This window comes from Mycolicibacter senuensis (genome assembly GCF_003284925.1).
GTDB classification, from domain to species: Bacteria; Actinomycetota; Actinomycetes; order Mycobacteriales; family Mycobacteriaceae; genus Mycobacterium; species Mycobacterium algericum_A.
On the sequence record NZ_QMEX01000018.1, the window covers coordinates 1 to 49,424 of the forward strand.

42 protein-coding genes are annotated in these 49,424 nt (G+C 67.4%); 14 read left to right on the plus strand and 28 right to left on the minus strand.

Annotated features, from left to right (window positions below; translation table 11 throughout):
* Positions 1 to 1,753, plus strand: a 1,753-nt coding sequence (locus DQP56_RS07585) for an MMPL family transporter (RefSeq protein WP_112684351.1), incomplete at its 5' end; no start/stop codon positions are given.
* Between the two features lie 39 nt (positions 1,754 to 1,792).
* Here the strand turns inward: DQP56_RS07585 and DQP56_RS07590 are convergent.
* The gene (locus DQP56_RS07590; RefSeq protein ID WP_112684352.1) at positions 1,793 to 2,740 is read right to left on the minus strand and encodes an alpha/beta hydrolase; all 948 of its coding nucleotides are present in this window, start codon (positions 2,738 to 2,740) and stop codon (positions 1,793 to 1,795) included.
* A gap of 106 nt (positions 2,741 to 2,846) precedes the next feature.
* Here DQP56_RS07590 and DQP56_RS07595 point away from each other — a divergent pair, with 106 nt between their 5' ends.
* Positions 2,847 to 3,824, plus strand: coding sequence for an LLM class flavin-dependent oxidoreductase (locus tag DQP56_RS07595; RefSeq protein WP_112684353.1), 978 nt, complete (start codon positions 2,847 to 2,849; stop codon positions 3,822 to 3,824).
* Positions 3,825 to 3,842: 18 nt separating this feature from the next.
* Here the strand turns inward: DQP56_RS07595 and DQP56_RS07600 are convergent, their stop codons facing one another.
* The 3 genes from DQP56_RS07600 to DQP56_RS07610 form a co-directional block, all read right to left on the minus strand.
* Positions 3,843 to 5,858 (minus strand): hypothetical protein, encoded by a 2,016-nt coding sequence (locus DQP56_RS07600; protein ID WP_234825546.1) that lies wholly within the window; start codon positions 5,856 to 5,858, stop codon positions 3,843 to 3,845.
* 30 nt (positions 5,859 to 5,888) lie between these two features.
* On the minus strand, positions 5,889 to 7,022 hold the full coding sequence (locus DQP56_RS07605) for an ATP-grasp domain-containing protein (protein WP_234825547.1): 1,134 nt from the start codon (positions 7,020 to 7,022) through the stop codon (positions 5,889 to 5,891).
* A gap of 299 nt (positions 7,023 to 7,321) precedes the next feature.
* Positions 7,322 to 8,059 carry an acyltransferase gene (locus tag DQP56_RS07610; RefSeq protein WP_013829687.1) on the minus strand — a complete coding sequence of 246 codons (738 nt, stop codon included), beginning with the start codon at positions 8,057 to 8,059 and terminating at the stop codon, positions 7,322 to 7,324.
* Positions 8,060 to 8,186: 127 nt separating this feature from the next.
* Between DQP56_RS07610 and DQP56_RS07615 the strand changes: the two genes are divergently transcribed.
* Positions 8,187 to 9,446 (plus strand): outer membrane protein assembly factor BamB, encoded by a 1,260-nt coding sequence (locus tag DQP56_RS07615; protein ID WP_112684383.1) that lies wholly within the window; start codon positions 8,187 to 8,189, stop codon positions 9,444 to 9,446.
* Between the two features lie 7 nt (positions 9,447 to 9,453).
* On the opposite strand, the gene DQP56_RS07620 is transcribed toward DQP56_RS07615, so the two are convergent.
* The 9 genes from DQP56_RS07620 to DQP56_RS07660 form a co-directional block, all read right to left on the minus strand.
* Positions 9,454 to 10,155 carry an esterase gene (locus DQP56_RS07620; RefSeq protein ID WP_112684354.1) on the minus strand — a complete coding sequence of 234 codons (702 nt, stop codon included), beginning with the start codon at positions 10,153 to 10,155 and terminating at the stop codon, positions 9,454 to 9,456.
* A gap of 77 nt (positions 10,156 to 10,232) precedes the next feature.
* Positions 10,233 to 11,438 carry a THUMP-like domain-containing protein gene (locus DQP56_RS07625; RefSeq protein WP_112684384.1) on the minus strand — a complete coding sequence of 402 codons (1,206 nt, stop codon included), beginning with the start codon at positions 11,436 to 11,438 and terminating at the stop codon, positions 10,233 to 10,235.
* Complete coding sequence (locus DQP56_RS07630) at positions 11,435 to 12,406, minus strand: class I SAM-dependent methyltransferase (protein ID WP_112684355.1); 972 nt, start codon at positions 12,404 to 12,406, stop codon at positions 11,435 to 11,437. The genes DQP56_RS07625 and DQP56_RS07630 overlap by 4 nt, the downstream gene beginning before the upstream one ends.
* An 86-nt stretch (positions 12,407 to 12,492) precedes the next feature.
* Positions 12,493 to 13,560, minus strand: coding sequence for a histidine phosphatase family protein (locus DQP56_RS07635; protein WP_165824933.1), 1,068 nt, complete (start codon positions 13,558 to 13,560; stop codon positions 12,493 to 12,495).
* Positions 13,561 to 13,721: 161 nt separating this feature from the next.
* A complete protein-coding gene (locus DQP56_RS07640) occupies positions 13,722 to 14,807 on the minus strand; it encodes a histidine phosphatase family protein (protein WP_112684386.1) in 1,086 nt (361 codons plus the stop codon).
* Positions 14,808 to 14,936: 129 nt separating this feature from the next.
* A complete protein-coding gene (locus DQP56_RS07645; RefSeq protein WP_112684356.1) occupies positions 14,937 to 15,959 on the minus strand; it encodes a histidine phosphatase family protein in 1,023 nt (340 codons plus the stop codon).
* A gap of 203 nt (positions 15,960 to 16,162) precedes the next feature.
* A complete protein-coding gene (locus DQP56_RS07650; protein WP_112684387.1) occupies positions 16,163 to 16,828 on the minus strand; it encodes an enoyl-CoA hydratase in 666 nt (221 codons plus the stop codon).
* Positions 16,825 to 17,643 (minus strand): NUDIX hydrolase, encoded by an 819-nt coding sequence (locus DQP56_RS07655; protein WP_112684357.1) that lies wholly within the window; start codon positions 17,641 to 17,643, stop codon positions 16,825 to 16,827. The genes DQP56_RS07650 and DQP56_RS07655 overlap by 4 nt, the downstream gene beginning before the upstream one ends.
* The gene (locus DQP56_RS07660; RefSeq protein WP_112684358.1) at positions 17,640 to 18,494 is read right to left on the minus strand and encodes an ABC transporter ATP-binding protein; all 855 of its coding nucleotides are present in this window, start codon (positions 18,492 to 18,494) and stop codon (positions 17,640 to 17,642) included. The genes DQP56_RS07655 and DQP56_RS07660 overlap by 4 nt, the downstream gene beginning before the upstream one ends.
* A gap of 161 nt (positions 18,495 to 18,655) precedes the next feature.
* Between DQP56_RS07660 and DQP56_RS07665 the strand changes: the two genes are divergently transcribed.
* Positions 18,656 to 20,038 (plus strand): PE-PPE domain-containing protein, encoded by a 1,383-nt coding sequence (locus tag DQP56_RS07665; protein ID WP_112684359.1) that lies wholly within the window; start codon positions 18,656 to 18,658, stop codon positions 20,036 to 20,038.
* A gap of 9 nt (positions 20,039 to 20,047) precedes the next feature.
* Here DQP56_RS07665 and serB read toward each other — a convergent pair whose 3' ends face one another.
* Both serB and ctaD read right to left on the minus strand, forming a co-directional pair.
* Entirely contained in the window at positions 20,048 to 21,280 is a 1,233-nt protein-coding gene (gene serB, locus DQP56_RS07670) for a phosphoserine phosphatase SerB (protein ID WP_112684360.1), read from the minus strand.
* 52 nt (positions 21,281 to 21,332) lie between these two features.
* On the minus strand, positions 21,333 to 23,057 hold the full coding sequence (ctaD, locus tag DQP56_RS07675) for an aa3-type cytochrome oxidase subunit I (RefSeq protein ID WP_112684388.1): 1,725 nt from the start codon (positions 23,055 to 23,057) through the stop codon (positions 21,333 to 21,335).
* A gap of 141 nt (positions 23,058 to 23,198) precedes the next feature.
* Here ctaD and DQP56_RS07680 point away from each other — a divergent pair, with 141 nt between their 5' ends.
* Positions 23,199 to 24,272: an iron-siderophore ABC transporter substrate-binding protein gene (locus DQP56_RS07680; protein WP_165824937.1), complete on the plus strand. Its 1,074-nt coding sequence runs from the start codon at positions 23,199 to 23,201 to the stop codon at positions 24,270 to 24,272.
* Here DQP56_RS07680 and DQP56_RS07685 read toward each other — a convergent pair.
* The gene (locus DQP56_RS07685; RefSeq protein ID WP_112684389.1) at positions 24,265 to 26,142 is read right to left on the minus strand and encodes a hypothetical protein; all 1,878 of its coding nucleotides are present in this window, start codon (positions 26,140 to 26,142) and stop codon (positions 24,265 to 24,267) included. The two genes, DQP56_RS07680 and DQP56_RS07685, sit on opposite strands and share 8 nt — an antisense overlap.
* A 306-nt stretch (positions 26,143 to 26,448) precedes the next feature.
* Between DQP56_RS07685 and DQP56_RS07690 the strand changes: the two genes are divergently transcribed.
* Positions 26,449 to 27,993: an adenylate/guanylate cyclase domain-containing protein gene (locus DQP56_RS07690; protein ID WP_112684362.1), complete on the plus strand. Its 1,545-nt coding sequence runs from the start codon at positions 26,449 to 26,451 to the stop codon at positions 27,991 to 27,993.
* Positions 27,994 to 28,146: 153 nt separating this feature from the next.
* Entirely contained in the window at positions 28,147 to 29,199 is a 1,053-nt protein-coding gene (locus DQP56_RS07695) for an NAD(P)-dependent alcohol dehydrogenase (protein WP_112684363.1), read from the plus strand.
* 21 nt (positions 29,200 to 29,220) lie between these two features.
* Here DQP56_RS07695 and DQP56_RS07700 read toward each other — a convergent pair whose 3' ends face one another.
* From DQP56_RS07700 to DQP56_RS07710, 3 genes are all read right to left on the minus strand, one after another.
* On the minus strand, positions 29,221 to 29,631 hold the full coding sequence (locus DQP56_RS07700) for a DoxX family protein (RefSeq protein WP_112684364.1): 411 nt from the start codon (positions 29,629 to 29,631) through the stop codon (positions 29,221 to 29,223).
* The gene (locus tag DQP56_RS07705; protein WP_165824934.1) at positions 29,628 to 30,860 is read right to left on the minus strand and encodes an MFS transporter; all 1,233 of its coding nucleotides are present in this window, start codon (positions 30,858 to 30,860) and stop codon (positions 29,628 to 29,630) included. Before DQP56_RS07705 ends, DQP56_RS07700 begins: the two co-directional genes overlap by 4 nt.
* 72 nt (positions 30,861 to 30,932) lie before the next feature.
* Positions 30,933 to 31,907, minus strand: coding sequence for a GlxA family transcriptional regulator (locus tag DQP56_RS07710; protein ID WP_112684365.1), 975 nt, complete (start codon positions 31,905 to 31,907; stop codon positions 30,933 to 30,935).
* A gap of 105 nt (positions 31,908 to 32,012) precedes the next feature.
* Here DQP56_RS07710 and DQP56_RS07715 point away from each other — a divergent pair, with 105 nt between their 5' ends.
* From DQP56_RS07715 to DQP56_RS07725, 3 genes are read left to right on the plus strand one after another with little or no spacing between them, the layout of a single operon-like run.
* Positions 32,013 to 32,663 carry an HD domain-containing protein gene (locus tag DQP56_RS07715; protein WP_112684366.1) on the plus strand — a complete coding sequence of 217 codons (651 nt, stop codon included), beginning with the start codon at positions 32,013 to 32,015 and terminating at the stop codon, positions 32,661 to 32,663.
* Positions 32,664 to 32,681: 18 nt separating this feature from the next.
* Positions 32,682 to 33,383 (plus strand): nitroreductase family protein, encoded by a 702-nt coding sequence (locus tag DQP56_RS07720; RefSeq protein WP_112684367.1) that lies wholly within the window; start codon positions 32,682 to 32,684, stop codon positions 33,381 to 33,383.
* A gap of 55 nt (positions 33,384 to 33,438) precedes the next feature.
* A complete protein-coding gene (locus tag DQP56_RS07725) occupies positions 33,439 to 34,422 on the plus strand; it encodes a TIGR03619 family F420-dependent LLM class oxidoreductase (protein WP_112684368.1) in 984 nt (327 codons plus the stop codon).
* Positions 34,423 to 34,450: 28 nt separating this feature from the next.
* On the opposite strand, the gene nrdF is transcribed toward DQP56_RS07725, so the two are convergent.
* From nrdF to DQP56_RS07740, 3 genes are all read right to left on the minus strand, one after another.
* The gene (gene nrdF, locus DQP56_RS07730) at positions 34,451 to 35,425 is read right to left on the minus strand and encodes a class 1b ribonucleoside-diphosphate reductase subunit beta (protein ID WP_205868819.1); all 975 of its coding nucleotides are present in this window, start codon (positions 35,423 to 35,425) and stop codon (positions 34,451 to 34,453) included.
* A gap of 97 nt (positions 35,426 to 35,522) precedes the next feature.
* Positions 35,523 to 37,040, minus strand: a complete 1,518-nt coding sequence (locus DQP56_RS07735) for a flavin-containing monooxygenase (protein WP_112684369.1) — start codon at positions 37,038 to 37,040, stop codon at positions 35,523 to 35,525.
* Positions 37,041 to 37,158: 118 nt separating this feature from the next.
* Positions 37,159 to 39,114 carry a DUF1214 domain-containing protein gene (locus tag DQP56_RS07740; protein WP_112684370.1) on the minus strand — a complete coding sequence of 652 codons (1,956 nt, stop codon included), beginning with the start codon at positions 39,112 to 39,114 and terminating at the stop codon, positions 37,159 to 37,161.
* 152 nt (positions 39,115 to 39,266) lie between these two features.
* Here DQP56_RS07740 and DQP56_RS07745 point away from each other — a divergent pair, with 152 nt between their 5' ends.
* Positions 39,267 to 40,490, plus strand: a complete 1,224-nt coding sequence (locus tag DQP56_RS07745) for a PucR family transcriptional regulator (RefSeq protein ID WP_112684371.1) — start codon at positions 39,267 to 39,269, stop codon at positions 40,488 to 40,490.
* A 24-nt stretch (positions 40,491 to 40,514) separates the two neighbouring features.
* Here DQP56_RS07745 and DQP56_RS07750 read toward each other — a convergent pair whose 3' ends face one another.
* Positions 40,515 to 41,252 (minus strand): TetR/AcrR family transcriptional regulator, encoded by a 738-nt coding sequence (locus tag DQP56_RS07750; RefSeq protein WP_112684372.1) that lies wholly within the window; start codon positions 41,250 to 41,252, stop codon positions 40,515 to 40,517.
* 119 nt (positions 41,253 to 41,371) lie between these two features.
* Here DQP56_RS07750 and DQP56_RS07755 point away from each other — a divergent pair, with 119 nt between their 5' ends.
* A complete protein-coding gene (locus tag DQP56_RS07755) occupies positions 41,372 to 42,553 on the plus strand; it encodes an NAD(P)/FAD-dependent oxidoreductase (protein WP_112684373.1) in 1,182 nt (393 codons plus the stop codon).
* On the opposite strand, the gene DQP56_RS07760 is transcribed toward DQP56_RS07755, so the two are convergent.
* A complete protein-coding gene (locus DQP56_RS07760; protein WP_112684374.1) occupies positions 42,547 to 43,947 on the minus strand; it encodes a cytochrome P450 in 1,401 nt (466 codons plus the stop codon). The genes DQP56_RS07755 and DQP56_RS07760 overlap by 7 nt on opposite strands.
* Positions 43,948 to 44,097: 150 nt before the next feature.
* On the opposite strand from DQP56_RS07760, the gene DQP56_RS07765 reads away from it, so the two are divergent.
* Complete coding sequence (locus DQP56_RS07765; RefSeq protein WP_165824935.1) at positions 44,098 to 45,186, plus strand: helix-turn-helix transcriptional regulator; 1,089 nt, start codon at positions 44,098 to 44,100, stop codon at positions 45,184 to 45,186.
* A gap of 2 nt (positions 45,187 to 45,188) precedes the next feature.
* Here DQP56_RS07765 and DQP56_RS07770 read toward each other — a convergent pair whose 3' ends face one another.
* A complete protein-coding gene (locus DQP56_RS07770) occupies positions 45,189 to 45,899 on the minus strand; it encodes a LysR family substrate-binding domain-containing protein (protein WP_112684376.1) in 711 nt (236 codons plus the stop codon).
* A 28-nt stretch (positions 45,900 to 45,927) separates the two neighbouring features.
* On the opposite strand from DQP56_RS07770, the gene DQP56_RS07775 reads away from it, so the two are divergent.
* Positions 45,928 to 46,320, plus strand: a complete 393-nt coding sequence (locus DQP56_RS07775; protein ID WP_112684377.1) for a DUF5997 family protein — start codon at positions 45,928 to 45,930, stop codon at positions 46,318 to 46,320.
* A gap of 407 nt (positions 46,321 to 46,727) precedes the next feature.
* Here DQP56_RS07775 and DQP56_RS24635 read toward each other — a convergent pair whose 3' ends face one another.
* The 3 genes from DQP56_RS24635 to DQP56_RS24640 all read right to left on the minus strand — a co-directional run.
* Positions 46,728 to 47,228 (minus strand): hypothetical protein, encoded by a 501-nt coding sequence (locus DQP56_RS24635; protein WP_112684378.1) that lies wholly within the window; start codon positions 47,226 to 47,228, stop codon positions 46,728 to 46,730.
* 634 nt (positions 47,229 to 47,862) lie between these two features.
* On the minus strand, positions 47,863 to 48,864 hold the full coding sequence (locus DQP56_RS07785) for an IS481 family transposase (RefSeq protein WP_112684379.1): 1,002 nt from the start codon (positions 48,862 to 48,864) through the stop codon (positions 47,863 to 47,865).
* Between the two features lie 86 nt (positions 48,865 to 48,950).
* Positions 48,951 to 49,424 (minus strand): aromatic-ring hydroxylase C-terminal domain-containing protein (locus tag DQP56_RS24640; protein ID WP_526022702.1); only part of this gene is annotated, 474 nt, incomplete at its 5' end.

Genomic DNA, 49,424 nt, shown 5'->3' on the forward strand with positions numbered 1-49,424 from the left:
CCCGGTGCCGGTCTCCGCCGACGGCCACGCCGCGATCGCCACCGTGCAGCTCAGCAGCTCGCTGTCGGGCTTCGAGCTGCGTGACGCGGTACAGGCGCTGCGGTCGGCGGTCAGCGACGGGCTGCCCGGTCCGCTCACCGCCCACGTCACCGGTGGTCCGGCCTTCGGCGCCGATATCGCCGACGCCTTCTCCGGCGCGAATGTCACACTGCTGGCGGTGACCGCCCTGGTGGTCGCCGTGCTGTTGATCGTCACCTACCGCTCACCGGTGCTGTGGCTGTTGCCGCTGCTGGCCGTCGCGTTCGCCGATCGGGTCGCCACCGTGGCGGGCGGGGTGATCGCCGAGGCGGCCGGGGTGAGCTTCGACGGCTCGACGTCCGGGATCACCAGCGTGCTGGTGTTCGGCGCCGGCACCAACTACGCGCTGTTGCTGATCTCCCGGTATCGCGAAGAGCTGCGGCGGGCGCCCGATCACCGTGTTGCGCTGCGCGCCGCGGTGCGTGCCGCCGGCCCGGCGATCGTTGCCAGCAACGCCACCGTGGTACTGGCTCTACTGACCCTGATCGCGGCGAGTACTCCCAGCACCCGCAGCCTGGGGATCTGCGCGGCCTGCGGGCTGGTGGTGGCGGCGGTGTTCGTGCTGCTCGTACTTCCCCCGCTGCTGGCATTGTGCGGGCGCAACGTCTTCTGGCCGTTCATTCCCCGCATCGGCGACGGCCCGGCCGCCACCGGCTGGCGGCGGATCGCCGAGGCGGTGGGCCGCCGGCCAGTCCCGGTCTGCGCGGTAGCGGTGGTGCTGCTGGCGGTCTTGACCACCGGGCTGCTCGGTACCCGGATCGGGCTGTCGCAGACCGAGCAGTTCCGGGTCCGCGCCGACTCGGTGACCGGCTTTGAGACGCTGGCGGAGCATTTCCCCGGCGGGGCATCCGACCCGACGGTCGTCATCGGTTCCACCGCCCGCACCGCACCGCTGCGAGCGGCCATCACCGGGGTCCCCGGGGTGACGTCGGCGGCTCCCACCGGGCTGTCGCCGGCCGGTTTGACCCGATGGTCGGTGGTGATCGACGCCGCGCCGTCCACGGCCCGGGCATTCGACACCGTTACGGCGCTGCGGGATTCGGTCCGCGCCGCCGACGCCGGGGCGCTGGTCGGCGGCGCCGATGCCCAGGCGCTCGACATCCGTGACGCCGCCGACCGCGACCGTCAGGTGCTGATCCCGGCGATCCTGGCAGTGGTACTGGTGGTGCTCTACGTGCTGCTGCGCGCCGCGCTCGCCCCACCGGTGCTGGTCGCCGCGACCGTGCTCAGCGCGCTGGCCGCACTGGGCCTGGGCGGCTGGGCCAGTATTCACCTGTTCGGTTTCCCCGCGCTCGACAACGGCACGCCGCTGTTCGCGTTTTTGTTCCTGGTCGCCCTCGGTGTCGACTACACCATCTTCCTGGTGACCCGCGCCCGGGAGGAGACCGCCGGGCAGGGCACCCGTGCGGGCATGGTGGCCGCGGTCGCCGCCACCGGTGGGGTGATCACCAGCGCGGGAATCGTGCTGGCCGCGGTGTTCTGCGTGCTCGGTGTGCTGCCGCTGATCGTGCTGACCCAACTGGGCATCATCGTGGGCGTCGGCATCCTGCTGGACACCTTCGTGGTCCGCACCCTGGTCATCCCGGCGCTGTTCACCCTGATCGGCGACCGCATCTGGTGGCCGTCGATGCCCGCCGGCGTCCGTTCGCCCGAAGACCGCATCCGCGAGTTCTAAGCGCTTGTCGCGGCGGCGATTCCGATGTCAATCCATTCCCTACAGCGAAGCCAGATACCGCAGCCGGTGGGCGATAACCCGTTGCGACACATCGGCATCGGGCACCAGCAGGTCGAACGCGTGCGGGCAGCCCGGGTACACGTGCAACTCGACGGGCACTCCCGCCGCCAGCAACCGCTGCGCGTATCCGACGTCCTCCTGCGCAAAGATGTCCAATCCGCCCACGTCGAGGTAGGCCGGCGGCAACCCGGCCAAATCCTCGGCCCGGGCCGGCGCGGCGTAGCCGTCGGCGGCGCCACCACTGAGCAGGGCACCCCAACCGGTCGCGTTGTCGGCGTAGCTCCAGGTGAGCAGCGAAGCATCCGTTGGGCCGCCAGCCCGGGTCCGGTCGTCGAGCATCGGGTAGATCAGCAACTGCGCGGCGATCGACGGCCCGCCGCGGTCGCGGGCCAGCAGGCACACCCCCGCCGCCAGACCCCCGCCGGCACTGTCGCCCATCACGGCCAATCGGGCGGCGTCCACGCCCAGTTCGCCGGCGTGGTCGGCCAGCCAGCGTAGCGCCGCATAACAGTCCTGCAGTGGCACCGGATGCGGGAATTCCGGGGCGACCCGGTAATCCACGACCAGCATCGGCACCCCCGATGTGGCGACATAGCCACGCACGGCCGCATCGTAGAGCCCACCGAGGTGTTCCCAGCCCAGGATCATCCCGCCGCCGTGCAGATACAGCACCGCGCTTCCCGGCTGTTCAACGCCCGAGCACCGATACCATCGAAGCCCGAGCGCGCCGCCCTCGTATATCAGCGAGAACTCTTGGAGCTCAACGCCGGTGATCGGCGGTTGCGACGCCAACACCTGGTTGAACATGTGCCCGGCGTTGCGCCGGCGGGTCATGACGTCACCGACCGCCGGCGGCGGTGCATCGGGGGCACCGTCGCGCAGGGCCACCAACGCCGCAAGCACCTGCTGGTCGGGCGGCCCGGCCATCAGCGCACCTCCCAGCGAACGGCAGTCGAAGTCGGCAGCGGCGCAATCCTTTGAGTGATCATGTTGTGCGCTACCGTAACGCCGGAGGAGGTGACCGGTCCGTCCCATGCCGCTATTGAGCGCCCTGCGCCTGAACATGACCAGTATTCCCGGCGCCGGGCACGCCCAGCGTTACCGGGCGGCACTGGAGATGGCGTCCTACGCCGATGCCCACGGGGTGACCGCGGTCGGCTGCGAAGAGCATCACCTCGCGGCAACCGGCTGGTTGCCCTCCCCGCTGCTGATGGCCGCCGCCGTCGCCGGCAGCACACAGCGGATCCGGATCAGCGTCGGAGCACTGCTGGTGCCGCTCTACGACCCGGTGCGCCTCGCCGAAGACATCGCGGTGCTCGATCAGCTGTCCACCGGACGCGTCAGTTATGTGACCGGAGTCGGCTATCGTCCAGTCGAATACCATGCCGTCGGAAAGGATTTCCGGCGACGCGGACGGCTGATGGACGAGTGCTTGACGGTGTTGTTACAGGCGTGGGGCGACGATCCGTTCCGGTTCAACGGCCGATTGATCGATGTGACACCCAAGCCGTACACCCGCCCGCACCCGGTGTTGTTCGTCGGCGGCATGAGCGTCGCGGCGGCCCGGCGCGCGGCCCGGTTCGGATTGCCGTTCTCACCGCCGATGCCGATGCCCGAGCTCGACGCGGTCTATCACGCCGAGTTGACGCGAAACGGCAAGCAGGGGTTTGTCTTCAGCCCCCAGAACGGCAACACCGTCACGCATCTGAGCACCGATCCCGACCGTACGTGGGCCCGCTGCGGTGACTTCTTCCTCAACGAAGCACGCGAATACAGCTCCTGGGCCGTGCCGGACGTGCCGCGCCCCAACGAAGGTCCGGCGGGTACCGTCGCCGAACTGCGCGCGGCCGGCACGGTGGAGGTGTTGACACCGGACGAGCTCATCGCGCAGTGCCGCGACGGACGCACCGGGGTGACCCTGCATCCGCTGATCGGTGGCCTGCCGCTCGAGGAGGGGTGGGAGAGCCTGCGACTGCTGGTCGAGCGGGTGCTGCCCGAGCTGGAAAGCTGATAGCTGGCGCCCGACTCCTCAGGCCCGGGACGCAGCCGCTCCGAGCCGGTCGGCACCCCAGCTGCGCTGGATGTATCCCAGTACCCGATCCAATTCGGTCTGGGTGACGGCGGCCCGCTCGCCGGGTTCCAGCGGATCGAAGTGGAAGATGTAGAGCCGCGACGCGAACTGATCGAACGGCAGCGACGCCTCGCCGAAGCGTTCACCATGTCCGGCCGTGCTCACGACCACGCCGTCGCCCCAGTCCTGTCCGCTGTCGTTGTTGGGGTTGTAGAAGTAGACGCGCATGGTGCCCTCGGGGTCCAGGCTCACCCGCAACACCGTGATCGCATGCCATCCCACGAAGCGCGCGGAGCTGTCGGTCACGGCGATGCCGGCCGGCTGCGGGTGGATCAGCGGTTGGTTGCCGTTGTAGAACGGGTGGTAGGCGGCGTAGAAGTGGCGCAGAAACCCGTCCAGGTCAACCAGATTGCCGGTCTCGACATCGACGTTGATGCGAAAGCCCCGCCCCGACCACCAGCCGTGGAACTCGGGGTTGACCCATCGGTGCGGGTCGCCGTCGCGACCGACACAACGCCGGAACATCTCCGCATAGATGCGATCCAGGTGCGGCACCACCAGCAACGACACCGGGTCGAGGTCGACGGGCAGCTGCGGGGCCACTCCCTCCCCGCTGTCGCTCGAGGAGATCGGCTGCCCCTCGAAGTGCATGACGATCTCGTCATCGCGCGCTGCCCATGCGATGGTCTGCAGCAGATAATCGGGATCGTTGTAGGACCACATCGACAGGGCACGCGCCGCCTGGCAGGTCGGGTTGTCGCCCTGCCCGACGCCCAGCGGCAGCCCGAGCATCGACAACGTCCCGGCCAGCAGCCAGGTGTGCGGATCCTGCGCCGGCCCGAACACCTGGGTGAGCCGCTGGCGGGACTGTTTGGAGATCGGCAGCGCCAGTTGGCGCCACAGCGACGGTGCGACCGGCGGCTGGTAGAGGATGCCGCGTTCCAGCAACAGTGCCAGCCCGTAGATGCACTGCGCCGTCTCGACGTGCACGGCGCCCGAGATCAGGCTGTGCACCAGGTCGTGGAAGCACAGCAGGCTGTCGCGACCGGTGCTGGACAGGCCCAGCGCCTCGGCGATCAGGTAATCGCTCTTCTCCAGCAGGAAACGCAGCAGCACCGCGTGATAGGGCGACACCAAGCCGGTGTCGTGCATCGACCGCGCGAAACCGGCGGCCTCGTACTGCAGCGTCGGTTCGTCCATGGATTCCAGCCGGCTGCGATACACCTGTACCCCGGGATCCTCGCGGCAGCCGTCGGTGGTGCCGTACAAGCTGGTGATCAGCCGGTCGGTTCCCACCGCACCGCTGCCGAGGTCGATGCCCGGATCGGCGCGCACGATCGAGATCTGGGTGATCATCGCCTTGATCTGGTCGACCTGGATGGGCCGCTGCCGCAGGATCCGCCAGATTTCGTCGACCAACCGGTCGAGCACGCCCTCATAACCGATCTCGTCGACCAGATAACCGAACAGTCCCCGGGTCAGCCCCGCCATCCGGCCCTGCACTTCGCGCTCCGCCTCGGTCGGCGGAGTCAGCAGCAACGACAGGTTCATCGCCAACACCTGCGCGAGATGATGGCGCGCCTGTTCCGCGGTGATGAGCGGATGAACGTAGTCGCCGTTGGCGACCGCCAGCAGACGCAGTTCGTTGACCGCCTCGAGCACCACGGTGTCCGGGTTGGTGCTACGCAAGGAACCGGTGGTCAGCACCGGCAGCAGGGTGCGCGGCGACGCCCAGTCCGTGCCGAGGAACAACCCGGCCTCCTCCAAGGCCGCGCTGCGGGCCTGTACCGCGGCATAACCGCCCGGTTGCAACAGCACCAGCCGCAGCCCGTCCAGGACGCGGCGCAGCCGCTCGGGCTTGCCCACCGTGCCGGCCTCCGCCAGCGCCGTGGTCGCGTCATCGAGCCTGCTCAGGCGGCTTTGCAGGGTCGCTGCCTCGCCGTTCGTCCGGCCCTCGGGTGAATTCCCAATCACAACGGGTTCCTCACGTGCGTTGCCGCCGCGTCAGACGTAGAAGTCGAGCTCTTCTTGTCGCTTGAGCAACCGCCGCATCTCATACGGATCCTCACCGAAGAAGTAGACCAGACCCCAGTGAGTGCCGAATGCGGTGCGCTTGGTGACAGTCTCTTCGAGCGGTGCCGTGAGTTCGTGCGATTCGAAGTATCGGTGATCCTCGGTCTCCTCGGGGATCGCGAGCGTGCTGACCACGCGGCGGCGTGGATAGACCCCGAAACAGCCCGCATGCCCGTCGGCGTCGACGATTTCACGCGGGAAGAACTGCTCGAGTTCGTCCTCGGTGGTCTTCGGATCGAACGCCAGCACCAGGCCCTGGTAGCCGTTGAACCCGTAGACGCGCTCCAACAGTTCGAAGACCTTGAAGCCCGGCGGCCGGTAGGCGACCTCACCGAAGTACATCTCCCCGTCACTGGTGACGAAGTACTCGGGGTGGACGAAGCCGAAATCGATGTCGAACGTCTTGATCAATTTCTCGATCTGAGCGGTGATCTGGGGACGGTAGCGTTCCAATTCCGGCGATGCCGGCACGAACACCGAATAGCCGAGCGTGACATATTCCGAAATGTTGAGAAAGCGGATCTTTCCATTGTGGACCCACGCTTCGACGGCGAACTCCCAGCCGTCGAGATGCGATTCCATCAGCGCCGGGAACTCCTCTTCCGGAATCGAGTCGATGTCGTCGGGGGCGCGAATCACCCGGTGCCCGAGACAGCCGGCCTTGTCGAAGGCCTTGAAATGGATGGGATCATTCGGGTCGCCGTCGAGTTTGAGCAACGTCTGGTTGACCCGCTTGAGGAATCGGATGACGTCGTCGCGGTCGTGCGCCTCCTCGAAGATGCCGACCCGGATACCGCCCAGTTGAGCACGACGCTTCATCAGCGATTTGTCCCGCAACAGCATGGCTTGGCCGAGCAGCCGCGGATTGTCCAGCAGGACGGAGTTGATGGCCCCCGCCCATTCGACGGTCTCCTCGAAGAGCGGGATCGCGACGTCGACGCCGCGCTCCTTGAGCGTTTCGGCGATCTCCATCGATCGCTCATTGAGCCGCTCGAAATTCCAGGCGATATACGGAATCTCGTGTTGTCGGCAGTATTCTTCGGCCCAGTCCGGTGCCACGACCACGTATCGACGGTCAAAACGGTCCACCGCGTCGATGGCGTTCAAACTCCAACCGAGTAATGCGATATAGCCCTTGTCCTGATTCCGGTGCTTTTCCGAGGTCCGCTCTGCTGTGATCGTCGCGGAAGTCTGCAAAATCCCTCCATTACTTCGGGTTTGCTGCGTGCGCTTCCGCATCCACGGTACCTGCCGGGCGAGGGTAGGCACCGGCCCCGGCAGCGGGCCCCGGAGCCGGCGAAGCCGGCCGCGGGCGAGCTCCCACGGCCGCTAAGCCGTGGCGATCCCGCCGGATCGGCCGAGCGTCAGCGCGCCGCCTTCTTGCGTTCGATGTCTGCTAGGGCGGCGGCCAGCTCGGCCCGCTCGGCAGCCGAGGTCTCCCACGCCAGCTTGCGGTTCTTGACCACCTTGGCCGGCGCTCCCACGGCGATCGAGTAGTCCGGGATGACACCCTTGACCACCGCGTGGGCACCGAGCACGCAGCCGCGGCCGATGCTGGTCTCGCGCAGGATGGTGACCTTGGCGGCGATCCAGGTGTCCGGCCCGATCCGCACCGGGCTCTTGACGATGCCCTGGTCCTTGATCGGCACGTTGATGTCGTCCATCTTGTGGTCGAAGTCGCAGACGTAGCACCAGTCGGCCATCAGCACCGAGTCCCCGAGCTCGATGTCGAGATAGGTGTTGATGACGTTGTCGCGGCCCAGCACCACCTTGTCACCGAAGCGCAGCGAGCCTTCGTGGGCGCGGATGGTGTTCTTGTCGCCGATGTGCACCCAGCGGCCGATCTCCATGTAGGACATCTCCGGGGTGGCCTGGATCTCCACGCCCTTGCCGAGGAAAACCATGCCGCGGGTGATGATGTGCGGGTTGGCGAGCTTGAACTTCAGCAACCGCCAGTAGCGCACCAGATACCACGGCGTGTAGGCCCGGTTGGCCAGCACCCAGCGCAGCGAGGCCAGCGTCAGGAACTTGGCCTGGCGCGGATCCCGCAGGCGCGAACCGCGCCAGCGCTTGTGGATCGGAGCACCCCACATGGTCGTCATGGCCGGAAAGCCTACGCGAGGTGGTTCGGCTCACGCGCTACCCTCACCTGGACTCGTTCACCAGGGATTGGGGATTGCCACTGTGTTGCGGCGACGTGGTGCCCTGGCGACCATCCTGGCAGCGGTGATGGCGGCAACACCGGCGCTGGGCGGTTGCGCCAACACCGACTCGTGGGTGGAGGCTTCTCCGGCAGCGGGCTGGCCCGCCCAGTACGCCGACGCCGCCAACAGCAGCAACACCGCCACCGCGGGGGCCACCGACCTGCAGTTGGACTGGTCCCGCTCGGTCAAGGGCGAGTTGGGCGCCGGGCCCGCGCTGGGTGCTCACGGCTGGCTGGTGCTCAACGCGCAGACCGAGGACGGGTGTTCGCTGATGCAGTGGGAGAACGCCGAGCACGGCAGGCAGCGCTGGTGCACCCGGCTGCATCAGGGCGGTGGATTCTTCGGTCCGCTCATCGACGGCTTCGACAACGTCTACGTCGGCCAGCCGGGGGCGATGTTGTCGTTTCCGCCGACCCAGTGGATTCGCTGGCGTGCCCCGGTGATCGGGATGCCCTCGACGCCGCGGATTCTCGGTGACGGTCTGTTGCTGGTGGTGACCCACCTGGGCCAGGTGTTGGTGTTCGACGCCCACCGCGGAGCCGTCGTCGGCACCCCGCTGGATCTGGTGGACGGCGTCGACCCGACCGATTTCCGCCGCGGATTGGCCGACTGTGCCGCCGCCCGCCCGGACTGCCCGGTCGCGGCCGCACCCGCCTTCTCGGCGGCGAGCAACACCGTGGTGGTGAGCCTGTGGCAGCCGGGCGCCGACGAGTCCGGACTCGTCGGCATCAAGTACCACCCGGGCGGCACTCCGCTGCTCACCCAGGAGTGGACCAGCGACGCCGTCGCCGCCGGGGTGCTGGCCAGCCCGGTGCTGTCCGCCGACGGTGCCACCGCCTACGTCAACGGACGCGACCAGCGGCTGTGGGCGATCAACGCGGCCGACGGCAAGGCGAGATGGTCGGTGCCGCTGAAGTTCCTGGCCCAGACACCGCCGGCGGTGACCCCCGGCGGGCTGATCGTGGCGGGCGGCGGGCCGGAGACCGAACTGGTCGCCTTCGCCGATCGCGGTGACTACGCCGAGCAGGTGTGGCGCCGTGACGATGTCACGCCGCTGTCGTCGTCGAGCCTGGCCGGAAAAGTCGGGTACACCGTTGCCGCCGGCACCAGCGTCGGCCCGGCCGGTTTGTCACTGCTGGTGTTCGACCCCGACGACGGCCACAGCGTCAACAGCTATCCACTGCCCGAATCGCGCGGCTTCCCGCTCGGGGTGTCGGTGGGCCGCGACCAGCGGGTGGTGGTCACCACCAGTGCCGGTCAGGTCTTCAGCTTCGCCCCGGTGTAGGGACCGCTCAGATCGCCAGCGCCGGTAATGCGGTGCGCGGCACCTTCACCGAGGTGGCGCCGGCGCTCATCGGCAGCAGTTCGCCGGGCGCGAAGTAGAAGATCACCTCGTCGTTGGTGATGGCGAAGTTCTGGTAATGCGCGGGGTCCAGCCCCGAACCCGAGGAGATCAGGATCGCCGGCACCCCGGTCTGGCGCTCGAGGTCTCGTTGCACCACCGGAAAGATCGTCTCCAGCGGCTTGCTGCCCGGCGCGAACAGCGTGTCGAAGGTGATCGGCTTGCGCGCCGCCAGGTCGTAGTTGAAGGACTGGTACCAGGTGGAGGGCTGTGGGCCGCCGAGATCCTGGAAGATCTTCAGCACGACGCTCTGCGTGCCCTTGGGCGGCTGGCCGGAACGGTGCTGTTCGGAGATGGCGTCCATCTCGTAGGGCATGTCCCGCGAGCCCGGCGACTTGGCCACCGTCAGAAACCCGTCACGGTTCTGCACCAGGTAGTCGGTCAGCGTCTGCTGATCGGGGTAATCGGTCGGAAACTTCATGTCCAGCGTGTAATTGGCGGTCGAGGCGTGGACGTGGCACAGCTGCCCGGACTCCAGCGTCCCGCCCAGTTCGGCACAGGACGAGGTCGCCCGCGCCGACGGCATATTCGCCATGCCCAGCCAACCGCCCACCGCCCCGCCCGCCAACAGGGCGGCCACCAGAATGCGCATTGTTCGGTTCGTCTCGCTTTGTGTCGACTTGCCGCGGCAAGCAGGAATGGCCCGAAGTCGACAGCCTACCGGGCCAGTCAGCGCGACGGCTGGCAGACGAACGCAATCGGCCGAGCCGCAGTCCCCGACCCGATCCGGGTGATCACCACCGATAGCCGCAGCCGGCCGCGCAACCGCAGCCGGCGCCGTAGCCCGTCGGGATCGGCCTGCACGTCACGGACGCCGCGCACCAGGATCTCCAGTGCGCCGCAGTCGTGTGCGACCAGCGCCTGACGAAGACGTTTCTCGCTGTAGGACAGTTCTTCGAGCACCTCGAATCCGCGTATCCCGTCCGGCAACCGGTCGCCGGACAGGTAGGCGATGTCGGGATCGAGCTGCCACAGCCCGTGGCGGGTTGCGTACTGGCGGACCAGGCCGGCCCGCACCACCGCGCCGTCCGGGTCGATAATCCAGCGGCCCGCCGGCCGCACGTCGCAGTCATCCGGGTCGACGTCGGTGAGTTGCTCGCCACGGTCCAGGATCGTGGCGCGGCGACGAACGCCGGGCGCGGCCAGCCCGGGCGACCACAGGCAGGCCTCGCGTACCGAGTCCCGCCACGAGGTGATCTCGATCTCGCCCTGAAACCCGAGCATCCAGATTTTGTCGAAATCGATTCCGGGAGCAGCCTTTACAACCAGGTCTCGCCCTGCGTAGACCTCCAGCAACCGATCCAGGGCGGGCTGATAGTCGGCCGGGTCGAAGCGGCGGCGCCCACCGCCGCGACGGCCCGGGTCGGCCAGCACCACCGCGTCGCGGGTGACCGGCGTCAGGGCGTCGGCGCGGACCAGGGCTATCCCGCCCAGGTTGTGCCGCGCCATCGCCAGCCGCACCGGATCGAGATCGCCGCCCAGCACCCGATCGGTCAGCTCCGTCAGCGCTGCCAGTTCGGTGCCGATCGAGCAGGTCACGTCGTGCACGACGGCATCCGGCGCCGCGGTGCTGATCCGGTTCGCCCGGTGCCGCGCCACCGCTGCGGCGCTGGCCTGCTGCAGCGCCTCGTCGCTGAACAGCCACTGCGATGTCGCCGGCAGCTCGGCCAGCTTGGCCGCCGCCCGACGGCGCAGCAGGGTGGTCTCGACCAGGGCGGGTGTCCGGTCGCCGAACCGGGACCGCAGCGCGGCGGTGTCGGCGACGCGGGTGACGTCGGTCAGCGCGAACCCGGAGACCTCGGCAAGGTCGGCGTTGCCGGCCGCCGAACTCAGGTAACCGACGTCGTCGGCTTCGAAGCAGAAGCCGGCACTCAGGACGGTTTGACCCCGGTGACCATCACGTTGTAGAACCAGCCCTTCGGCACCACCCGGCGCAGCACGTTGGCGTCCACCCAGCTCAGCGTCGTCCAGCTGCGGAACGCGAACCTCGCCCACCCCCAGCCGAGTTTGCCCGGGGGCACGGTCGACTCGAAGGTTCGCACCGGCCAGCCCAGCATGGCGGCGGTGAACTCTTCGCTGGCGGTACTCACCTGCACCGCCCCGGCGTTGGCCGCCATCCGCTCCAAATCCCGCGGTTCGAAGGTGTGCAGGTCCACGATCCATTCCAGGGCCGCCGCCCGCGAGTTCTCGTCGAGTTCTTCCTGCGGCCGGCGCCAGGAGCCCATCCCGGGCAGCTTCATCGCGGCGACCGTGGTCTTCCAGGTCAGGTCGGCCAGCCGGCGCGCGTAGAAGTTGCCGACCGTGGTGGGCTCCCCGGCGAAGACGAAGCGGCCGCCGGGCTTGAGCACCCGGACCACCTCGCGCAGCGACAGCTCCACGTCGGGAATGTGGTGCAGCACCGCGTGGCCGACAACCAGGTCGAAGGTGTTGTCCTCGTAGGGAATGCCCTCGGCATCGGCGACTCGGCCGTCGACGTCCAGGCCGAGGTTCTTGCCGTTGCGGGTGGCGACCTTGACCATGCCCGGCGACAGGTCGGTCACCGATCCGCGCCGCGCCACGCCGGACTGCATCAGGTTGAGCAGGAAGAACCCGGTGCCACAACCCAATTCCAGGGCCCGGTCGTACAGCGGCTCCGGCCCCGACCGTTCGGATGCGGGCACGATCACGTCGAAGCGGCCGCGCGCATAGTCGATGCAACGCTCGTCGTAAGAGATCGACCACTTGTCGTCGTACTGCTCGGCTTCCCAGTCGTGATACAGCACCTGGGCGAGCTTGCTGTCATGCCGGGCGGCCTCCACCTGTGCTGCGGTGGCGTGCGGGTTCGGCGTCGGGTCCGTGCTCATGATAGGTCAGCCTAAAGCGTGGTTGCCGGGCCTGCGAAGTCGGGCGCAGCGAGGTCACCGCCACGCCGGGGCCCGCCGCCTGCGGTTCAGCCCGCCAGGGTCGCCAGCGCGTCGCCGATGACGTCACCGGTGTCCGCGGCGCTGCCGCCGGCGGCGTCGCCCATGGCTGCGGTGACGGTGTCGATCACCGCCTGCGGGAAGCCGGTGAACGCCGCGACCACGTCGTTGAAGCCGGTCTGCAGTGCGGCGGTGATGTCGGCCGAGTCGCCGCCCTGGATGGCCTCCCACAGGTGCCACAGCGCGATCTGCGGCGCGGTGATCAGATCACGGAAGTCGACGAACAACCCGGTGAACAGGTCCGGGGTCGCAGACACCGCTATGCCGTCCCAGCTGACCAGCGTCCACCCGTCGATGGGGTTGCCCTCGAGGACGGCCTGGCCACCGTTGGGGGGCGGACCGCCGTTTTCGAGCACGGTCTGCAGAATCGGCCAGACATCCGGGTTCTTGACGTTCATCAGAATCCAGATGGCGATAACACCGCCGCTGGAAGACGCCACCGCGGTCGTGGGACCGTCACCGGCAACGGTGTTCTCGTACATCGTCTGGACGGCCTGGTCGACCTGATCGTCGAACACCACCCCGTTGTAGTTGGTGCCGGGCTCCGAGACCAAGAGGTTGCCCAGGATCCACGAGGCCATCGGCAAGAAGAAGTTGGCTTCGGTGATCAGGTCACGGGGGTGCCCTTCGAAGAGGCCGGCGGGGATCTCGTTGAGATCCGGCAGCACCTGCACGTCCGGCATCCCGGGCAGTCCGGCCAGCGCCGCCATGGTCTCCTGGGTCCGGACCAGCTCCGAGGCATAGATGCCGGCGATCCCGCCCGGGAACGCCTGCTGGATCGCGGCGGCGACGTCGTGCGCCTGCTGCTCGCCCAGCGCGGTGAGATGGGCGCCGGGCGGCATCGTGCCGAGAATGTTGTCGAGATCGTCGGTCGATTGCCCGTGCCGCACCAGATCCAGGGTGATGTCCTCGGCGGTCAAGGCGACGTCGAAGGCGTGTGCGGAAGGCGGCGGCGCCACCGGCGTAGCTGTGATGATCCCGGCGCCGGCCAAGGCGATGCCCACACTGGCCCACCGGTAACCGATTAGTTGCAGCATGTTAAGCCTCCCCCGAAGTTAACGATGTGACCGCTCTCACGTTAGTCACGTTTCGATGAGCTCAGCAACGCCAATGCATGGCGAATTCGATAGCTCCGTTCAGGCCGCCCTGATACGAGTACGGGCGCAGCGGGTTACCGCTGCGCCCGTACTCGTGTGCCTCAGCCCGCCAAGGAAGCCAGGGCGTCGCCCAGCGCGTCGGCTGCGCTGCCACCGGCGGTGTCGTCCATCGCTCCGGTGATGGTGTCGATCACCGCCTGCGGGAACGCCGTGACCGCGGCCAACACATCGTTGAAGCCGGTCTGCAGCGCGGCGGTGATGTCGGCGGGGTCGCCACCCAGAATAGCCTCCCAGATGTGCCAGCCGGCCATCTGCGGCGCGACCATCAGGTCGCGGAAGTCCACGAACAGCCCGGTGAGCAGTCCCGGGTTCTCCGCCACCTCGGTTCCGTTCCAGCTGACCAGTGTCCAGCCGTCGGTCGGGTTGCCCTCGATCACGACCTGGCCGGTGTTGGGCAGAATGCCTTGCAGCAGCGACTGGAAATAGAGCTCGAAGTCCGGGTTCTTCACGTTCATCATCACCCAGGTGGAGATCGACGCGGCATGCGAGAACGCCACGCTGCTGAAGCCGCCGTCGGCGTCGGTGGCGCCGTTGGTATAGATCTGCTCGACGGCGTCGCCGAACCGGTCCTGGAACGCCATGCCGTTGGGGTCGATCGTCGAGCCCAGCTGCGGCACCCAGTACTGGCCGAAGATCCACGACAGCGGGCCCACCAGGTACAGCATCGCCATCAGCTGATTGTCCTGCGAGCTGCCCTCGAGAAAGCCGGCGTTGAGTTCGTTGAGCCCCGACAGAATCGACACCGGGTGATCCGGCGCACCGGCTGCCGCCAGCCACTCAGCGGCGGTCTCCTGAGGACGCAGGAACCCCGACGCGTAGATCCCGTCGTAGAAGCCCGGGTCGGCCAGGTGCTGCGGGTTGGCGGGGTCGGCGAGGAAGGCGGCCTGCTCGGCGCCTTCGGCCGTGATCGGCGCGCCCGGGGGCAGCGTCCCGATGATGCCGGCCACATTGTCTTCGGACTGGCCGTGCCGCACCAGGTCGAGCACCATGTCGACGGCGGTCAGCTCGATGTCGGGCGCGGCGATGGCCGGCAGCGGTCCAGCGATCGGGACGACCGGGGCGGTGGCCACCATGCCGGCGCCGACGAGCGCGACTCCTGCGGTGATCCACGGGCGGGTTTGGCGCATGACCTTCTCCTTCAGCGAGTCCATCACATCCATTACGCTCCGATGCGTAGCGCAATCGTGTTGCTGAAGTTAACCCGTCAATTTACCTATGTCAATGCTTAAGCGGGTCGAAATTTGCGCTCGGTGCCGCTAGGCGCCGAAGGCGTCGGTGAACGTATCGATCACGGCCTGCGGGAACGCACTGATCGCCGCGACGACTTGATCGAACCCGGTCTCCAGCGCGGCGGCGATCTCGGCCTGATCGCCGCCCTGGATCGCCTCCAGGATGTGCCAGGTGGCGATCTGCGGCGCCGTGGTCAGATCCCGCCAGTCGACGAACAAGCCGGTGAGCAGGTCCGGGGTGGCCGACACCTCGTGGCCATCCCAGCTGACCAGCGTCCAGCCGTCAGTCGGGTTGCCCTCGATGACCACCTGAGCGGCGTTGGCCAACGGACTGAGGGTCTTGATCCCCTCATTGATGACCAGCCAGAGATCCGGGTTCTTGACGTTCATCAGCGTCCAGATCGCAATGGTCCCGGCGTGCGCGAACGCCACGCTCGTCATCGGGCTGTCCGGGTCGGAGATGGTGTTGCTGTAGATGGCCTCGATCGCGTCACTGACGCGGTCGTTGAACACCACGCCGTTGACATCGATCGTCGACCCCAGTTGCGGCATCCAGTACTGCCCCATGATCCACATGACCGGAGCGAAGATGTAGCCGATCTGGGCGAAGACGTCGAGCGACTGGCCTTCCAGAAAGCCGCCGTGAAGTTCGTTGAGCCCGGGCAACGTGGTGATGTCCATGTTCAGCAGGTCGGCCAGCGGCTGCGCGGTGTCCTGGGCACGGAGAAACTCCGAGGCGTAGATGCCTTCGATCCCGTCCGGGAACGCCGCCTGGATCCCGGGTGCGACGTCGGCCGCCTGCTGCTGCCCGAGCGCCGTCAGTGCTGCGCCGGGCGGGATGGTGCCCAGCACGTCCTCGGCGTTGTCCACCGACTCACCGTGGCGCACCAGGTCGAGCGTGATGTCCTGAGCGGCGAGCAGTATCTCGGCCGCGCTGGGGATGGTCAGCGGCGCCGCGACCGGATTGACCACCGGAGCCGCCGCCACGGCGCTCGCGCTGACGAGCGCGACGGCGCCGGCGATCCAGGGGCGGGTGACACCTTGCTGCATTGACGTTTCCTATCGGCGACACCGCGGACTGCTTCCGCGCAACTTAAATGTTGGCTGATAGTAACATGAAAGCGGACCATTTTCCGCGGAGGCGCACGGCGCACGCTGAAGCCCGAAAAGCGCGGCGAACCCGTCCGGAATTTGGGTACTCGCAGCCGCCACCCTCGCGCTGGATGTGACTCAGCTCACATCGATGCTCGGGGCTAGGACACGCCGGAGTGGCCGTCGATCGCGGATTTGATCGCGGCCAATGCCTGCGACGGGGTGTCGACGAAGCGTCCGGCCCATTTGATCGCCGCGTCATAGACGCCATCGGGGGCCACCATGTCCTCGACCACGCCCAGCGCCAGCGCCTCTTCGGCGTCGAAGAACCGTCCGCTGTACGCCAGTTCCTTGGCGCGGCTCGCGCCGATGGTGTGGGCCAGCCGGTCCAGGCCGGCCACCTCGGGAACGAGGCCGGCCAGAATCTCGGTCGCGCCGAACTTGGCGTTGTCGCCGCTGATCCGCCAGTCCGCGGCCAGCGCCAGCGCCAAGCCGCTGCCCAGCGCGTAGCCGGTGACCGCCGCGACCGTCGGCTTGCCGATGGTCGCCACGGCCTGCACGGCTTCACGGCGGATGCGGCCGAACTGCTCCGCCTCGGCGGCGATCAGGGTGCGCAGCTCGGGCACGTCGTCGCCGGCGCAGAAGATCTCGTGCCCGCCGAACAACACCACCGCGGCGATATCGTCACGAGCCGACACCTCCACGGTGGCCTCGGTGATCTCCCGGTAGAGCTGCCGGGTCAAGGCGTTGGTCGGCGGACGCGACAGCACCAGGGTGGCAACCCCGGGGGCATCCGATGCGGTGTGCACGGAAACGAATTCGCTCATCCGGGCCACCGTTTGCCGCGCGCCGCGTTGTATCGCTCCGAGTTGAAGAATTCGATCTGCCAATTGTCCCCGACACGCGCCAGCCCCGGCTGCGTCACCACGATCTCGCGTTCCAGCGCCAGCACATCCTCGACGCTGCGGCCGGCCAGCGAATCGAGTTGGGTCCAGGTCGGCGGCAGCAAGAAGCTGCGTCCGGCCGCGAAATCTTCGATCGCGGCTTCCGGGGTGCGCCAGCCGGCCCGATCGGACTCGGTGTTCTCGCCGTCGGCGCGCTGCCCGCGCGGCAGTGCGGCCACGAAGAAGTAGGTGTCGTAGCGCCGGGTGCGCTCGGCCTCCGGTGTCACCCAGTTCGCCCACGGCCGCAACAACTCGGCGTGCAGCACCAGGTTCTCGCTGCGCAGGAAGTCGGCGAACGACAACTCACCGGCAGTCAACGCGCGGCGGGCATCGGCGTATACCGACGCATCGGCGACCACGCGACGCGAGTCATCGGCGGGCCCGGCGAAGAGCACGCCGGACTCCTCGAACGTCTCCCGCACCGCCGCGCACACCAGCGCCGCCGCCAGATCGATCTCGACGCCGAAGCGCTGCGCCCACCAGGCCGGCTCCGGCCCGAACCAGCCGACCTCCGCACTGCGATCCCGCTCGTCGACCCCGCCGCCGGGAAATACCATCACGCCGGCGGCGAACTCCATCGCGGCGTGGCGGCGCATCAAGAACACCTCCAGCGGTCCGCGTCCGCTCTCCCCGTTGCGCACCAGCATCACCGTGGCGGCTGGTCGTGTCGGTAGCGGCGGCGGCTGCGGCGCGCTCATGCCCGCCTCCGATGCGCTGCCCGGCTGCGGGTCCGGCGGGCGAAGTACCGCCCGTCGATGACGTCCAGGGAGATCGACTGACCGAACGCGGCCGACAGATTCTCGGCGGTCAGCACATCGCTGAGCAGACCGGCGGCGACGGTGCGACCCTCGGCCAGCAGCAGGCAGTGACTGAATCCGATCGGAATCTCCTCGACGTGATGGGTGACCAGCACGATTGCCGGGGCGTCGGGGTCGGCGGCCAGATCGGCCAACCGCGCCACCAGTTCCTCACGCCCGCCCAGGTCGAGGCCCGCGGCCGGTTCGTCGAGCAGCAGCAGCTCCGGATCGGTCATCAGCGCGCGGGCGATCAGCACCCGCTTGCGCTCACCTTCGCTCAAAGTGCCGTAGGTGCGGTCGGTCAGGTGCTCGGCACCGAGACTTTCCAGCAGGTCGATCGCACGATCGTGGTCGACGGCGTCGTAACGCTCCCGCCACCGCCCCAGCACCGCGTAGCCCGCCGAGATGACCAGGTCGAGGACCGTTTCGTTGTCCGGTATCCGCTGGGCCAGCGCCGCTGAACTCAGGCCCACCCGGGCGCGCAGCTCGGTGGTGTCGACCCGCCCGAGCTGTTCACCGAGCACGAAGGCGACTCCGGAGGACGGATGTTCGGTGGCAGCGGCGATCCGCAGCAGCGACGTCTTGCCGGCCCCGTTCGGCCCGATGATCACCCAGCGTTCGTCGAGTTCGACCGACCAGTCCAGCGGACCCACCATGGTTCGGCCGTCACGGCGCAGCGAAATCCCCTCGAAGTGGATCAACAGGTCTTGATCGGCCGCTGCGCGGGGGCCGGGGCGTCCGGTGTCGGGCACGGCCCTATGGTGCCGTACCCGGCTCCCTCGGCGACCGACCGGGGTGCCGGTGGGCCCGGGAGCACGCAAAAAGCCGGCTTGGCCGGAAGCGGCGGCGGGATGTTGTAACTTGCATCACAGTAAGCACATACTTGTGCCTCGGCTACCGTTCAGGGGGTCCCATGGTTCGTGGTTCCGGCGCGGTCGCGGCCATCTTCACCGGTGCCTGCCTGCTCAGCTCCCCCGCCCCGCCGGGGACCGCCGCCGAGCTGCAGCCGGTTCGGCTCGCCTCCTCGCTGGGCGGCGGTACGGCGCTGATCCTGGGCCCCAGCGGCATCTCGACTCCGAGCCAGGCCTACGCCGATCTCGTCAACGAGTTGTACCTGGCCCCGCACGGCTTCACCGGCACCACCGAGATCCTGACCACACCCCAGGGGCTGTACCCGTTCCTGGGCCCGTTCGGCGAGACCCTGGACCGGTCACTGGTACAGGGCAACGAGGTCCTCGAAGCGGCGATCCTCGAACAGATCGCCGGTGGCCACGTCGACGCCGACAACCCGGTGGTGGTGTTCGGCTGGTCGCAAAGCGCGGTGATGTCCGCACTGCTGATGCAGCAACTCGCCGACCAGGGCGTGCCGAGCGACTACGTCCACTTCGTGCTGCTCGGCGATGAGACCGTTCCCAACGGCGGCATGCTGGCCCGGTTCGATCTGCCGCTCGGGACGAACCCGACCATCCCCAGCCTGGGCCTGACGTTCAGCGGCGCCCAACCGACGACGCTGTTCCCGGCCGACGTCTACACCCACGAGTACGACGGGTTCGCCTCCTTCCCGCAGTACCCGATCAACTTCCTGTCGGTGCTCAACGCCGTGATGGGAATCCTCTTCCAGCACAGCACTTACCTGGGGCTCACGCCCGAGCAGATCGCCGACGCGGTGTTGCTGCCGGTCTCGGGCCCGGACGTGCTGACCGACTACTACATGATCCCGGCGGAGACACTTCCGCTGCTGGCCCCGCTACAACTGTTGCCGTTCATCGGCAACCCGCTGGTCGACCTGCTGCAGCCGGCACTGCGGGTGCTGGTGAACCTGGGCTACGGCAACATCGACAACGGCTGGAGTCCCGGCTTCGCCGACGTCCCCACCGGACTGGGTTTCCTGCCGGACGCGCACGTGCTGCAACAGGTTCCGCAAGCGCTCGCCGACGGGGTCCAACAGGGGATCACCGACTTCTTCGCCCGGTTGGCCGACCCGGACAACTACGTCTACTCGCTGCCGGCCTGGGCCCAGCAGTTGGTCAACGAGGCGGATTTCATTCCGGGCAGCCAATTCTCGGTGCTGTCCATGGTGCCCACCACCTGGCCGGATCTCTTCGAGACCTTCCCGCCGCACACCGGCATTCCGCCGCTGGACATGCTCAGCGCAGTGTTGTTCACCCTGCCCGAGTACAACTACGAGATCTTCGCCTCCGAATTCGCCGACGGCAACCTGCTCGACGCCATCGGCATTCCGCTGGCCGCCGACCTCGGCCTGCTGCCGCTGATCATCGTCGGTGCGTTGTTCTGAGCCGGCCGGCTACCCCGGCGGGATCTCAACGCGGCGCAGCACGCCGTCGTGGGCGTCGGCCGCCTCGATCTCGGCGCGGGTGACGCCCAACAGGAACAGCACCGTGTCCAGATACGGATAGCTCAACGAGGCATCGGCGACCTCGCGCAACGCCGGTTTGGCGTTGAACGCCACACCCAACCCGGCGGCGGCCAGCATGTCGATGTCGTTGGCGCCGTCGCCGACCGCGACGGTCTGCTCCAGCGGTACGCCGGCCTTCTCGGCGAACTCCCGCAGCGCATCGGCTTTGCCGGCCCGATCCACCACCGGCCCGATCACCCGGCCGGTGAGCGTGCCGTCGACGATCTCCAACTCGTTGGCGGCCACGAAGTCCAGCTTCAGTTCGTCGGCCAGGGGTGCGATCACCTGCTGGAAGCCGCCGGAGACGACCCCACACTTGAAACCGAGCCGGCGCAGCGTGCGCAACGTGGTGCGTGCGCCCGGGGTGAGCTCGATCTGCTCGGACACCTCGTGGATGACATCGGCGGGCAGGCCCGCCAGGGTGGCCACCCGGTGATGCAGCGACTCGGCGAAATCGAGTTCGCCGCGCATCGCGGCCTCGGTGATCGCCGCGACCGCGTCGCCGGCGCCGGCGCGGGCGGCCAGCATTTCGATGACCTCGCCCTGGATCAGGGTGGAGTCGACGTCGAAGACGATCAGCCGTTTGGTCCGGCGCGACAGGCTGGCATCTTGGAATGCCACGTCGACCCGCTGCTGCGCGGCGACCTGGCTCAGCGCCGACTGCAACCGGCCCGCGGCGCCGGCCGGCACCGATACCCGCAGTTCCAGGCCCGTCACCGGGTAATCCGAGACGCCCCGGATCATGTCGATATTGGCATCGATCTCGGCGATCTCACGGGCGAGTGCTCCCAGCGCAGCGGGCCCTACCGGCCGTCCCAGCACCACGATCCGGTGCGTGGACGGCACGGCGATGATCGGGGCGTCATCGCCGCGTCGGATCGTGACATCCAGCCCGACGCCGTGGATGGCAGCGGTGACCTCGGTGGCCAACCTCGTTCCGTCAGCCACCTCCGGTGGCGCCGACACCAGCACACCCAGCGTCAGCCGGCCGCGGACCACGACCTGTTCGACATTGAGCAGCTCGACCGGGTACTGCGAGAGCACCTCGAAGAGCGCTGACGTCACGCCCGGCTGATCCACGCCGGTGACGGTGATCAACACCGGCACCTTGGGCGCGCTCACTCGCGGCGGCTGGCCGACCGGACCCGGCGCCGCCTCACCCCCAGCGGGCGCATCAGACCGGTGTGGGCTCGTACAGCTCGTCGCCCGGGTGACGGCCGACGTGCGCCTCGGCACGGAGCCGATCGATCATGTGCGGGTAGTGCAGTTCGAACGCCGGTCGCTCCGAACGGATCCGGGGCAGTTCGGTGAAGTTGTGCCGCGGCGGCGGGCAGCTGGTCGCCCACTCCAGCGAGTTGCCGTAGCCCCACGGGTCGTCGACGGTGACGACCTCGCCGTAACGCCAGCTCTTGAACACGTTCCAGGTGAAGGCGAGCATCGAGGCACCCAGGATGAACGCCCCGACGGTGGAGACGATGTTCAACGGCTGGAACCCGTCGGTGGGCAGGTAGTCGGCGTAGCGGCGCGGCATCCCCATGTTGCCCAGCCAGTGCTGGATCAAGAACGTGGTGTGGAAGCCGATGAAGGTCAGCCAGAAGTGCAGCCTGCCCAGCCGCTCGTCGAGCAGCCGGCCGGTCATCTTCGGGAACCAGAAGTAGATGCCGGCGAACGTGGCGAACACGATGGTGCCGAACAGCACGTAGTGGAAGTGCGCGATCAGGAAGTAGCTGTCGCTGACGTGGAAGTCGATCGGCGGGCTGGCCAGCATCACGCCGGTCAAGCCACCGGCCAGGAAGGTGACCATGAAGCCGAGCGAGAACAGCATCGGTGTCTCGAACGTCATCTGGCCCCGCCACATGGTGCCGATCCAGTTGAAGAACTTCAGCCCGGTCGGGATGGCGATCATCAGGGTCAGCAGCGCGAAGAACGGCAGCAGCACCGCACCGGTGGCGTACATGTGGTGCGCCCACACCGCCGTCGACAACCCGGCGATGCTCATCGTCGCGTACACCAGGGTGACGTAGCCGAAGATCGGCTTGCGGGCGAACACCGGGATCACTTCGCTGACGATGCCGAAGAACGGCAGCGCGATGATGTAGACCTCGGGATGGCCGAAGAACCAGAACAGGTGTTGCCATAGCAGCTCGCCGCCGTTGGCGGAGTCGTAGATGTGCCCGCCGAGGTGCCGGTCGACGGCCAGGCCGAGCAGGGCCGCGGTCAGCAGCGGGAAGACGATCAGCACCATGATCGAGGTGACCAGGATGTTCCAGGTGAAGATCGGCATCCGGAACATCGTCATCCCGGGGGCGCGCATGCAGGCCACGGTGGTGATCATGTTGACGCCACCGAGGATGGTGCCCAGGCCGGCGACGGCCAGGCCCATGATCCACAGGTCGGCTCCGGCGCCCGGTGAGTGCACCGCGTTGCTCAACGGGGTGTAGCCGGTCCAGCCGAAGTCAGCCGCACCGCCCGGGGTGATGAAACCGGCCAGCGCGATCGTCGCGCCGAACACGAACAGCCAGAACGAGAACGCGTTGAGCCGCGGGAAAGCCACGTCCGGCGCACCGATCTGCAACGGCAGCACCAGGTTGGCGAAGCCGAACACGATCGGGGTGGCATAGAACAGCAGCATGATCGTGCCGTGCATGGTGAACAGCTGGTTGAACTGCTCGTTGGACAGGAACTGCAGGCCCGGCGCAACCAACTCGGTGCGCATCAGCAGCGCCAGCAGGCCGCCGATGAAGAAGAAGACCATGCAGGCGACGCAGTACATGATTCCGATCAGCTTGTGATCGGTGGTCGTGACCATCTTGTACAGCAGGCTGCCCTTGGGGCCCAGCCGCGGCGGGAACGGCCGACTGGGCTCGAGTTCTGCGCGCGGGGGTGCTTCTGCGGTCAAGATTCCTCCAAACATGGGCATCCCGGGGACTTGGGTCGAATCCTAACCCCGAGCGTCGCCCCGCCGGTATAGGCCTCCTACAAAACGTCGTATTCGTCTCACCGACGGGGCGGCGCCGGTCGGTGTTACCGTCACCGCGTGATGAGGGCGGACCGGCGGGCGGCGGCGGCAGCACTGGCCGTGCTGCTGGTCGCGGCCTCGGCGTGCGCCGGCAAGGGCGCCGAGACGGCCCCGACGTCCACCACCACGACCATGGTCGCCGGCGCCGGCGTGCTCGGCAACGACCGCCGGCCCGATGAGTCGTGCGCGCCGGAGCCGGCCCGCGCAGATCCGGGACCATCGATGCGCTCCGTTCACAACGCGGCCGGTGTGGAACCACCCGGCGTCGAGGTCCCCGAGGAGCCGGAACGCATCGTGGTGCTCTCCGGTGATCAGCTCGATGCGCTGTGCGCCCTGGGACTGCAGTCCCGCGTCGTCGGCGCCGCGCTGCCGGATGACTCGGAGAACCAGCCGTCCTACCTGGGCGCCGTGGTGCACGGCCTGCCGGCGGTGGGCAGCCGCAGCAAGCCCGACATCGACGCGATCGCCGCGCTGCACCCGGACCTGATCCTGGGCGCCCAGGGCCTGACGCCCGGCTATTCGGAGCTGGCGTCGATCGCCCCCACCGTGTTCACCGGGGCACCGGGCGCAGCGTGGGAGGACAACCTGCGTGGCGTCGGCGCCGCCACCGCGCGCAGCGGCGCGACCGACGTGGTGCTCGACAAGTTCGGCCGGACCGCCGCTGAAACCGGTGAGGCCGCCGACGCCACCCACTTCCAGGCTTCGGTCGTTGCGCTCACCGACGCCGGTGTCCGGGTGTACGGGGCGGCCAACTTCGCTGCCAGTGTGCTCAAGGCCGTCGGTGTGGACCGGCCGCCCTCCCAGCGGTTCACCGACCGGCCCTACATCGAGATCGCGGCGAGCGACGCCGATCTGGCCGGCCGGGCGGACTTGTCGGCGGCCGACGGCGACATCGTCTACGTCTCGTTCGCCTCGCCGGCGGCCAAGGCACGGGCCGCCGCGGTGTTCGACAGCGTGTCGTGGCGCCGGCTGGCGGCCAACCGCGACAGCCGCGTGTTCGTGGTCAACAACGAGGTGTGGCAGACCGGGCAGGGACCGATCGCCGCGCTCGGCGTGGTCGACGACCTGCGCTGGCTGAACGCACCCATCAATTAGGCGGCCGCTCCCCGATCAGCCGCCGCAGTTCGGCCGATGCCTGTTGGCGGGCCGCGGCGGCGTCCTCGCTCAGCCGGCGCATCTCGGAGTCCAGGCCGCTGATCCGGTCCTGCAGGGCGTCCAGTTCGCGCACCTGCCGGGCCCGCAGTTCCCCTTCGGCGCCCTCGGTTCCGAGCACCTGCAGTTGTTCGGCGATACGGCTCTGCGCGGTGTAGAGCGCCTCGCGCTGCTCTTCGGCCTCGTCGCACTGCTCGTCGAGTCGGCGAGCGGTGTTCTGATGCGCCAAGACCTGTCCGAGCGCCTTGACCGTCTCGCCGGCCAGCGAGCGGCCCGCCAGCCAGTCCTCCAGCCGGCCCGGTTCCAGGTCCTCGTAGTCGATCTCCGACGAGATCGGCCAGGTCTCCAGGACCGTCGCCTCGGCTATCTGGTGACCGCCAACCGTGACGCTGAATCGGCGCCACCACCCATCTCGGCCGGCTTGGGTGGCACCATCCTGCGCGGTCACGGTGTGGTCCGGGTGCACCCCCAACTCGAAGACGACGTCGACCGGGTCGTCGTGGTCGTTCTCGGCACTCAAGGTATGCCACCGCTCGCAGCGCTGCTCCTCGACAACGGCGTCGGCCGTCAGCCGGATCCGGGTGGTGACGGTCTGGACGGCCGTTTCGCTGCGGCAGCGCACCGCGAGATCTTTGGCGAAGGCGAGCCGCACGTCGGCGCCGCGAGCGGTGAAGTCCAGCATGGCTTCTCCGGCATAGCCGCCCTGCTCGTAGATGACGGCCGGGCCCTCTTCGAGCACCAGACCGGTGGTGTTGCTGAACGCCAGCACGATGTCGGGGGCGGGTCCGCGGTCCCCCCGCCACACCAACTCTCGGCGCACCGCATCCACGGGTGCCGCCGCCAACGGCACCATCGCCGCCCCGCCCCGCTTCAGCGACAGCGGCGCGGCCAGCCGGTATTCGAAATACTCACCGCGGTCGCCGGTTTCGACCTCGGCCGCGGCCGCGTCGTAGGCGCCCGTCGGCGAGGCCATGCCTTCCGGAATCGCTGAGTCGAACGGTATGGCGCTGCGCAGCTGCCGCGGCGCCGCCGCGCGCTCACTTTCGGCCACGATCACCCGCTGCACCCGGCGGCCGTGGTAGAGATCGATGTCGAACGAGATCGGCTGGCCGGTGGTCAAAGTCACCGCGACGTCGGTCAGATCCTCATCGACCGGGTTGTGGATGATGCCGGTCGCGATCAACGTCACCGTGTCGCCGTCGCGGATCGCCCGATAGGACACCCGCCACATCGGCGCGGCGACGATGTAGGACACCCGCACATCCTCGGCGGCGCCACCGATTTGCACCGTGACATCGCAGTTGGGGCCCGCGGTGGCGGTGCGGGACCGGTCGATGAGGTATTCCAGGTCGTCTTTCGACGATGTCTCCAGCAGTTCGATGCGGCGGGCGTCGGTCAGGTCGACCAGGCTGACCGCACCGGCATCGGCCCGCAGCACCAGCAGCCGCCGGGCCGGCTCACCGGCGAGGTCGTCCACGCCGATCACCTCGCCCCGGTGCGCCTGTTCGCCGGCGAGCACCTCGACGGCGCGGCCGCGCAGCGCGTCGAGCAGGTCGACCAGTGCCTCGCCGGAGTCCAGCAGCAGGTTGCGGTCGGCCAACTCGGTGCGTGGATCCGCCGGGGTCTCGAAGCACACGGCACCCACCGATGCACCGCCCGCGGTGGCATGGACAGTCAGCGACTTCAGTACGTCCTTCATGTCGTCGCGACGGAATGTCAGTTCGAAGTCGCCGTCGACCGGCCCGCTGCGACTGACGAAGGCCACCCCGTGTTTGTAGAGGACGAGGCGATCAACCTTGGGGCGAGTAACCATTAGCGCACCGTAGCGCGCGGCACCGACATCGCTTTGCACGTTGCCAGCGGGCAATGGGAACTTGCGCCATCGTCAACATTGCAGCGAACTCTCAGCCTTTCCGGTGAACTGCACAGCGATAAGTCGCACGGATCCGCTGACGCGCCGGTCTTTTCGGGGTCGAGGCAACGGAAACGTGCTGCATCGCAAGGGTTTCCCTCGGCCGACGTTTCCCGTCAGTGGCCCGGCGGTGGCCGGTGTGACCGGCTGGCGTCGGGCCACTCCGTTTTCGGCGACGGCAAACCCCGGCGGCAGTAGGCTCATTCCGTGCCGGAAACGTCATACGCCAAGTGTGGCGATCTCAGCCTTGCCTATCAGCTCTTCGGCGATGGGCCGATCGAGCTGGTCATCGTCGGGCCGTTCGTGACCCACGTCGAGCTGGCCTGGACCCTCCCGCAATTCAAGGCGTTCGTTGACCAGCTCGGAACCTTCTGTCGCATTGCCTGGTTCGACAAGGCCGGGGTCGGGTTGTCGGACCCGGTGCCGAAAGTTCGCACGCTGGAGGAGCGAGCGGCCGAGATCGAAGCGGTCATGGACACGGTCGGCTTCGGACAGGCCGTGGTGTGCGGACTGAGCGACGGTGGACCGGTAGCCATCATGTTCGCGGCAACACGGCCGACGCGAACTAGGGCGCTGATCCTGTCCGGCACCGTGGCGTATTGGGGCTTCGAGGACTGGGACGACTTGGATCGCGACCCCGCCGAGCTGCGGGCGCGCTTCCTTGGCGAGCTGGGCGAGGATTACACACCGTCGATCGAGCAGCTCGCCCGCTTCCAGCAAGCCGGCCGCACGGTGCGGTCCGGCTGGGGCAACGGCGAGACAGCAAGCATCAGTTCGCCATCGGTCCGCTCGCTACGCCAGCTCGCGATGTGCGAGCGCATGTGTGCGAGCCCGGGAATGGCGCGGGCCTCCTTTGAGGCGGCGTTTCTGATCGACGTGCGGCCGATCCTGCCGACGCTCACCCCGCCGACCCTGGTCATCCATGCCCGCGAGGACAACGCGGTGCCGGTGCAGGGCGGCCGGTATCTCGCCGCGCACATCCCCGGAGCGCGATACCTGGAAGTCGAGGGCAGGGACCATGCACCGTTTCTGTCCGAGCCGGACAAGATCCTGGCGGAGGTCGAAGAGTTCCTCACCGGTAGCCACGCGGCGCCGGCGCAGTCACATCGCGCCCTGCGCACCGTTTTGTTCACCGACATCGTCGCTTCGACGCAACACGCCGCGGCGACCGGCGACGAACGGTGGCGAGCGGTGCTGCAGCGCTTCGGTGACGTCACCGCCGAACTCACCGAGCGATTCAGCGGCGCGGTGGTGAAAAGCACCGGCGACGGTCACCTCGCCACGTTCGACGGCCCGACGCAGGCAATCCGCTGCGCCGAGGCATTGCAGTCCGACGCCGACGCACTGGGCATCGAGATCCGGATCGGCATCCACACCGGTGAGTGCGAACTGATCGACCACGACATCGCCGGGATGGCCGTGCACATCGCGGCACGGATCGTCGGCCAGGCCGGCCCCGGCGAAATCCTGGTGTCGCGCACGGTGCGCGACCTGGTCGTCGGTTCGGGCACCGGCTTCGAGGACCGCGGTAGCGTCGAGCTCCGCGGCGTTCCCGGCCATTGGCAACTTTTGGCGGTCAATCGCAACGGTCCGCCGGCCGGATCGGCCGAGGCCGAGCTGGCGTCGACGCCGACCCCCGGCCCGCAGGCCTCGATGCGCCGCTCGGACCGTGCCGTCGCCGTGATGGCACGGCAGACACCATGGCTCCTTCGCGCGGCCGCTCGCATTGCGCTGACCACCCGCCGCACCTGAATGTGTCAAGAATTACGTAACGGCCCCGGCGCCGCCGTCACGCTGGGCAAACCCGCGTCGCTATGGCACCTGGGCTGCGGAACGGACGGCCACCACACGATTTACTTCGCTAGACTATATAAAAACGTCGAGTTGTGAAGAGAGATATCCCCGATGAGCATCGTTTCCGCTTACGCCGCCACGTCGCCGACCGACCCGCTGACCAAGACCACCATCACCCGCCGCGAGCCCGGCCCGCACGACGTCGCGCTCGACATCGCGTTCGCCGGCATCTGCCACTCCGACATCCACACCGTCAAAGCCGAGTGGGGCCGCCCGCACTACCCCCTGGTGCCCGGTCATGAGATCGCCGGCGTGGTCACCACGGTCGGCGCGCAGGTGACCAAGTTCAAGGTCGGTGACCGGGTCGGCGTCGGCTGCTTCGTCGACTCCTGCCGCGAATGCCCCAGCTGTCAAGCCGGCCACGAGCAGTACTGCACCGGCGGCGGCATGGTGGGCACGTATGCCGGTGTCGGCCGCGACCGCCAGCCCACCCAGGGCGGCTACAGCGGCGCGATCGTTGTCGACGAGAACTACGTGCTGCGCATCCCCGATGAGATCCCGCTGGAGGCCGCCGCCCCGCTGTTGTGCGCCGGAGTCACCACCTACTCACCGCTGCGTCACTGGAAGGTCGGTCCGGGCAACCGGATTGCGGTCGTCGGCCTGGGCGGTCTGGGCCATATGGCCGTGAAGCTGGGGACGGCGATGGGCGCCGAGGTGACCGTGTTGTCCCAGTCCTTGAAGAAGATGGAGGACGGGCTGCGGTTGGGCGCCGAACACTATTACGCCACCAGCGACCCGGAGACGTTCAAGAAACTGCGCGGCAATTTCGACGTCATCCTCAACACCGTCTCGGCGAGCCTGGACCTGGGCGCCTACCTGGGCCTGCTCACCCTCGACGGCACTCTGGTCGAGTTGGGCATGCCGGAGAAGCCCCTGGCGGTGCCGCCGGGTCCGCTGGTCAGGATGCGGCGCAGTGTGTCCGGGTCGCTGATCGGCGGGATCGCCGAGACCCAGGAGATGCTGGACTTCTGCGCCGAACACGGTGTGCGTCCCGAGATCGAGGTGATCGAACCGGACTACGTCAACACCGCCTACGAGCGGGTGTTGGCCTCCGATGTGCGCTACCGCTTCGTCATCGACACCGCGTCACTGCGGCAGGTCTGAGCTGGGCGCCTGCTGACTCACTCAGTTGCGCCGAATTCCCAACACCCGCAGCAGTTCCGGCCGGCGCAGGATGAGCCCGATCCACATCAGCACGCCGACATACACCCCGGATAGCACAAAGCCCGCCAGCGGCTTGTCGGCATGCAGGTTCACCGTCACCGCCCCGCCCAGGTAGGCGGTCAGGCCCAGCGCGCCCAGCACGGCGGTGCGCGGAATCAGGAAGACGATCAGGCACACCAGCAGGACCCAGCCGATCACCGCGGTCTTGTCCGGCGAGAAGCCGAGCGCTTCGGTGCCTTCGCGGGCGAAGGACATGCCGACGATCTTCGGGATGCTGTCGAACGCGAAGAACACACCCAGCAGCGCAGTGATCGCCGCTCCGGCGAACCACACTCGGGAAGGCTTGCCGCGGTCGGTCTTCGGTGTCGTCATCTCGGACTCCCTGTACTCGAAGGTGATGGTGAAGGTTCGCGGGCGGGAAGCAATATCGCGGTGTAGCCGAACAGCAGTACCGCGGTAGCCACCAACAACACCAGTGCGACGGTGTAATTGTTGTGCACCGGGTCATATGTCGCACCCATCACCAGCGGCGGGAAGTAGCCACCCAAGCCGCCGATCGCGGCCACGATCCCGGTGACCGAACCGATTGAACCGGCTGGGGCGCGACGCGACACCCAGGCGAACACCCCGCCGGTGCCGATACCGAGCGCGACGGCCAGCGGAATGAAGGTCAGGCCCGTCCACAGGTCAGCCGGCGGGCGAAGGACCGCGATGAGCGTCTGCGCGGCAACACCGGCCAGTGCGGCCAGCACAACGTACTTGGGCAGGATGTGGTCGGCCAGTATCCCGCCGAGCAGCCGTGCCAGCACCGCCGCCAAGGCGAAGGCCGCGGTGCGTTCACCGGCGCCGACCTGCGAGAAGTCGTAGATCGTCTTGGTATAGATAGGCAAGTAGTTGCAAAACGCGACGAACCCACCGAACACCAACGCGTAGAGGACCGACATCTGCCAGGTGACCCGCAATTTCGCGGCGGCCTTCAGCTTCGGCAGCGCGCTCGCCGTGTTCGGCACGAATCGCGGGCCGTTGCGCAGCACCGCGGCGCACAGCAGCGCAGTCGCCGCCAGCGCCACCGCCACGATCGCGTGGGTGGTGAACAGGCCGAACGACTTGACGAACCGCGGGGTAAAGAATGCCGATGCCGCGGTCCCGGCCATACCCATGCCGAACAGCCCGGTGGCGAAGCCGCGACGTTCAGGAGCAAACCAGTTGTTGGCGAAGGGAATTCCGATGGCGAACACCGTCCCGGCGACGCCGAGGAAAAATCCGGCCACCACCATCATCGGGTAAGAACCGATCTGCGCCGCATAGCCGACCACGAGCACCGGGATGATCGAGGCCAGCGAAACCCCGATGAACATGGTGCGGCCCCCGAAGCGGTCGGTCATCAGCCCGGTGACGATCCGGCCCAGTGCCCCGACCAAGATCGGGGTGGCAACCATCAGTGCCTGCTGGTTGGCGCTGAGCGACATCTGGGTGGCGTACTGCGTCGACAACGGACCGACCAGATTCCACGCCCAAAAGCAGATCACCGAGACCCAGGTGGCCAGCACCAGCTGCACGCCCGGGCGAGCACTGGCGTCGGATCGGTCACCGCTGCTCACCGGAATATGCAAACACCGCCGAGTCCGGTCCGGCCCGTCATTCGCTCAAAAAGCCGGCACACCGGCCGGCGTTCAGCCGCGCAGAGCGGTGCGGAATCGGTCTCGATAGGCCTTCGGCGAGACGCCGAGGTGATCGACGAACACCCGTCGCAGGGTTTCGGTGCTGCCGAAGCCCGCCAGCCGCGCGGTGTCGGTGACGCTGTGACCGGCGTCCAGGGCGGCCCGGGCGGCGTCGACTCGGACCTTTTCGACGTAGTCGGCCGGCGTCATTCCCAGCTCGGATCGAAACAACCGGGTCAGCTGCCGCGTACTGAGACTGGCCCGCTTGGCAAGCGAGCTGACCCGATGGTCCGCGCCGGGGTCGGCGGCGATCGCGTCGGTAACCGCCCGTAGCGCGGATTGCGGGGCCGGATCGGCCTCCACCAGCGTTGAGAATTGCGACTGACCACCCGCGCGCTTGAGATAGACCACCAGCCACCGGGCCACGGCCCGGACCAGGTCGGCGCCATGGTCGATCTCAACCAGCGCCAGCGCCAGGTCGATACCCGAGGACACCCCCGCCGAGGTGAACACCTCGCCATCACGGACGAAGATCGCGTCCGGCTCGACGGTGACCTCGGGGAAGGCACGAGCGAACAACCGGACGTCATGCCAGTGGGTGGTGGCGCGGCGGCCGTTCAGCAGACCGGCTTGCGCGAGAACGAAAGACCCGGTGCAGATGGAGGCCAGCCGGCGGGTGCGGCCCGCGACGGACTTGACCGCCTGCACCAGCTCGGGATCGATCGCACGGCGCGGCAGGTTGTCGGCGCCGGCGACCATGACGGTATCGGCGGACTCGATCGACGAGAGGGCGTCTGTGACCCCTAAGCGCGTCCCGATCGAGGAGGTGACGTCGCGCCCATCCACCGACGCGATCTTGATCCGGTAGTCGGCACCGAAACGGTTGGCTTCTGCGAAGACCTCACCGGCACCGGCGACGTCCAGCATCGTCACGTCGTCGAAGACGACGATCACCACTACGCGCGATGGCGCGCCGGCGTCAGCCACGCCTCATTGTGTCGCAATCTGAGGTTTTGACGGCCCGATTCCACCGCGTGGACAACGCACGCCGGCGGCAAGCTGGTTCCTGTCCGGCCAGCAAGGAGAACGCCCGTGACCACTCAACGGATCGAGACCATAGCTGACGTCGTCGTACCCGACACCGCGCTCGCCCGCGAGGCGACCGAGTTCATTCGCAGTGCCGAGGCCGATGTGCTCTTCCACCACTCCCGACGGGTGTATCTGTTCGGCGCGCTGCACGGTCGCCGGCTGGGGCGACAACCAGATCTGGAACTGCTCTATGTGGCGGCGATGTTTCACGACTTCGGCCTCACCGCGCGCTACCGGAATTCGACCCAGCGTTTCGAGATCGACGGCGCCGACGCCGCACGCGAGTTCCTGGTGCAGCGCGGTGTAACGCAGTCCGACGCCGACCGGGTGTGGCTCGGCATCGCGCTACACACGACGCCGGAGATCACCGCCCGCCTCGATACCGAAACACACCTGCTTGCAGCGGGTGTCAAGACCGATGTGGTCGGTGTGGGCCGGGCGGATCTGGACGCGGCGCACATCGACGCGGTGGTCGCCGCCCATCCGCGCCCGGACTTCAAGAACCGCATTCTGGCGGCGTTCCACAACGGCATGAAGCACCGCCCGGAGACCACGTTCGGCACCATGAACGACGACATACTGGCCCATTTCGACCCCGCGTTCCGGCGCGGCAACCTGGTCGAGGCCATTCTCAACAGCCCATGGCCCGACTAGCGGAAAGGAGCAGGCGACATGGAGATCCACGAAGCGCTGTACACCACCAGGATGATGCGGCGGCTGCGGCCCGATCCGATCCCACTGGACACCCAGGCCCGCATCCTGGACGCGGCCGTACGCGCACCCAACGGGGGAAACACCCAACGCTGGCACTTCCTCGCCGTCGATGACCCGGAACTCAAACGCGAGCTGGCCCAGTTGTTTCGACAGGCCCGTGCTGTCGAATACGACAAGTTCGCGGCCGGGACGGGGCCGATGGTCGCTCCGGCGCCCGGCGCGGATCCGCTCCAACATGCCGAGACCATGCGCCGGATGAGGGGCTCCGGGGATTACCTGGCCGACCATTTCGAGGAAGTTCCGCTGTTGCTGTTCGTCTTCGCCATCGACGATCTCGGCGGGGCCAACATCTACCCGGCGATCTGGAGCGCGTTGCTCGCCGCCCGCGCCGAGGGTGTCGGCGGGGTGATGACGATGGTGCTCCGCAACTTCACCGACCGCGTCAACGAATTGCTGGGCGTGCCCGTTGCAGAAGGCTGGACGATGGCGGCCATGCTCGCACTGGGCTACCCACGGGGCAAGTGGGGTGTCGCTGCCAATCGTCGTCCCGTGCAGGAGGTTTCATCCAGAAACCGCTGGGGTGCGCCGTTCGGCGTCGATGTCCCGCAGCCGTTGTGGCCGCACGACTACTTGGCGTCCGACCTGGCCACGGTGGGCTGAGAATGCTGCGTGCCGGGGCGCAATTCCACGACCGGCCCTCGCAGGGAGGACTGCGTTGAGGCTCGGGCTGCGGCTGCCGCAGAGGTTGGGAGTCGACCTGCGACGGGACGTGGTCGAGGCCGCCCGGGTTGCCGAGGCGGCCGGGTATGCCAGTCTGTGGACCTACGAACGACTGCTGTTTCCGGAGTTGCCCGCCGAGCCGTACAGCCCGACAGTCGCGGAATGGCCGGAGGCCTCGCGGCAGGCGGCCGATCCCCTGGCAGTGCTCACCGCAGCTGCCTTGGCCACCGAGCGGGTGCGTCTAGGCACCGCTGTGCTGATCGCGGCGTTGCACACCCCGGTCCAGCTGGCGAAGGCATTGGCGACCGTCGATCAGATCAGCGGGGGGCGGGTGGTCGCGGGTGTGGGTTCGGGCTGGTCCACCGACGAACTGCGGGCCACCGGTGCCGGCCGAGCGGATCGCGGTCGATTCCTTGACGAGACGCTGGACGTCTTCGCTGCGGTGTGGGGGCCCGACCCGGTGACCGTCCGGGGTCCGCGCGTTGCCGTCGACCGTGCCGCCGTGCTCCCCAAGCCCGTGTCGAGAATCCCCGTGCTGCTGGGCGGCGGCGGCAGCAATCTCGGTCGCCGAACCAGTTCCAAAGCCCTGCAGCGCATCGCCGAACGCGCCGACGGATGGCTGCCGGTGCTGACTACACCCGGGCCGGCGGGCGCCGCCGAACTGCGTGCAGGCTGGCACCGTGTCCGCGAAATGGCTTCTGCGGCAGGCCGGGACACCAGCCGGATGGAGATGGTCGTGGTCGGCAACGTCACCTTTACCGACCGGCCGGCCGGGTTGGGGCGGTCGGCGTTCGTCGGCACCCTCGATCAGGTCATGCAGGACGTGCGAACCGCCGAAGAGTGCGGCGCCGATGAGCTGATCGTCGACCTCAACCTGCAGGACTGGTTCACCAGCACCCAGCAGATGCTCGAGACCGCGGTGGAAATCCGCGAACGGAGTCGCGGCATGCTGAGCGATGTCCCCGGTGGCCGGACCTGATGCTCCCCGGCCGCCACGCCACGGGCCTTTAGAACTCCCAGTCCTCGTCCTCGGTGATCACGGCCTTGCCGATCACGTACGACGAACCCGATCCGGAGAAGAAGTCGTGGTTCTCGTCGCCGTTGGGGCTCAGCGCCGACAGGATCGCCGGGTTGACGTCGGTCTCGTCGCGCGGGAACAGCGCCTCGTAGCCGAGGTTCATCAGCGCCTTGTTGGCGTTGTAGCGCAAGAACTTCTTGACGTCCTCGGTCAGGCCCACCCCGTCGTAGAGATCCTGGGTGTACTCGACCTCGTTGTCGTAGAGCTCGAAGAGCAGCTCGTAGGTGTAGTCCTTGAGCTCGGCGCGCTTGGCCTCGTCCTGCATGGCCAACCCGCGCTGGAACTTGTAGCCGATGTAGTAGCCGTGCACCGCCTCGTCGCGGATGATCAGCCGGATCACGTCGGCGGTGTTGGTCAGCTTGCCCCGACTCGACCAGTACATCGGCAGGTAGAAGCCGGAGTAGAACAGGAAGCTCTCCAGCAGCGTGGAGGCCACCTTGCGTTTCAGCGGCTCGTCGCCGCGGTAGTACTGCATGACGATGGCGGCCTTGCGCTGCAGGTTGCCGTTCTCCTCCGACCAGCGGAACGCCTCGTCGATCTCATTGGTCGAGCACAGCGTGGAGAAGATCTGGCTGTAGCTCTTGGCGTGCACCGATTCCATGAACGCGATGTTGGTGTAGACCGCTTCCTCGTGCGGGGTCAGCGCGTCGGGGATCAGGCTGACGGCGCCGACGGTGCCCTGGATGGTGTCCAGCAGCGTCAGGCCGGTGAAGACCCGCATAGTGAGCTGCTTCTCCTCGTCGGTGAGCGTCCCCCAGGAGGGCAGGTCGTTGGAGACCGGCACCTTTTCGGGTAGCCAGAAGTTTCCGGTCAAGCGATCCCAGACCTCGAGGTCCTTGTCGTCTTGCACCCGGTTCCAGTTGATCGCTGACACCCGGTCGATCAGCTTCAGTTTCTCGCTCACCAGAACCCCATTTCACACTCGGAAAGCTAGGCCTCCGACACTACCCCTGGGGGCCGACAACCCGTGGCAACACAAGAAGTTGTGTCTGCGTGTCGCGTCAGCCGGCCCCGCAGAAGCGGTACTCATCCGGGCGCAGCTTGCGGGTGGCCCGGCGATACTGCCATGTCATGCCGCTCCACAGCGTCCGGTTGACGCCGTGCTCGTCGAGGTACCAGCTGCGGCAGCCGCCGGTGTTCCATACCGACCCGCCCAGCTGCCGCTGCAGCTCGTCGTTGAAATGGTCCTGGGCGGTACGGGTCGGCGCCAGCGCCTGCGCCCCGACGGCGTCGACCGCCGCGATCGCTTCGGCGACGTAGTGGATCTGCGACTCGATCATGATCACCACCGAGGTGTGCCCCAGGCCGGTGTTGGGACCCAACAGGAAGAACAGGTTGGGCATGTCGGCGACCGCGATGCCGCGATGCGCTACCACCCCTTCGGTGTTCCAGCGGTCCACCAGGTCCTCGCCGCCCGGCCCCTTGATGTCGACGTAGGTGTAGGAGTCGGTGACGTGGAAGCCGGTGGCGTAGACGATGACGTCACAGGGGTGCTCGACGCCATCGGCGGTGACGATACCGCCGGCGGTGATCTTCTCGATGCGCTCGGTGATCAGCTTCGCCTTCGGGTTGGCGACCGCCTGGTAATAGTTGGGCGCATAGAGGATTCGTTTGCAGCCTGCCCGATAGTTCGGGGTGAGCTTGCGGCGCAGTTCCTTGTCACCGACATTGCGGCGGATGTTCCAGCGGCCGACCAGCTCGACCGCACGCAACAGGCCCGGTCGCCTGGTCATGGCGTAGCCCAGCCCCTCCAGCCAGCAATAGATCCCGGCGCGCACCGCACGCCGCAGCCCCGGGATGGTCGAGAACGCGGTCAGCAGCGCCTTGGGAAACGGGCTGTTGGGCCGTGGCACCACCCACGGCGGGGTGCGCTGGTACAGCTGCACCTGGGCCACCTTGGCGCCATCGCGAACCAGTTCGGGCACGATCTGGATGGCGCTGGCACCGGTGCCGATCACCGCGACTCGCTTGCCGGCCAGGTCGACGCCGTAGTCCCACTGCGCGGAATGGAAAGCCGCGCCGGTGAATTCGTCCATACCGTCGATGTCGGGCAATCGCGGGATATGCAGGGCTCCGGCCCCGGAGATCAAGAACTGGGCGACGAACTCCTGGCCGGTGGTGGTGAACACATGCCAGCGGAATTCGTCGTCGTCCCAGTGCGCCCGGTCGACGTGCGAACCGAACCGGATGTGGCGGAGCAGTCCGTGCTTGTCAGCGACGCCCCGCAGGTAATCGAGGATCTCCGGCTGCGGCGAGAACAGTTTGCTCCAGGTCGCCTTCGGTTCGAAGGAGAAGGAGTACAGGTGCGACGGGACGTCGCAGGCGCAGCCGGGGTAGGTGTTGTCGCGCCAGGTTCCCCCGATGCCGTCGGCCTTCTCCAGGATCAGGAACTCCACGCCCTGCTTCTGCAGCGCGATGGCCATGCCCAGGCCCGAGAATCCGGTTCCGATGATGAGTGCGCGAGTATGTACCGGCGCGCGGTGGCCGGCGTCCTCGGCGATGTTTTCGGTAAGCGTCATCGCGCATCCCTCCCTCTGGGGGTATCGATGTCCAGTGTGTTTGGCGCAGCTGGGCCCGTCAACGCCGTCGCCTTCCCACCGCGTTTCCCGGCGAGAAGGCGACGGCTGTCGCGGAGACTCAGCCCAGCAGTGCCGCCAACACCTGCTGGTTCAGGTCGACCAGCGACTCCATCAACGGCGAGTACGGGCTCAGGTCGAAGCTGTTGCCGGCGTGCAGGATTCCGGTCGCCATGTCGTCACGGGCATTGAGTAGTCCAGCGATGATCCCGGTGGTCGGGTCATCCCAGGCCATATCGAAGACCGTTCCGAGCCTTTCCATGCCACCGGTCAGCGTTGTCAACGCCTGTGTCCAGTCACCGGAGCTGAAGTCGCCCTGCAAACTCTGCCAGGTCTGGTCTGCGACAGCCTTCGAACCCATCATGGCCAGCAGCATCGGCATCTCGATGTCTTTGACCGCCAACGGCATATTGCCGACGAACGCCGCCATGGCACCGGCCGGATTGGTCAAAAACTCCGAAGCGACGGCGTCAAGGTTCGGCATCAGCGCGGGGTCGCTCATCCGGTCCCAGACCGTCGGCGCATCCACCTGGCTGCCGAAGATCTTCTCGAAGTTCTCCTCGCCCATTGCGGCCACGACCTGGTAGCGCAGGAGGTTGGCCCCGAGCCAGGAGATGTCGTGGTCCTGGTCCTGGTTGTAGTTCCAATTGAACAGGCGCTCGTGCAGCAGCGCCGCCTGCTCGTCGGGGCTGACAAGAGGGTGATCGGCCGGCAGATAGTCCTTGACGTCGGCGACGTTCACCACTTGGGAGAACGTCGGGGAGCCCGTTGGGTTGCCCTCCACACCCTGCCAGCGGATTCCGAGCATTCCGTTGTCGAGTCCCCCGGTGTTGATCCAGTTGGCGACACCGGGGTCTTTGGCGCTGATGACGTAGTAGGTGTAGCCGTCGGGGTCCTCGAACGTCTGGGTGCTGTTCAGGCTGCCCTGCGCGGTCACGATCGGGACGTTCTGGCCCCACGCGTTGGCCAGTTCAAGGCCGGAGTACCGGGCGTCGAGGTTGGGCACCTTGACGATCAATGCCTCGTCGTCATCGAGGCGGAAATGTCCCATCGTGCTGTATTGACCGGGCATGAGTCCGTTGATCGCGGTGGTAGACGATGCGACCGGTGTCATCCAGTTGAGCGGGAGCTTGTTCGGGATCGCGGTCTGGTCGTAGTAGACGGCGTCGGCGTTGGTGGTGGGAATGTCCCTGGCGACGTTGCTCAACAGCGTCGTCAGCTGCTCGTCCGAGAGGAACGGCAGGTGGTAGGTCGGCGCGACGCCCTCCTGCTCGAGCGAGAAGAAGTCGTGCGGCAGTCCGGCATCCCCGATGGAGTTGCGAATAAGCATGGTCTCGGCGCCGGTGGTGTCGATCCAGTTCCCGTCGTGCGGCGTCGGGCTGAAGGTGATCGTGTAGCTGCCGTCAGCATTCGGCGTAGCCCCAGACAGACTGAGCACATGACCGGTCGGCAGGTAGCCCTGCTGCGAGCCGATCGTGCCGGACAGCGTTGTGAACGACACGTCAAGGCTGCCAGGACCGGGGTGGACCGTCATCGTATACGTGCCATCCGCGCTGATCGGGATGACGCCGTACTGATTGTCCGGGTTCACCAAGATGTAGAACTGTCCCGGGTCAGCTGAGTTGGCGTCCCACGGGAACCCCAGCAGCCACTGGATTCCGGTATTGGGGCTGAACATCTCGCCGTATTGCAACACCAGCTCGGTAGCTGCCAGGCCCTGGATGTACTGCGGCAACGAGTCAAGGTCCGACGGGATGATGAACGGATACTGACTGTTCGTGTCGTACACCTGCTGCTGGGCGTCGAGCAGTTGGTCGATGATCGACTGCATGGCGGCCGTCGGCCCCGTCGCGGCGACCGCGTGCGGGGTTGCCAACGTCATTGCCAGCGCCCCTGCCACCGCCCCTGGCGCGGTGGCGGCGAGGACGCGCAGCCGCTGCCGCACCCGGCGCCGCTGAACGGCCTTCTCGTTGGCGCGCTCGACGGCTGCGCGTTTTGTGGATCCGGTGCGCGACATGTGGTCCTCCAGTGTGGTCAAGGTGCGCTGTGACGGCTATCACCTGATAGCGACCTGATTGTTCGCTGCGTTGAATTTGAGACGTAAGAGCAACTTGCACCGACTTAACCGATCGACAGATGCAGATTGCACCATTTCGTTATGCTCGGCCGATGGACTGGGAGAGGCCCTCCGAGCGGGTCTGCGAGCTGATCCGGCAGACCGCCCAGGCCTTGGTCAACGCGCCCCCGGAGGCGCTCGACGAGCTTCACGAAGCCACGTTGTCGGCCATGTACACGCAGGCCATCGCCTCGGATCCGGTTCTCGCCGAAGGCATCCGCCGGAGCAATCGGTCCAACCTGATGCACTGGGCGGCCGCCAATCTCAGTCACCCCGGGGAGCCGGTAGCGGCCAACCTCTCCACGGAGTCACTGTTGATCGTCCGTGACGGGTTCCGCCGCGGCCTGGACGAATCTGCGGTCTTGGATGCCTATCGAGTCGGGACGAACGTGGCGTGGCGGTCATGGATGCAGACCGCGTTCACCCTGACCCGAGACCCCGACGAACTGTGCGAGCTGCTCGACGTCACCTCTCGATCGCTGACGTCGTTCATCGATGCCACCATCGCCGGAATCGGCGAGCAGATGCAGATGGAACGCGAGGCGCTGACCCGGGGAACGCACGCCGAACGCCGCGAGACCGTCGCACTGATCCTGGACGGCGCGACGATCTCCAAGCAGCGCGCCGAGAGCCGGCTCGGTTACCGGCTGGAGCAACATCACACTGCTGCCGTGGTCTGGGGCGACGAGTCCACCACCGACCTGGCCGATCTGGATGCGGCGGCCGAAGCCCTGACCCGCATTGAAACCGGTCAGCGCTCGTTATCGGTGCTGGCGAGCGCGGCCACGCGATGGGTGTGGGTGCCCGGTCCGGACGGGCCAGATCTGCCCGGTGTTGTTGCCGTGGTCGACCGCCTGCCGGGTGTACAGATCGCGTTGGGGACGACGGCGGCCGGCCTTGACGGCTTCCGGCGCAGCCATCTCGACGCCGTCGCGACTCAACGCGTCATGGTGCGGCTGGGCTCCACCCAGCGCGTCGCGCGCTTCACCGATATCGCGTTGGTGGCCCTGATCAGCGCCGAACCCGAACAGGCGGACCGGTTCATCACGCATACACTCGGCGACTTCGCGTCAGCTGATGCCGAATTACAGCAAACCGTGCTCACGTTCATCCATCAGCAGTGCAACGCCTCACGAGCAGCAGAACGGATGTTCCTGCACCGGAATACGTTGCTGCGCAGGATCGCTCGAGCTGATGACTTGTTGCCGACGCCGTTGGCCGACAACAGCGTTCGGGTGGCGGTGGCGTTGGAGGCGCTGCGCTGGCGGGGCGCCTAGCGCCGCAGGTCACGCGACGACAGCTCAGGCGACCGGCCGGCGTCGCACAGCGTCATGGATGGGCTGACCGGGGTCCATCGCGATCCCGAGGCTCTCCGCGGTGCCGTTGACGACGCCGATCATGATGGTCGTCAGGTAACCCACGAAGGTGTCGCGGGGCATCCGCCGCGGGCTGTCCAGTTCCGGCCCCAGCCACCAGTCGGTGGCCGAGGTCGCCGTACCGAATGCCGCGAAGGCCGCCAGTTCCAGCGTGCCGCCGTTGAGATCGAGATCCCGCAGTTCGTTGCGGAACATCTCGGCCATGGCGAGCGTGATCGTCCGGCCTTCGTTGAGCGTCCGCATCGTCGACTCGGACTGCGCGCGCACCCGCCCCTGGATGAAAAACCGCAACACATTGGGGTGCTCGTCGACCAGCGTTACGTACTCTTCGACGCTGCGCTGAATGATGTCGCGCAGCGAATTGGTGGCGACGTCGATGGAGGCGAAGATCGCTGCCCACAGGTCGTCGCGCAGCCGGGTCCCGACCGCCTCGAACAGGTCGTCCTTATCGGCGAAGTGGCGGTAGATCTTGGGCTTGGCGGTACCGGCTTCCTCGGCGATCTGCCGCACACTCACATCGGGCCCGAGCCGGTCGATCGCGCGGAAGGCGGCCTCGACGATCTCGCCGCGGACCTTCTTGCGGTGTTCGCGCCACCGCTCACTGCGCGCATCGACCTTTTGCCCGCCGTTGTCGGCCGGCTTGGGCCTGCTCGTTCCGCGCACGTCAAGCACCTTACCGCGTTGCCGCGGCTGACCTGGGGAGACCGCGCGGTGACCTGGTCCGTTAGCATCGATAGACAGTTCCCGCGGCGTGATGACGCGCATATTTGAGACGAGATGTAGTGACCCAACGATTCGACCTGGCCATCGTCGGCGGCGGCCCGGCGGGATCGGCAGCGGCCTGGCAGGCCCGTCAGGCCGGCGCGAGCGTCGTAATCGTGGACAAGGCCGATTTCCCCCGTGACAAGCCCTGCGGTGATGGGCTGACCGCCCGCGCGGTCAGCTATCTGCAGAAGATGGGGCTGGCCGAACAGGTCGCCAAGTTTCACCAGGTCAACCGGGTGAAGGTGTTCAGCCCCAGCGAGTGGGAACTGTCATTTCCGCGCCGCCCCGGAATGCCCGACCACGGCTACGTCGCGCGCCGGCCCGAGCTGGACACCCTGCTGCTCAAGCACGCCGAGTCCGCCGGCGCCGAAGTCCGTCAATCGGCCGAGGCCAGCGCGCCGATTCTTGACGATTCCGGCCGGGTCACCGGGGTCTTGCTCAAGAGCGGCGAGCAGGTGCTGGCCGACGCGGTGATCGCCGCCGACGGCGCCTACTCACCGATCAAGCGCGCGCTGAAACTGGACTCGGACTACAACGGCTATTCCGCGATCGCGATCCGCGCCGAGATGCCGGCGGTGCGTCCCGACGTCGACTCGCTCGACATCTACCTGAAGCTGGTGTTCGAAGGCGACCAGCTGCCCGGCTACGGCTGGGTGTTCCCACTGGGCGACGGGCGGGTCAACATCGGCCTGGGCTATGTCAACAGTTACAAGAACTGGCAGGCCATCAATGCCACGCACTTCCTCGGCGAATTCCTGGAGACCCTCCCGCGCGAATGGGAGCTGCCCTCGATCACCGAGCTGAAGCAGTCCAAGACGGTGCGGGCCTGGCGGCTGCCGATGGGTTTCACCGCGTGGCCGCCGTGGCGTCCCGGTGTGTTGTTCGTCGGCGACTCACTGGGTGCGGGCCGACCGACCTCCGGCGCCGGGATCTCCAAGGCGCTGGAATCGGGGTTGGCCGCCGGTGAGTGCGCCGTGGCGGCGTTGACCAACGCCGGCCCAGACGACTTCACCAACTACGCCCAGCGGATGCAAGCCGCCTGGGGCCGGGAGTACCGGCGTGGCCGGTTCTTCCACAAGCTGGCCGGTCGGCCGGCGGTGGCCAACGCGGGCCTCAAACTGCTGGACAACGCGCGCTTCCGCGACGTGCTGCTGACCCGGTTGTACAGCGGCCAGCAGGGGCCGTCGCACACCTACTGAGCGGTGTCGGCTTGTCCCCCCGCAGCGCAGTCGACCGCGCTCCGGCGCTGCCGGACACGGGCGTAGATCGGCTCGGCGGCGACCGTGGTGAAGGGCACCGCTAGCGGAAAATCAGTACTCAACGAGCTGAATTCGCAACGCCGGACACAGGTGGCCAGCGCCAGGGCGGCTTCCAGCATGGCGAAGTGATCGCCCACGCATTTGCGCGGTCCGCCGCCGAACGGCAGATACTGCCAACGGTCGCGGGCCGCAGCGTTCTCCGGGCTGAACCGGTCCGGGTCAAACTGGTCTGGACGCTCCCACAGCGCCGGATCGCGGTGCAGCGCATAGACCCCGACTCCGACCAGCGAATCGGCCTGCACACGGTAGCCGTCGACGGCGATATCGCGCACCGCTGTTCGGCCGTTCAGCGCGCCGGGCGGACACAACCGCAGCGCTTCGTGCAGCACCTGGACGGTGTAGGGCAATCGGGCCACATCGTCTGGAGTGATTTCCGCTGCTGGTAGCGCCGCGACCTCGGCGGCGACTCTGCGCTGGACGTCCGGGTGATTGCCCAACGCCCATAGCGCGTAGGCCAACGTTGTCGCGGTGGTGTCGTGACCGGCGAGCATGAACACGACCAACTCATCACAGATCTCGCGGTCGGACAATCCACAACCCGTTTCCGGGTCGACGGCGGTCATCAACCCACGCACCAGCGGCGCGTCGCGCGTCGGGTCCGCCCGGCAGGTTTGCAGGATGTCGTGGGCGCATCGGTGCAGTGTGGCGCTGGCGGCTCGGGCTCGGCGGCGCGCCGGGGTCGGCAGCCAGCGCGGCGCCCGCACCGGAGCAAATGCGCGATCGGTGACGTATTCCTGCGTGATGCGCATCGGCTCACCCAGCGCGGCGGCGCGTTCGTCGAGATCCACCCCGAGCACCGAGCGCCCCAGCGCCCGCAACGTGAGCTTGCGGCATTCGGCGTCCAGATCGACTGTGCTCCCGTCGCGCCACGCGCTGGCCACCATCTCGGCGGCCTGCGACATGTGTCCCCCGTAGTTACGGACGTACTGCTTGGTGAACAACGGTTGCAGCATGCGTCGCCGCGGCAGCCATGGCTCGTTTCGGAGATCGAACAGGTTCGGGCCAAGTAGGTGTCGTATCTCATCATGGGCCGGGGCGCGGTCGACGTCGCCACTGCTTAGCACGTCGTGCGCGCCCTGCGGCGAAGTCACCACCACGAGCGGAGGAGACAGCCACGCCGGCGCCAGCACCACACGGGTAACCGGTCCGCCGGCATCTCGCAGCCTCTCGATCCCGGTGTGCAGCTGCCGAATCTCCCGCAGTTGCCGCCGGTAAGGCAACGGGTTCTTCGGCGCCAGCGGCAATGCGCGAACATCAACCTCGGTCACGGTCATGCCGTGAGCCAACCAGGCCCGATGCGCCGCCACCTCATCCGAACGGCTGAGATTTTCCCAGGAAATCGAAGGGATCATCCGAGCCGCTCGGCGGGAGAATGTCCGATATGGGACGGGATGTCCCGTGAGCGAGGAACCCGGGATGCGGCGATGACGACTCTCGATGATTTTTCGCGGATAGTCGCGGCCGTCTACGGCTCAGTGATGGCTCCCGAGAACTGGACCGTAGCCTTGGGCGACCTTCGGCGCACACTCGAGGGGCAGAGCTGCGCGCTGATTCGAGCAGACGCCGCGGGGCGATCGGTACAGGCCGCGCACCTGGCGCCGGAAGTGCGTGCCGATTACGAGCGGTACTACCACCGGATCGACTACGTGCTCGAAGCCGTCGAACAGGGCCCGGTCGGTGAACTACGCACTGGACGGTCCCTGGTCGCATTGCAGGCCCAGTCGGAGTTCCACATCGACTGGCTGCGGCCCATGGAGATGACCGAGGGCTTGTTCGTGCGGCTCAGCAACGGCCCGGCACCGCTGGCGTTCCTTGCCGCAGGGCCACGCCCCATGGAGCCATTCGTCCCGCTGCTCAGTGCCCTGGTACCCCATCTGCAACAGGCCCTGCGCAGCCAGGCACACCTGGAACGCCTGCACCGCCACACCGATGACCTCGATGCCGCCGCCCAGGCGCTCGGCTATGCAATCATCGTCGTGACCACCGAATCCCGGATCGCCTACGCCAACCCGGCCGCCGAACACCTGTTGCGGTCGGCCGATGGGCTTCGCGTCCGCGCCGCGCGACTCGAAGCTGCGGCCGGGAGCACCGACACTGCGCTCCAGCGCAGCATTCACAGCGCCCTGGCTACCGGGGATAACCAACCGTCGGGAAACTCGCTGCTGTGCGCCCGCCCGTCGGGGCATCGCCCCTACATCATCGAGGTGCTGCCCACCGATCCTGCTGCCGCCCCCGATCGTGGCCGGCGCGCCATCGTGATCGTCGCCGATCCTGAGTACGAATCCGCCACCACACCAGCGTTATTGCGCAGCCACTACGGCCTGACGGCCGGTGAAACCGGGATCGCCCTCATGGTGCTGAACGGCGGCGCGGTCAAAGACATCGCCGAACGCATGTCGCTGTCACAGGCCACCGTCAAAACGCATCTGCAGCACGTGTTCGACAAGACGGGAACCCACCGACAGGCCGAACTCATCCGGCTGCTGCTCAGCCTGCGCTCGCCCTGCCGGTGAGCTCAGGCTCGACCGCGCCGGCCCGGCCCCGGTTTCCTTGCGCCCTTACCCGCCGCGGCGCGGGCGGCCTGCTTGGCGAGGGTCTTCTCCCGGGCGGTGCGTTTGGGTGCCGGCCGGGCCTGTCCCCGTGAGGAACCAGGCTTGCGGCCGCGCACGATGCCGATGAACTCATCGACCAGTTCCGACTCCGACCCTTCCGGGAGGGCCAACGCCACGGGGCAGCTGGGCGCGTCGGTGATCGGGCGATAGGTCAGGTCTTTACGGTGATACAGCCGCGCCAGCGACTGCGGAACAATCAGCGCTCCGAGGCCTGCAGCAACGAGTTCGATTGCATCCCTGGTGGTTTCAGGCCGATGATCGATCGGGGTGCCGGGAGCGACCCAGCCGACGACGTCGTCGAGTGGCAGCAGTATCGGCTCGCCGTCGAGGTCCGCGGCGGTGATCTCCTCGGCAGCAGTGAAGACGTGCTCCTTGGGCACCACGGCTACCGTCGTCTCGCGGTAAAGGGGGATGACGGCGAGCCCGGCGGTGTCGCCCGACGGCCGTAACAGCGCCACATCGACGGTGCCGGCCCGCACCGCGCCGGGAGCATCTGCCGCGGCGACGAGGTGCAAGTGCAGCGGCACCTCGGGGTGGCGCTCCGCCCAGATCCGGGCCCACTTCGCAGGTGTGCCGCCGGGGACGTACCCGAGGGTGAGAGAGCGCGGCGTCACCGCATCAGGCTACCGATACGCTGCTTGCATGAGCAGGCCGAACGCGCAGTCCATGAAACCCGCCACCGCGGCCAGAAAGCTGGATGTGTACTTGCCCGCGACGCCGGCCGAGTTCCAGGAGAACGCGATCACCCGCACCGAACTCGCCGCCCTGCAGGCGGATCCGCCGCAGTGGCTCCAAGACCTCCGCCGCAACGGGCCGCATCCGAAGAACCTGGTCGCCGCCAAGCTGGGCGTCTCGATCGCCGCCCTGGCACGCAACGGTGTCGGCAATGCACTCACCACCGAGCAGATCAATGCGTTGCTCGAGGAGAAGCCGCCGTGGCTGGCCACCGAACGCGAGAGCTACCAGGAGGTGCTGCGCGAGCAGCGACGCCTCAAGGCGCTGCACGCGGATCAGGCTCGCGAGAAGCGAGCGTGAACAGCACTACAACATGCAGGACACGCAGCTCCGAGAAGTATCGGATGAGCAGGTCGATGAACCACCCCGGCGAGGCTATCGGACTGCGTGCCCTCCACGTGCCCTAGTGTTTCGCTCGACACGCCGAAGGCATTACGGCCTTCTCGGTGGAGCTTGTCACACCAAGTCTGCATAACCCTGGCAAGCCATGACTCCGAGCGTGGCCGTGGTCCCGCGGGACCCCGCAGGCGAGTGCCGCATCCGCTGGTAACCGCTCACCGCCCGCCTCGGAGGGCCTGGTGAGGGTGGGCCGGCATCGTTCGCGATGCCTGGAGTTCCCGGTGTCGAAGCCGACCTGTCCGCCCTCACCGTCGGGGGCGTCGCCCCCTCGTTCGTCTCCGTGGAGCACGCCGCGCAGCTGATGGACGTCAGCCGTGGACCGTGCGCCGCTGGATCACCAACGGCCACCTGAACGCCCGCAAGATGCCCAGCGGCGGAATCCGCGTGGCCGTAGCTGATCTGGAAGAGATCGAGAGCCGGTGCGCCCTGACGGCCACATTAAGGGCGCGGCGTAGCAGCCGGCAGCACGGAGCCCGGCAACCGAAACTGGTTGTCGGGCTTGTTCGTCTCCCGCCGCGTTCACCTGCCTGCTCGGCGCGCAGCGGCGGCCACCCGCTGCCTTCGCCGCCGCACACCACGCAGGTACACCCGGCGCGGTCCCCCGCCTCCTCGATGCGGTCGAAGAGCTCATCAGCAGCGGCCGGAGACAGCAACGAGGTGATGGAGTTCGGGTGGATCGACCCCGGCTCGAAGTCCTCGACGATCAGCTCCGGGTCCATCGCGCGGGCGTCGCGGATCATCCTGGCGTACAAGCCAGCCCAACCCGGCCACGGACAGGCCGGCCACGCATGCGGCTGCGGGTCGGTCACCGCTGCCACCGCTGTCGAACGCGGAACCGCTGCGGCCCAACGCACGAACGCACACCGGCGGGCACCGCAGCGGATTCGTCGCGCGCGGCAGCGGGTACACGCTGCCCTCCCCCATCTGGTGCGTTTTGCTCTTCAGCAGGTGCACGTGCACGCCGTCCGCCGCATGTAGCTCCACGTCAGCGCCGGTGAGTTCGGTGAGCTCACTGCGCCTCAGCGCAGCCGCGAATCCCATGAGCAACAGCCCGGAGTCGCGACGTTCATACACGTGCGACACCCGGCCGTCCGCTTGCTCTCGCTCCGCGGCCCCGAGCAGCATCACGTCGTCGGTAAGCAGCGGGGTACGAGGCATGCGCGGCCGGTCACCGCGAGAGGCGTACTGCCGCCTGATCCTAGACATCGTCTGCCACACCAGCTCGTGCACCGCGGGGTTCGGTTCCAGGCCCGCGCGACGGTGACGGTCGAAGACCGCCGCGGTTCACTTGCCCAACGTCGTCGTCGAGTACGCCCGCTCCCCGTTCTCAGCAACCGTCTCGGCAGCGTCGACCAGGTATGCGGCGATCACCGCCGAGTGCGCCGGTAACGACTCGTATCCGTTGCGCCGGCACCAGCCCTCGAACCGCCGCCACGCCGAGGCCTAGGTGTATGAGGCCATAAGGTTGGTGACGCCTGTGGTGAGCAGTGCTGCCGGCGGCTGTCCGGCCGATGCGCTGTGCGGCCTGTGATAGTTGTAATGGATGTTCCATATGCTGAGGGCGTCTGCGCGCTCTTGTTCTGACGTCCAGCCTCGCGCGTAGAGGAACTCTTCGGCGAGAATTCGGTTGTATCGCTCCACTTTTCCATTGTGGCGTGGGGCGTAGGGGCGGATCCTTTGGTGGCGTGCCCCGAGCATGGCGCGGGCGAATGCATCGGCTCTGTAGCAGGCTCCATTGTCTGTGACGATCCGTTCAACCTGGGTGATACCGTGAGCGGCAAGCCAGGCTCGAGCGCGATGCATGAATCCGACGGCCGTAGAGGCCTTCTCGTCTTCTAGTGCTTCTGTGTAGGCGAGGCGGGAGTAGCCATCGACGGCGGAATGCAGGTAGACGTAGCCACCGCGTTCGCCTTTGCCCTTTCGCCGACCGACAGCGTGGGCGTGGCTGCTGCCACGCCCATGAATGCGCCATCCGCCTCCGTCGGGAACGCGCCCAACTTTCTTGACGTCTAGATGGACGTGATGGCCCGGGCGCTCGGCGATGATCTTGCGAGGCACGCGATTGCTGTCGCCGGTTGGATCGATGAACCGGCGGCGGTTCAGTCCCATCTGGGCGAGATGGCGGGTGACGGTGCGTCGGCTGATAACTATGCCATCGCTGTTGAGTTCGAATGCTATGCGTGATGCTGACCACTTCCCCAATCGACGCATATGTTCGACCCTGGCAATGATCTCGACTGGTGTGGCTGTTGGTTGACGATGCGGCGCTGAGGACCGATCTTGGAGGCCGAGTTCTCCGTACTTCCGGTGCCGGTTCACCCATTTTGATGCGCAGGCCCGTGAGATACCCATCTCGGCGGCTACATGGGCGATTGGGCGGTGCTGGCACCGCTGGACGAGACGTCGGCGACCTTCTGGTGATAGCGGGGCATTGCGGTGGGACACGGCGGATTTCCTTTGCCTTTGCAGTCGGGTGGTCTGTTGCAGATTTGGCCGAAGTCGTCTCCTCCGGCAGCGCTTTAAGTGCGGAGCTACGTGAACCACCGGTCGAGCGCTTCGTGTAATCCTTCGGCGGTGCCGTCTCCGACCCAGGCGACGTGGCCATCGGGTCGGATCAAGGCGGCATCAGGGGCGGCCACTGTGCCGACGGCCGGCAGATCCCAGGCGCAACTGGATTGCGCGATAGCCATTGAGACGCGGTGCTCCCAAGGCGCTAAGTCGAAGTCCCATGTTCGGTCACCGAACTTCAGGAGAATGCCGCGAGCGGGATGCAGGAGTGTGAACAGCCGTACGAGACCGGTTGACGTTCGCAGATCGAGATCAGGCATGCGGCGACCGAGAAGCGGGTGTCCCTCACCAAGGTTGTAACGGATGTCCAGGCCACACATCATGGCGGCGAACTGTATGCGGGTTTCTTGCATCTCCAGCAGTTCGGCCATGGTGTCACGTAGGGCATCGATGCGCTCGCCAGGGCCATTGAGCGCGGTCTGGGCCATGGTGTTGTG

Excerpts from the sequence above, each read along its gene's own strand:
- DQP56_RS07590 (WP_112684352.1), bottom strand. The coding sequence starts at position 2,740 with ATGGCCGGGCCGCCCGACCAGCAGGTGCTTGCGGCGTTGGTGGCCCTG.
- DQP56_RS07595 (WP_112684353.1), top strand. The coding sequence starts at position 2,847 with ATGCCGCTATTGAGCGCCCTGCGCCTGAACATGACCAGTATTCCCGGC.
- DQP56_RS07610 (WP_013829687.1), bottom strand. The coding sequence starts at position 8,059 with ATGACGACCATGTGGGGTGCTCCGATCCACAAGCGCTGGCGCGGTTCG.
- DQP56_RS07615 (WP_112684383.1), top strand. The coding sequence starts at position 8,187 with ATGGCGGCAACACCGGCGCTGGGCGGTTGCGCCAACACCGACTCGTGG.
- DQP56_RS07620 (WP_112684354.1), bottom strand. The coding sequence starts at position 10,155 with ATGCGCATTCTGGTGGCCGCCCTGTTGGCGGGCGGGGCGGTGGGCGGT.
- DQP56_RS07630 (WP_112684355.1), bottom strand. The coding sequence starts at position 12,406 with ATGAGCACGGACCCGACGCCGAACCCGCACGCCACCGCAGCACAGGTG.
- DQP56_RS07635 (WP_165824933.1), bottom strand. The coding sequence starts at position 13,560 with ATGCTGCAACTAATCGGTTACCGGTGGGCCAGTGTGGGCATCGCCTTG.
- DQP56_RS07640 (WP_112684386.1), bottom strand. The coding sequence starts at position 14,807 with ATGCGCCAAACCCGCCCGTGGATCACCGCAGGAGTCGCGCTCGTCGGC.
- DQP56_RS07645 (WP_112684356.1), bottom strand. The coding sequence starts at position 15,959 with ATGCAGCAAGGTGTCACCCGCCCCTGGATCGCCGGCGCCGTCGCGCTC.
- DQP56_RS07650 (WP_112684387.1), bottom strand. The coding sequence starts at position 16,828 with ATGAGCGAATTCGTTTCCGTGCACACCGCATCGGATGCCCCCGGGGTT.
- DQP56_RS07655 (WP_112684357.1), bottom strand. The coding sequence starts at position 17,643 with ATGAGCGCGCCGCAGCCGCCGCCGCTACCGACACGACCAGCCGCCACG.
- DQP56_RS07665 (WP_112684359.1), top strand. The coding sequence starts at position 18,656 with ATGGTTCGTGGTTCCGGCGCGGTCGCGGCCATCTTCACCGGTGCCTGC.
- DQP56_RS07680 (WP_165824937.1), top strand. The coding sequence starts at position 23,199 with ATGAGGGCGGACCGGCGGGCGGCGGCGGCAGCACTGGCCGTGCTGCTG.
- DQP56_RS07685 (WP_112684389.1), bottom strand. The coding sequence starts at position 26,142 with ATGGTTACTCGCCCCAAGGTTGATCGCCTCGTCCTCTACAAACACGGG.
- DQP56_RS07695 (WP_112684363.1), top strand. The coding sequence starts at position 28,147 with ATGAGCATCGTTTCCGCTTACGCCGCCACGTCGCCGACCGACCCGCTG.
- DQP56_RS07700 (WP_112684364.1), bottom strand. The coding sequence starts at position 29,631 with ATGACGACACCGAAGACCGACCGCGGCAAGCCTTCCCGAGTGTGGTTC.
- DQP56_RS07720 (WP_112684367.1), top strand. The coding sequence starts at position 32,682 with ATGGAGATCCACGAAGCGCTGTACACCACCAGGATGATGCGGCGGCTG.
- DQP56_RS07735 (WP_112684369.1), bottom strand. The coding sequence starts at position 37,040 with ATGACGCTTACCGAAAACATCGCCGAGGACGCCGGCCACCGCGCGCCG.
- DQP56_RS07740 (WP_112684370.1), bottom strand. The coding sequence starts at position 39,114 with ATGTCGCGCACCGGATCCACAAAACGCGCAGCCGTCGAGCGCGCCAAC.
- DQP56_RS07745 (WP_112684371.1), top strand. The coding sequence starts at position 39,267 with ATGGACTGGGAGAGGCCCTCCGAGCGGGTCTGCGAGCTGATCCGGCAG.
- DQP56_RS07760 (WP_112684374.1), bottom strand. The coding sequence starts at position 43,947 with ATGACCGTGACCGAGGTTGATGTTCGCGCATTGCCGCTGGCGCCGAAG.
- DQP56_RS07765 (WP_165824935.1), top strand. The coding sequence starts at position 44,098 with ATGACGACTCTCGATGATTTTTCGCGGATAGTCGCGGCCGTCTACGGC.
- DQP56_RS07775 (WP_112684377.1), top strand. The coding sequence starts at position 45,928 with ATGAGCAGGCCGAACGCGCAGTCCATGAAACCCGCCACCGCGGCCAGA.